This is a genomic window from Streptomyces sp. NPDC056480 (genome assembly GCF_042795405.1).
GTDB lineage: Bacteria > Actinomycetota > Actinomycetes > Streptomycetales > Streptomycetaceae > Streptomyces.
This window is the reverse complement of record NZ_JBHTSA010000017.1, coordinates 1-55,543: the sequence shown is the minus strand read 5'-3', so window position 1 is coordinate 55,543 and position 55,543 is coordinate 1. Positions and strand designations below refer to the sequence as shown.

55 protein-coding genes and 1 riboswitch (1 of these 56 cut by a window edge) are annotated in these 55,543 nt (G+C 72.1%); of the genes, 18 read left to right on the top strand and 37 right to left on the bottom strand.

What is annotated here, in order from left to right; genetic code table 11:
- The 3 genes from ACFQ79_RS10710 to ACFQ79_RS10700 all read right to left on the bottom strand — a co-directional run.
- Positions 1-571: the 5' portion of an agmatine/peptidylarginine deiminase gene (locus tag ACFQ79_RS10710; protein ID WP_383581237.1), read on the bottom strand. The gene continues 443 nt to the left of window position 1, outside the view; 571 of the gene's 1,014 nt are visible here — the first part of the coding sequence; the start codon lies at positions 569-571; its stop codon lies beyond the left edge, outside the window.
- Positions 572-1,011: 440 nt separating this feature from the next.
- Positions 1,012-1,587, bottom strand: coding sequence for a TetR/AcrR family transcriptional regulator (locus tag ACFQ79_RS10705; protein ID WP_073902004.1), 576 nt, complete (start codon positions 1,585-1,587; stop codon positions 1,012-1,014).
- Positions 1,588-1,692: 105 nt separating this feature from the next.
- Complete coding sequence (locus tag ACFQ79_RS10700) at positions 1,693-3,474, bottom strand: serine/threonine-protein kinase (RefSeq protein ID WP_383581235.1); 1,782 nt, start codon at positions 3,472-3,474, stop codon at positions 1,693-1,695.
- Between the two features lie 136 nt (positions 3,475-3,610).
- Between ACFQ79_RS10700 and ACFQ79_RS10695 the strand changes: the two genes are divergently transcribed.
- Entirely contained in the window at positions 3,611-4,201 is a 591-nt protein-coding gene (locus tag ACFQ79_RS10695) for a TetR/AcrR family transcriptional regulator (RefSeq protein ID WP_383581233.1), read from the top strand.
- 259 nt (positions 4,202-4,460) lie between these two features.
- Positions 4,461-5,618: an agmatine deiminase family protein gene (locus ACFQ79_RS10690; RefSeq protein ID WP_383581231.1), complete on the top strand. Its 1,158-nt coding sequence runs from the start codon at positions 4,461-4,463 to the stop codon at positions 5,616-5,618.
- A gap of 201 nt (positions 5,619-5,819) precedes the next feature.
- On the opposite strand, the gene ACFQ79_RS10685 is transcribed toward ACFQ79_RS10690, so the two are convergent.
- Genes ACFQ79_RS10685 through ACFQ79_RS10670 form a run of 4 tightly spaced genes read right to left on the bottom strand, consistent with a single transcriptional unit; the run spans position 5,820 to position 11,284 of the window.
- Positions 5,820-6,869 (bottom strand): NlpC/P60 family protein, encoded by a 1,050-nt coding sequence (locus tag ACFQ79_RS10685; protein ID WP_383581229.1) that lies wholly within the window; start codon positions 6,867-6,869, stop codon positions 5,820-5,822.
- Complete coding sequence (locus ACFQ79_RS10680; protein WP_073901999.1) at positions 6,862-7,344, bottom strand: poly-gamma-glutamate biosynthesis protein PgsC/CapC; 483 nt, start codon at positions 7,342-7,344, stop codon at positions 6,862-6,864. Before ACFQ79_RS10680 ends, ACFQ79_RS10685 begins: the two co-directional genes overlap by 8 nt.
- Positions 7,341-8,891 (bottom strand): poly-gamma-glutamate synthase PgsB, encoded by a 1,551-nt coding sequence (gene pgsB, locus ACFQ79_RS10675; protein ID WP_383581227.1) that lies wholly within the window; start codon positions 8,889-8,891, stop codon positions 7,341-7,343. Before pgsB ends, ACFQ79_RS10680 begins: the two co-directional genes overlap by 4 nt.
- 5 nt (positions 8,892-8,896) lie before the next feature.
- Entirely contained in the window at positions 8,897-11,284 is a 2,388-nt protein-coding gene (locus tag ACFQ79_RS10670) for a HAMP domain-containing protein (protein WP_383581225.1), read from the bottom strand.
- Between the two features lie 34 nt (positions 11,285-11,318).
- On the opposite strand from ACFQ79_RS10670, the gene ACFQ79_RS10665 reads away from it, so the two are divergent.
- Positions 11,319-12,377 (top strand): hypothetical protein, encoded by a 1,059-nt coding sequence (locus ACFQ79_RS10665; RefSeq protein ID WP_383581223.1) that lies wholly within the window; start codon positions 11,319-11,321, stop codon positions 12,375-12,377.
- 158 nt (positions 12,378-12,535) lie between these two features.
- On the opposite strand, the gene ACFQ79_RS10660 is transcribed toward ACFQ79_RS10665, so the two are convergent.
- On the bottom strand, positions 12,536-13,690 hold the full coding sequence (locus ACFQ79_RS10660) for an agmatine deiminase family protein (protein ID WP_383581220.1): 1,155 nt from the start codon (positions 13,688-13,690) through the stop codon (positions 12,536-12,538).
- A 267-nt stretch (positions 13,691-13,957) separates the two neighbouring features.
- On the opposite strand from ACFQ79_RS10660, the gene ACFQ79_RS10655 reads away from it, so the two are divergent.
- Genes ACFQ79_RS10655 through ACFQ79_RS10645 form a run of 3 tightly spaced genes read left to right on the top strand, consistent with a single transcriptional unit; the run spans position 13,958 to position 15,930 of the window.
- The gene (locus ACFQ79_RS10655) at positions 13,958-14,632 is read left to right on the top strand and encodes a TetR/AcrR family transcriptional regulator (RefSeq protein ID WP_383581217.1); all 675 of its coding nucleotides are present in this window, start codon (positions 13,958-13,960) and stop codon (positions 14,630-14,632) included.
- Between the two features lie 37 nt (positions 14,633-14,669).
- The gene (locus ACFQ79_RS10650) at positions 14,670-15,128 is read left to right on the top strand and encodes a group II truncated hemoglobin (protein WP_318206663.1); all 459 of its coding nucleotides are present in this window, start codon (positions 14,670-14,672) and stop codon (positions 15,126-15,128) included.
- Between the two features lie 28 nt (positions 15,129-15,156).
- Positions 15,157-15,930, top strand: coding sequence for an adenosylcobinamide amidohydrolase (locus ACFQ79_RS10645; RefSeq protein ID WP_383581215.1), 774 nt, complete (start codon positions 15,157-15,159; stop codon positions 15,928-15,930).
- A 91-nt stretch (positions 15,931-16,021) separates the two neighbouring features.
- Here ACFQ79_RS10645 and ACFQ79_RS10640 read toward each other — a convergent pair whose 3' ends face one another.
- The 7 genes from ACFQ79_RS10640 to ACFQ79_RS10610 form a co-directional block, all read right to left on the bottom strand.
- A complete protein-coding gene (locus ACFQ79_RS10640) occupies positions 16,022-16,669 on the bottom strand; it encodes an alpha/beta fold hydrolase (RefSeq protein ID WP_383581333.1) in 648 nt (215 codons plus the stop codon).
- 232 nt (positions 16,670-16,901) lie between these two features.
- A complete protein-coding gene (locus ACFQ79_RS10635) occupies positions 16,902-17,678 on the bottom strand; it encodes a DUF6230 family protein (protein ID WP_383581213.1) in 777 nt (258 codons plus the stop codon).
- Positions 17,675-18,307, bottom strand: coding sequence for a hypothetical protein (locus ACFQ79_RS10630; protein WP_383581211.1), 633 nt, complete (start codon positions 18,305-18,307; stop codon positions 17,675-17,677). The genes ACFQ79_RS10635 and ACFQ79_RS10630 overlap by 4 nt, the downstream gene beginning before the upstream one ends.
- Positions 18,304-18,699, bottom strand: coding sequence for a DUF6114 domain-containing protein (locus ACFQ79_RS10625; protein ID WP_383581209.1), 396 nt, complete (start codon positions 18,697-18,699; stop codon positions 18,304-18,306). Before ACFQ79_RS10625 ends, ACFQ79_RS10630 begins: the two co-directional genes overlap by 4 nt.
- Positions 18,693-19,478, bottom strand: a complete 786-nt coding sequence (locus ACFQ79_RS10620; protein WP_383581207.1) for a DUF6230 family protein — start codon at positions 19,476-19,478, stop codon at positions 18,693-18,695. The genes ACFQ79_RS10625 and ACFQ79_RS10620 overlap by 7 nt, the downstream gene beginning before the upstream one ends.
- Positions 19,475-19,978, bottom strand: coding sequence for a DUF6114 domain-containing protein (locus ACFQ79_RS10615; protein ID WP_383581204.1), 504 nt, complete (start codon positions 19,976-19,978; stop codon positions 19,475-19,477). The genes ACFQ79_RS10620 and ACFQ79_RS10615 overlap by 4 nt, the downstream gene beginning before the upstream one ends.
- A 106-nt stretch (positions 19,979-20,084) precedes the next feature.
- Positions 20,085-20,765, bottom strand: a complete 681-nt coding sequence (locus tag ACFQ79_RS10610; RefSeq protein WP_383581202.1) for a cholesterol esterase — start codon at positions 20,763-20,765, stop codon at positions 20,085-20,087.
- Between the two features lie 196 nt (positions 20,766-20,961).
- Here ACFQ79_RS10610 and ACFQ79_RS10605 point away from each other — a divergent pair, with 196 nt between their 5' ends.
- On the top strand, positions 20,962-21,582 hold the full coding sequence (locus ACFQ79_RS10605; protein WP_383581199.1) for a TetR family transcriptional regulator: 621 nt from the start codon (positions 20,962-20,964) through the stop codon (positions 21,580-21,582).
- Positions 21,583-21,596: 14 nt separating this feature from the next.
- On the opposite strand, the gene lepB is transcribed toward ACFQ79_RS10605, so the two are convergent.
- Both lepB and ACFQ79_RS10595 read right to left on the bottom strand, forming a co-directional pair.
- Positions 21,597-22,205 (bottom strand): signal peptidase I, encoded by a 609-nt coding sequence (gene lepB, locus ACFQ79_RS10600; protein ID WP_383581197.1) that lies wholly within the window; start codon positions 22,203-22,205, stop codon positions 21,597-21,599.
- Positions 22,206-22,332: 127 nt separating this feature from the next.
- Positions 22,333-23,427: an AraC family transcriptional regulator gene (locus tag ACFQ79_RS10595; RefSeq protein ID WP_383581195.1), complete on the bottom strand. Its 1,095-nt coding sequence runs from the start codon at positions 23,425-23,427 to the stop codon at positions 22,333-22,335.
- A gap of 187 nt (positions 23,428-23,614) precedes the next feature.
- On the opposite strand from ACFQ79_RS10595, the gene ACFQ79_RS10590 reads away from it, so the two are divergent.
- The gene (locus ACFQ79_RS10590; RefSeq protein ID WP_383581193.1) at positions 23,615-24,016 is read left to right on the top strand and encodes a Rieske (2Fe-2S) protein; all 402 of its coding nucleotides are present in this window, start codon (positions 23,615-23,617) and stop codon (positions 24,014-24,016) included.
- Here the strand turns inward: ACFQ79_RS10590 and ACFQ79_RS10585 are convergent.
- A complete protein-coding gene (locus ACFQ79_RS10585; RefSeq protein ID WP_383581190.1) occupies positions 24,003-24,791 on the bottom strand; it encodes a cysteine hydrolase in 789 nt (262 codons plus the stop codon). The genes ACFQ79_RS10590 and ACFQ79_RS10585 overlap by 14 nt on opposite strands.
- A 78-nt stretch (positions 24,792-24,869) precedes the next feature.
- Between ACFQ79_RS10585 and ACFQ79_RS10580 the strand changes: the two genes are divergently transcribed.
- Positions 24,870-25,337 carry a pyridoxamine 5'-phosphate oxidase family protein gene (locus ACFQ79_RS10580; protein WP_383581188.1) on the top strand — a complete coding sequence of 156 codons (468 nt, stop codon included), beginning with the start codon at positions 24,870-24,872 and terminating at the stop codon, positions 25,335-25,337.
- An 8-nt stretch (positions 25,338-25,345) separates the two neighbouring features.
- Here the strand turns inward: ACFQ79_RS10580 and ACFQ79_RS10575 are convergent, their stop codons facing one another.
- Entirely contained in the window at positions 25,346-26,248 is a 903-nt protein-coding gene (locus ACFQ79_RS10575) for a LysR substrate-binding domain-containing protein (RefSeq protein WP_383581186.1), read from the bottom strand.
- A gap of 74 nt (positions 26,249-26,322) precedes the next feature.
- Between ACFQ79_RS10575 and ACFQ79_RS10570 the strand changes: the two genes are divergently transcribed.
- A complete protein-coding gene (locus tag ACFQ79_RS10570; RefSeq protein ID WP_383581184.1) occupies positions 26,323-27,465 on the top strand; it encodes a DMT family transporter in 1,143 nt (380 codons plus the stop codon).
- Between the two features lie 234 nt (positions 27,466-27,699).
- Here ACFQ79_RS10570 and ACFQ79_RS10565 read toward each other — a convergent pair whose 3' ends face one another.
- Complete coding sequence (locus tag ACFQ79_RS10565) at positions 27,700-29,034, bottom strand: aminotransferase class I/II-fold pyridoxal phosphate-dependent enzyme (protein ID WP_383581182.1); 1,335 nt, start codon at positions 29,032-29,034, stop codon at positions 27,700-27,702.
- 35 nt (positions 29,035-29,069) lie between these two features.
- On the opposite strand from ACFQ79_RS10565, the gene ACFQ79_RS10560 reads away from it, so the two are divergent.
- The gene (locus tag ACFQ79_RS10560) at positions 29,070-29,825 is read left to right on the top strand and encodes a pyridoxamine 5'-phosphate oxidase family protein (RefSeq protein ID WP_383581180.1); all 756 of its coding nucleotides are present in this window, start codon (positions 29,070-29,072) and stop codon (positions 29,823-29,825) included.
- A complete protein-coding gene (locus tag ACFQ79_RS10555; protein ID WP_383581177.1) occupies positions 29,819-30,463 on the top strand; it encodes an FMN-binding negative transcriptional regulator in 645 nt (214 codons plus the stop codon). The genes ACFQ79_RS10560 and ACFQ79_RS10555 overlap by 7 nt, the downstream gene beginning before the upstream one ends.
- Positions 30,464-30,604: 141 nt before the next feature.
- Here the strand turns inward: ACFQ79_RS10555 and ACFQ79_RS10550 are convergent, their stop codons facing one another.
- The 3 genes from ACFQ79_RS10550 to ACFQ79_RS10540 form a co-directional block, all read right to left on the bottom strand.
- Positions 30,605-31,570: a DMT family transporter gene (locus tag ACFQ79_RS10550; RefSeq protein ID WP_383581175.1), complete on the bottom strand. Its 966-nt coding sequence runs from the start codon at positions 31,568-31,570 to the stop codon at positions 30,605-30,607.
- A gap of 176 nt (positions 31,571-31,746) precedes the next feature.
- Complete coding sequence (locus ACFQ79_RS10545) at positions 31,747-32,766, bottom strand: DMT family transporter (protein ID WP_383581173.1); 1,020 nt, start codon at positions 32,764-32,766, stop codon at positions 31,747-31,749.
- 41 nt (positions 32,767-32,807) lie between these two features.
- Entirely contained in the window at positions 32,808-33,443 is a 636-nt protein-coding gene (locus tag ACFQ79_RS10540) for a Clp protease N-terminal domain-containing protein (protein WP_383581171.1), read from the bottom strand.
- Between the two features lie 195 nt (positions 33,444-33,638).
- Here ACFQ79_RS10540 and ACFQ79_RS10535 point away from each other — a divergent pair, with 195 nt between their 5' ends.
- Both ACFQ79_RS10535 and ACFQ79_RS10530 read left to right on the top strand, forming a co-directional pair.
- Positions 33,639-33,863: a hypothetical protein gene (locus ACFQ79_RS10535; protein ID WP_055604039.1), complete on the top strand. Its 225-nt coding sequence runs from the start codon at positions 33,639-33,641 to the stop codon at positions 33,861-33,863.
- 69 nt (positions 33,864-33,932) lie between these two features.
- Complete coding sequence (locus ACFQ79_RS10530; protein ID WP_383581168.1) at positions 33,933-34,361, top strand: SRPBCC family protein; 429 nt, start codon at positions 33,933-33,935, stop codon at positions 34,359-34,361.
- 167 nt (positions 34,362-34,528) lie between these two features.
- On the opposite strand, the gene ACFQ79_RS10525 is transcribed toward ACFQ79_RS10530, so the two are convergent.
- A complete protein-coding gene (locus ACFQ79_RS10525; RefSeq protein ID WP_383581166.1) occupies positions 34,529-35,143 on the bottom strand; it encodes a PadR family transcriptional regulator in 615 nt (204 codons plus the stop codon).
- A gap of 386 nt (positions 35,144-35,529) precedes the next feature.
- Between ACFQ79_RS10525 and ACFQ79_RS10520 the strand changes: the two genes are divergently transcribed.
- Positions 35,530-36,339, top strand: coding sequence for a PhzF family phenazine biosynthesis protein (locus ACFQ79_RS10520; protein WP_383581163.1), 810 nt, complete (start codon positions 35,530-35,532; stop codon positions 36,337-36,339).
- 82 nt (positions 36,340-36,421) lie between these two features.
- On the opposite strand, the gene ACFQ79_RS10515 is transcribed toward ACFQ79_RS10520, so the two are convergent.
- Together ACFQ79_RS10515 and ACFQ79_RS10510 are read right to left on the bottom strand one after the other, a co-directional pair.
- The gene (locus ACFQ79_RS10515; RefSeq protein ID WP_383581161.1) at positions 36,422-37,204 is read right to left on the bottom strand and encodes a CPBP family intramembrane glutamic endopeptidase; all 783 of its coding nucleotides are present in this window, start codon (positions 37,202-37,204) and stop codon (positions 36,422-36,424) included.
- A 122-nt stretch (positions 37,205-37,326) separates the two neighbouring features.
- On the bottom strand, positions 37,327-38,826 hold the full coding sequence (locus ACFQ79_RS10510) for a glutamate--cysteine ligase (RefSeq protein WP_383581158.1): 1,500 nt from the start codon (positions 38,824-38,826) through the stop codon (positions 37,327-37,329).
- Between the two features lie 480 nt (positions 38,827-39,306).
- Between ACFQ79_RS10510 and ACFQ79_RS10505 the strand changes: the two genes are divergently transcribed.
- Positions 39,307-39,897, top strand: a complete 591-nt coding sequence (locus ACFQ79_RS10505; RefSeq protein WP_187623562.1) for a hypothetical protein — start codon at positions 39,307-39,309, stop codon at positions 39,895-39,897.
- Positions 39,898-40,227: 330 nt separating this feature from the next.
- The gene (locus ACFQ79_RS10500) at positions 40,228-40,434 is read left to right on the top strand and encodes a DUF5999 family protein (RefSeq protein ID WP_030316472.1); all 207 of its coding nucleotides are present in this window, start codon (positions 40,228-40,230) and stop codon (positions 40,432-40,434) included.
- A gap of 90 nt (positions 40,435-40,524) precedes the next feature.
- Here ACFQ79_RS10500 and gcvP read toward each other — a convergent pair whose 3' ends face one another.
- Positions 40,525-43,410, bottom strand: a complete 2,886-nt coding sequence (gene gcvP, locus ACFQ79_RS10495) for an aminomethyl-transferring glycine dehydrogenase (protein ID WP_383581155.1) — start codon at positions 43,408-43,410, stop codon at positions 40,525-40,527.
- A gap of 177 nt (positions 43,411-43,587) precedes the next feature.
- Positions 43,588-43,687: riboswitch (glycine riboswitch) on the bottom strand.
- A gap of 113 nt (positions 43,688-43,800) precedes the next feature.
- On the opposite strand from gcvP, the gene ACFQ79_RS10490 reads away from it, so the two are divergent.
- Entirely contained in the window at positions 43,801-44,166 is a 366-nt protein-coding gene (locus ACFQ79_RS10490) for a PRC-barrel domain-containing protein (protein ID WP_383581152.1), read from the top strand.
- A 652-nt stretch (positions 44,167-44,818) separates the two neighbouring features.
- On the opposite strand, the gene ACFQ79_RS10485 is transcribed toward ACFQ79_RS10490, so the two are convergent.
- The 10 genes from ACFQ79_RS10485 to ACFQ79_RS10440 all read right to left on the bottom strand — a co-directional run bounded on the left by ACFQ79_RS10485 (position 44,819) and on the right by ACFQ79_RS10440 (position 55,394).
- Positions 44,819-46,282, bottom strand: a complete 1,464-nt coding sequence (locus ACFQ79_RS10485; protein WP_383581149.1) for a DNA polymerase IV — start codon at positions 46,280-46,282, stop codon at positions 44,819-44,821.
- Positions 46,283-46,533: 251 nt separating this feature from the next.
- Entirely contained in the window at positions 46,534-47,205 is a 672-nt protein-coding gene (locus ACFQ79_RS10480) for a MerR family transcriptional regulator (RefSeq protein ID WP_383581146.1), read from the bottom strand.
- Between the two features lie 192 nt (positions 47,206-47,397).
- Positions 47,398-47,871 (bottom strand): bifunctional nuclease family protein, encoded by a 474-nt coding sequence (locus ACFQ79_RS10475; protein WP_015032172.1) that lies wholly within the window; start codon positions 47,869-47,871, stop codon positions 47,398-47,400.
- Positions 47,872-48,005: 134 nt separating this feature from the next.
- The gene (locus ACFQ79_RS10470) at positions 48,006-48,749 is read right to left on the bottom strand and encodes a MerR family transcriptional regulator (RefSeq protein ID WP_383581142.1); all 744 of its coding nucleotides are present in this window, start codon (positions 48,747-48,749) and stop codon (positions 48,006-48,008) included.
- 29 nt (positions 48,750-48,778) lie between these two features.
- On the bottom strand, positions 48,779-49,741 hold the full coding sequence (locus ACFQ79_RS10465; protein WP_073901966.1) for an FHA domain-containing protein: 963 nt from the start codon (positions 49,739-49,741) through the stop codon (positions 48,779-48,781).
- A gap of 60 nt (positions 49,742-49,801) precedes the next feature.
- Positions 49,802-50,809, bottom strand: a complete 1,008-nt coding sequence (locus ACFQ79_RS10460; RefSeq protein ID WP_383581139.1) for a DUF881 domain-containing protein — start codon at positions 50,807-50,809, stop codon at positions 49,802-49,804.
- Between the two features lie 5 nt (positions 50,810-50,814).
- Positions 50,815-51,147, bottom strand: coding sequence for a small basic family protein (locus tag ACFQ79_RS10455; protein WP_015032176.1), 333 nt, complete (start codon positions 51,145-51,147; stop codon positions 50,815-50,817).
- Complete coding sequence (locus tag ACFQ79_RS10450; protein WP_383581136.1) at positions 51,144-52,073, bottom strand: DUF881 domain-containing protein; 930 nt, start codon at positions 52,071-52,073, stop codon at positions 51,144-51,146. The genes ACFQ79_RS10455 and ACFQ79_RS10450 overlap by 4 nt, the downstream gene beginning before the upstream one ends.
- Before the next feature lie 100 nt (positions 52,074-52,173).
- On the bottom strand, positions 52,174-54,669 hold the full coding sequence (locus ACFQ79_RS10445; protein WP_383581133.1) for a sugar phosphate nucleotidyltransferase: 2,496 nt from the start codon (positions 54,667-54,669) through the stop codon (positions 52,174-52,176).
- Positions 54,670-54,785: 116 nt separating this feature from the next.
- A complete protein-coding gene (locus tag ACFQ79_RS10440) occupies positions 54,786-55,394 on the bottom strand; it encodes a CDP-alcohol phosphatidyltransferase family protein (protein ID WP_189831299.1) in 609 nt (202 codons plus the stop codon).
- Positions 55,395-55,543: the final 149 nt, after the last annotated feature.

Below are 55,543 nucleotides of genomic sequence, written 5' to 3'. Positions count from 1 at the left end.
GCAGCCATACAACCTTGGTGACGCCGAGCCGGGATTTCAGCTCGGCCTCGATCTCGTCCCGGTTCATGCCGGGGTTCCTGTTGGGGTGCAGCAGGCACTGCTCGGTCGTGATCAGCGTGCCCTCGCCGTCGACCGTGATCGCCCCGCCCTCCAGGATCATGTCGGAGGCGATGCGGTCGACGCCGAGGTGTTCCAGGAGCAGACCGCTGATCCGGTCGTCGGAGTCGTACGGGTGGTGCTTGCGGCCCCAGGCGTTGAAGCGGAAGTCGACGCCGGCGCGGCGCCCGTCGCCGTCGAGCACGAACAGCGGGGCGGAGTCGCGGAACCAGGAGTCGTCCACGGGAAGCTCCACGACGGTGATCCCGCTGCCGCAGTGGGCGCGGGCGTCGTCGCCGTGGCCGAGCGGGGCGACCATCGTCACCGGCTCGAACTCGGCGATGGCCCTGGCGACGTTCGCGTACTCCTCCTTGACGTCGTTCAGCACACTGCCCCAGAGGTCGGGGCGGGTGGGCCAGGCCATCAGGCAGCCCTCGTGCTCGGCCCACTCGGCAGGCATACGGAATGCGGTCATTCGAGAACTCTCTTCTCTCGCCAGAGATACCGGTCGGTGGCGGAAGGGCGACGCAAGGCCGGATCAAGCCACGGACAAGTACGTGGTGGGTGGAATCTTCTCCTCGACTGAAATTTCAGTCAAGAGAGAATTCAAGGGTCGTTCACGCGGAAGCGGAACGGTTCGGAGCAGAGGAACAGCGGATCGGCGGATCAGCGGTGGATCAGGGGGAGCGGAGGCCGCCTGGACGCGGAGGAAGTGGAGACGCTCAGGTCACCCGGCCCGAGGGCCGAGGAGGACCTCGGCAGCCGTGGAGGCCGGCGGTACGGATGCGCGAGCAGTCCGTTCTCGGCGATGCCATCACTGTGGCATTGACTGAAAAAACAGTCAATGCCTGAGAAACAAACGCTCCTGAGCGGCAACACGAAGGGCGCGGAGGCGCATGTGGTCGCGCCCCTGGCTCAGCGGAGCGCGGCCAGCTCCGCCTCGACGGCGCCGAGCAGCAACGCGCGCGCGTGGTCGATCTTGATCCCGCCGCCGAGCCAGCGCATGCTCAGCCCTTCCAGGAGGGCGGTGAGCCGCTCCCCCGCGGCGGCCAGCGCCGACGCGGACGCCATGGGCTGCACCTGACCGAGCAGCACGGCCACGTCCTGGGCCCACATCAGGGTGGCCCGGGCGAGGTCCTCGCGGAGCAGCTCGTCGAAAACGGCACTCGCCCTCAACTCGCCCCAGGCCGCGCTGTTCTCCCGGACCTCGACGGTGTCCTGGAGCTCCAGGAGGAGCGTTCCCTCGAGTTCCTCGCGCGGGCTCGGCGGCGGGGCGTCCGGGTCGCGGTCGCTCGTATAGCGCTCGGCGCGCTGACTGATGAACTCCAGCGTGTGCCGCAGGATCCCGGAGCGGTCCTTGAAGTAGTAGTAGATCAGGGCCGTGGAGACGCCGGCCTCCGCCGCGAGTTCCTCCACCCGCAGCCCGCGGATCCCGCGACGGGCGATGACCCGCGCTGCCGCTTCGAGGATCTGAGTACTACGAGATGCCATGGCCGAACCCTACCTGTCGGTGATCGGGCCGGACCCGCGGCCCAGGGGCGGCCGGCCGGCCGCAGCCCCGCCCGCCGCCGGCGGCGGCGGGCACGGATCCCGGCGTCATCCGTCGCGCCGATGCTGGTCGACGACGACGCTCACGGACCCGCCGTCCTCGGCGACTTCGACCAGGCGCGCGATCACGATCTCCTTCTGGTCCGCGCTGCGCACGCAGAAGGGCCGTTCGTCGGCGAGTTCCGCGAAGGGCAGCGTCGTCACCGGTTCCGACTCGATGCCGCGCACGCAGTCGGCCGGGCTCAGCCCGTCCCCGGTCGCGATGAAGGCGTCGCTCTCCTCCGGCAGGACGAACGCCTGGTCCGTGCGGGCGAGATACCAGGCGGCGGTCGACTCGGGAACGACCTTGCCCGCCTTGAGATCGAACTCGTACGAGGTGTCGGGCGAGGTGAGCTCGACGCCCGCGTAACCGGCCGTATAGGACGTGGCGCCGGACGGCTTCGGCGCACCGCTGGAAGGCTGCACCGTGACGGGCGGCCGTGCCGAGGGTTCGCCGGTGGCACCGGCCGGGTCCGGCCCCTCCTCCGGCGGGGGGTCGAGATAGTAGACGGCCGCCCCGCCCACGACGAGCGCGAGCAGGGCCACGAGGCCCGTGAGCAGCAGTCGGCCACCACGGCGGGGCGCCCTGCGCGAGGGGGCGTGCGCCCGGCCACCGGTGGGGAGCGCCTCCGGTCCACCGGGGGGATTCGCCGGAGCGGCACCGGTGCCGCCGACGGCACCCGTGCCGGCGGAGAAGCCCATGGCGGCCGAGGAGCCCGTACCAGCGGAGAAGCCCACACCGGCGGAGGAACCCGCACCCGCGGAGGAGCCCGGACCGCCGACGGCGCCCGTCCCCGCGCCGGCCCCCGGGTGGGGACCCCGTGAGGAGAACGCCGTGGCCGTGACGGTGGGCTGCACGTGGGGCGGCGGCGTCGGTCCCACGCCGTGGCCCGCGATGTCGGCGCTGACGGGGTGGGGAAGCCAGTCGTCGGCGAACTCCGGGCGCGGGCCCACGGCGGGATGGGCGTGTACGGCCGCGATCAGTTCGGCGGTCGAGGGGCGGTCCTCCGGGCGCTTGGCCAGACAGCGTCCGAGCAGGTCACGCAGGGCGGCCGGAACGGCAGCCAGGTCGGGTGCCTCGTGGACCACGCGGTACAGCGCGGCCGATTCCGGCCCGCTCCCGAAGGGCGGCGCGCCGCCCGAGACGTACACGGCGAGCGCGCCGAGCGCGAACACGTCGGTGGCCGACGTCGCCTGGAGCCCCAGTGCCTGCTCGGGCGCCATGAAGGCGGCGGTGCCGACCCGCAGTCCCGCCCCGGTCAGCGCGGTGGCGTCGGCCGCGCGCGCGATCCCGAAGTCGATCACCCGCGGTCCGTCCGCGGCGATCAGCACGTTGGCGGGCTTGAGGTCCCGGTGGACGACACCGACGCCGTGGATCCCCTGCAGCGCCTCGGCGATGCCGGCCACCAGCAGCAGGACCGTGCGCACCGGCAGCGGGCCGTGCCGCTGGACCACCTGCTGGAGGGTGGGTCCCGGGACGTACGCCGTCGCCAGCCAGGGCGTACGGGCGTCCACGCCGTAGTCGACCACCTGGGCGGTGAACAGGCCGTGGATCCGCCGGGCGCTGGCCACCTCCTGGGCGAAGCGCTCGCGGAACTCGGGGTCCGCGGCGAACTCGGCCCGCACCGCCTTCAGGGCGATCGGACGCCCTCCGGGGGTGTACGCCAGGTACACGACGCCCATGCCGCCCGCGCCGAGACGCGCGTGAAGGCGGTAGCCGCCGATCTCGCGGGGGTCGTCGTCGGACAGAGCCGTATGGGCGGGCTGTACACCGGGAAGCTGAGCGGACATGCGGTGGCTCTTTCGGCAGGTGGAACGGAGCGACGAGCGCCGCTCCCCGGCATCGTGCCCTTAACTAAAGTTTCAGTCAATATGAGAGGATGGCGGGCCATGACCGACGATGCCTGACGCACGGAAGGACCACAGGGTGACGGACCGCAGAACGGCGATCCTGGAAGCGGCCGCCCGCACCATAGCCCGACGAGGAGTACGCGGACTCCGCACGGAGGAGCTGGCGACCGAGGCCGGGGTGTCGACCGCACTGGTCTACTACCACTTCAAGGACCGGGCCGGCATCCTGCGGCACACGCTCGAGTTCATCACCCACCGGGCGAAGCAGCACTCCCTGGCGCCGCAGGGCACCGATGACCCCCTGGACCCGAGGGAACTCCTCGCGATGGCCCTCCAGCTGGAGTTCCAGGACCTCCCCGAGGTGCGCGAGAACACCACGGCCTGGGGCGAGCTGCGCGCCAGCGCGATCTTCGAGCCCGATCTCCGCGAGGTGCTCGCCACGGCGAGCGCGGCCTGGGTCCGGCACGTCGCCGGACTCCTCACCCTCGCACGGCCGACCGCGAGCACGGCCGAGCTGGCCGCCTCCGCCGAGCGCCTGACCGCGCTGCGCGAAGGACTCGACGCGCGTCGACTGAGCGGCGTCCTGCGCCCGGACCACGCCCGTGAGCTGCTGGGCGAGGCGATCGAGGTGGAACTCGCGCACCTGACGGCGCACGCGCGACCGTGACCGGCCGACCCCGCCCCCACCTCCGCACACCAGCGCCGCACACCAGCGCCGCCCACCCCGATCGAGAGATTTGACTGAAATTCCAGTCAGTGCGACAGTGCTTGACATGAGGCCGTCACCGCCATCGCGGTGACGCGCGTACGCGGTGCGGATGATGCACCCTCTGAAGCAGGACTCGTGTGACGACCCTGCCGTCTCTCCCCGTGCCCCCGCCGCGGCCGGATGCCTCCGTCTTGCCAGTCCACGATCGGAGTCCACGATGACCTTTCTCCCCTCCCGACGCTCCGCCCTCCGCTCCTTCGCCGGGATCAGCGCGCTCGTCCTCGGCGCTTCCGCGTGCGGTCCCGCGGACCCCGGTGTGTCCGCCGCCGCCGGCGGCGCGAGGCCGGACGGCGGACACGGCGGAGGGCGCCGGCTGGGCGCCGAGTGGGAGAGCCACACCCGCACCTTCATGTCCTGGCCGGCCCTGGAGTCGGTCTGGATGGAGGACCTGCCCTACGTACGGAAGGACATCGCGCGGATCGCGCGGGAGGTCGCGGAGTACGAGGAGGTCGTCATGATGGCCAGGCCCGCGCAGCTGAAGGCGGCGCAGCGTGCGTGCGGATCCCTGGTGGAGGTCGTCCCGCTGGACGTCGACGACCTGTGGGCCCGCGACACCGTGCCGGTCTTCGTCGAGGAGGAGGGCAAGGTCGTCGGCGTCGACCTCAACTTCAACGGCTGGGGCAACAAGCAGGAGCACGGGAACGACGCCCTGGTCGGCGAGACCCTGCTCGCGAAGTACCGGATCCCCCGCGTCGAGGCACCCCTCGTCGCCGAGGGCGGCTCCTTCGAGACCGACGGCGAGGGCACCCTGCTCATCACCGAGAGCTCGATCGTCAACGACAACCGCAACCGGGGGAAGACCCGGGACCAGATCGAGGACGAGCTCATCGAGACCCTCGGGGTGAAGAAGGTGGTCTGGCTGGCGGGCGTCCGCGGCGAGGACATCACCGACGCGCACGTGGACAGCCTCGTCCGCTTCGTCGCCCCGGGTGTGGTCCTCCTGGACCAGGCGTTCCCCGGCACTCCCCCGGACTCCTGGTCCCGCTCCGCCGACCAGGCCCGCTCGGTCCTGGAGAAGGCGACCGACGCGCGCGGCCGGCGCTTCGAGATCATCGACCTGCCGCAGCCCGACCTCGACCGGATCACCGGCGAGGGCGACGACTTCGTGTCCACCTACGCCAACTTCTACATCGCCAACGACGCCGTCTTCCTGCCCAAGTTCGGCGACCGGAAGGCCGACAACCGCGCCAAGGGCATCCTCCAGGAGCACTTCCCCCAGCGCGACATCGTGATGGTCCCGATCGACACCATCGCCTCCGGCGGGGGCGGGATCCACTGCTCCACCCACGACCAGCCGGGCAAGCCCGCCGCCTGACACGCGCGGCACCACGCAAGCCGCGCGGCCACACGGCCACACGGCCACACCCGAGACGACGGCACCGCCGACCGCACCGACCACACCGACCGCCTCGGCCCTCTCCGGGCCGGGGCGGTCGGTGCGTTGGCGTTCGCGTCGGCGTTGGCGTGCGCGTGCGCGTGCGCGTTCGCGTTCGAGTTCGTGTTCGCGTTCCACCGGCTACAGGCGCTTGGCGCTCCGCAGCCCCTTCGCGTAGAAGCCGTCGCCGTCGAGCCGGGCGGTGCCGCCCAGGTCGCCGAAGGTGGGACCGTCGGCCTCCTCACGGCTGGAGACGAAGCGGGGCTTCCCGTCGGTGTCGAGGCCCATGTACATGCCGACGTGGTCGAGGCGCGGCCCCGTACGGGCATCGATCTCGAAGAACACCAGGTCACCCGGCTGGAGCTTGCCGAGTGAGCCGGGGCGCCGTCCGGTGAGCGCCAGGACGTCCACGCCCACCTTGCCGCGGGCCATGCCGTCGGACGTACGGGACAGCCCGTCGCCCTGGTCGTCGCTCGGGGCGAGCGGGAAGCGCGCCCGGTAGCCGAGGACCAGGCGCATGAAGCCGGAGCAGTCGACGGCGCGGAGGCGGGCCTTGTCGGGCTGGACCGCGGTGCCGTCGCGGAAGGTGTACGGGATGCCGAGGTAGTCGTAGAAGTCCGACTCCTCCAGGCGCTTGTCGCCGTTCGGGTCAGGGTTGACCGGCCCGAAGCCCGCGTCACCGGCGAAGGCGATCCCTCGTGCGTCCTTCTTGACCTTCGCCGCGTCCAGGTACTCCTGGGCGAAGGCCAGCACGTCGGGCTCGGTGCTGGTACGTGCGGCCGCGAACCAGTCGGTGAACCAGCGTGCCTTCTCCGCCCCCTGCTTCCAGGGCTGCGGAAGGAGGCGCACCCAGCGGTCCGTGACCACCTTCGCCGGGGTGAAGCGCCGCTCGGCGAACGTACGGACGGGCCCGGCCAGCACCGCCGTACGGGCGCCGTCGGTGAAGCTCGCCATCACCGCGCCGTCGCCGCTCCGGACCACCGTGCGGTCCGGGTCGCGGAGCCGCTCGTAGGTCGGCCCGCCGCGGGACGTCCGTGCGGCGCCCCCGTCCGCCAGTTCCGGCGGCTGGGGCGGCGTCCTGGCCTCGTTCAGCTCTCCGGTCAGATACAGGGACGTGCCGAGCAGGCCGGCGACGGCCACCGCCGCGAGCGCACCGCGCGTACGGCGGCGGCGAAGGGTCGTGTCAGGCACCGGGCATCACTCCGAGCAGGATTCCGGCCGTCAGCACCACATAGGTGGCGAGTGCGACGGCACTGGTGGCGAGCAGGGTGGCTCCCCGGGGCTGCCGGACGAGCTGGTAGGCGATCAGGCCGGGCACGATGAACCCGAGGGTCTGCGTGCCGTAGAGCATCGGGAACTCCCTGCGCAGCAGCACGTACACCGTGGCCTGCAGCAGCACCCCCATCAGCACGACCGCGGCGAACAGACGCTTGCCGTAGAGGATGACGACCTTCTGGAGCAGCACCGATCCGGTGTACGTGGCGGCGGTGACGCCCAGGACCATGGCGGCGAGCCGCAGGTCCTGCACCAGGGTGAGCGCGAGCCAGCCGGGGGTGATCATGCCGCCGGGCGAGAGGTTGGTGGTCAGGTAGCAGACGAGTGAGAACAGAAGCCCGAGGGCGATGCCGAGAGCGGCTGTCTCCGGAGTGAGGACGGCGGGGATCAACGGGGCTCTCCTGTGGGGTTCCAGTGGTCGTGGTGCAAGTCCGGATACGGGTACGGGTACTGATACGAGTCCTGCTGCTGGTCCTGATACCGGTCCCGGTACGGGTCCTGATGCGCGTACGTGTCGGCCTCGTATACGGGCAGGACGTGCGTGTCCTGGCCGGGGAGGACGTGCGTGTCCTGGCCGGGCAGGACGTGCGTGTCCTGGCCGGGCAGGACGTGCGTGTCCTGGCCGGGGAGGACGTGCGTGTCCTGGCCGGGCACGCACACGGGCCCCGCCCACTCGCCCGCCTGTTCCGCGGGCCGTGCGACCGGTACGTCGTCCAGCCGTTCGTCCAGCCGTTCGTCCGAGCGTTCGTCCGGCCGTTCGTCCGGCGGCAGCTCCGCCAGTTCCTCCAGGAGCAGTTCGCCCTGGCCGTGTATGTTGCCGATGGCCACGAGCGAGGAGTGGGCACCGAGGTGTTCGACGATCCGGACCAGGACCTCTCGGGCGTCGCGGCGGTCTCCGCCCAGGTCGACCACACGGTCGCGCCACTCGGCGGGGATCGCGTCCGAGGCGCTCTTGGTGGGGTGTCCGATCAGGAACACCTGGTCCGGGGCGAGTCCCGGGACGATCTGGCCCATCTGGCCGTTGCGTTCGACGCGGTCGGGACGGCAGTTGATCAGGACGTTCAACGGCCGGTGGATCGCCCCGAGTTCGAGCAGCTGGTTGATGTTCATCAGAGTGGACTCGGGGTCGTTGGCCGCGAAGACGTTCGCGAAGCGCAGCCGCTTGCCGCCGGGTGCCTCGTAGCGCTCCACCGACAGGACACCGGGGTCCGGGGGCGCGTCGTACATGCCCCGCAGGGCCGTCTGCCGTTCCACGCCGAGCAGTTCGGCGACCTTGAGCGCGATGGCCACGTTCTCCTTGAAGGTGAACCAGCTGAATCCGCGCAGTTCCTCGTCGCTGACCGTCTCCGGGTCGACCGGAACCAGCGTGCAGCGCCGCCGGTCCGCCTCCTCCTGGAGGATGTCCAGCCGGTCGCGTTCGGCGGTGACACAGATGCCGTCGTAGGGCATGGAGCGGCACAGGGAGCGCGCCACGTCGTCCAGCGTCGGTCCCATCTCCTCCAGATGGTCCTCCCGTACGTTGCACAGGACGCCGATCGTGGAGCGGATGAGCTTGGTCTGGTTGACCTCCTGGAGCGCCGGCATCACGGCCATGCACTCGATGACCAGCGCGTCGGGCCGGTAGGCGGCGGCCCTGCGCACGATGCCGACCTGTTCGACGACGTTGGCGATGCCGAACTTGCGGTAGACCGGCTCCTCCGTGGCGTCCGGGTGGATGAAGCGGGCCGCCGTCCCCGTCGTCTTCGCGACGGTGACGAGACCGCCGCCGCGCAGGGCGCCCGCGCACAGCCGGGTGATGGAGCTCTTCCCGCGGATGCCGTTGACGAGGACCCGGGTCGGGATGGACTCCAGGCTCGCGCAGTGCCTCCGCTGCTCGACGACGCCCGCGACGAGCAGCACCGTGCTCGACACCAACAGGACCAGGTAGAGATAGAGCACGACCGTCAGTTCCTTCCGTGGGGGGTGCGGATGCGCGTGCGTGGCTCCTCGTGGATCTGCTGCCTGATCAGCTCCATCGTGCGCATCACGGCGCCGACCTCGTCGTGGTGCTGCGGGAACAGCACCGTGCGCCGGTCGCCGTCGGCGAGGTTCTCGGCATGGGCGGCCAGGGAGCGCAGGGGGCGTACGACGACGATGTACAGCCAGCCGAGGCATGCCACGGCCGCGGCGCTGCCGAGCAGGCCGGCGAGCATGGTGCGGCGCTGGGCGACGTACTCGGGGAGCGTCGTCCAGGTGCCGGGCTGGGCGCTCACCACCTGCCAGTCCAGCTCCCGGGTGGCGCCGGTGCCCTTGAGCGGTGCCGCGGCGGTGATCACCGTCGGCTCGCCGCGCACCACCCGCGAGCGGGACCGGTGCGCGCGTGCCGCCTCCTGGGTCAGCCGGTCGAGGTCGTGGCCGGAGAGACGGTCGAAGGCGAGGAAGCCCTCCCGGCCGTCGGCGGCGATGATCCGCCGCCCGGAGTCGACGAGGTGGACGCGGCCCATGCCGGGCCTGCTGACCAGGGTCACCAGGAAGCGCGGCCAGAACTCGCCGACGACGGTGACGTCCTTCTGCCCGGGGACCGCCGCGTAGGCCGCGATCACGGGCTCCTTGCCGGAGGTGTTGACCTGGACGACCCGGCCGGCCCGGTCGTCGGCGGCCGGGTCGCCTCCGCCTTCGTGGTTGCCGGACTGACCCTTTCCGGCCTTGTCCTCGCCGGTCGCCTCCCCTCCGCCCGGGTTCCCTCCGCCCGGGTTCTCTGCGGCCCGGTCCCTCAGTGCCTGGACCCTGCCGACCGCCGATTCCTGCGGGACCTCGCCGGAGCGGGCCGTCACCGTGCCGTTCCTGAGGACGTACAGGGACCGGTAGCGCTTGCTCTCCTCCCGCATGCGCTCCAGGGCCTCGCCGACCTCGTTCGGGTCGAGGTCGCCGACCGTCTGCGCAGTGGCCGCGAGATCCGCGTACCCCTCGCCGAGTGCCTTGCGCACCCGCGCCGCGATCGTGTCCGTCCGCAGCTGCTGGTCCGCCACCAGTCGCCGCGGCACCGAGACCGTGCTGTCCCCCCGCTGGACCAGGAAGAGCAACGGGACCGACCACAGCAGGACGAGCACGGCGCAGAGCGCGAGGACGAATCCCGCACCGACGCGGCGGCGGGCCGGCCCGGGCGGTACGTCGTGCGGTGCGCCGAGCAGACGGAGCCGCAGCCGCTCCAGCGCGAGGCCGATCCGCGCGCCCTCGCCGAAGCGGGGCACCGCCACGCCTCGGGCCAGGTCGCCGCCGGCGAGCCGGCGGCCCTCCAGGTAGAGCCTCAGCAAGGGGCGCTGCAGGAAGAGGTACAGCAGCAGGGAGATCAGCAGGGCGATGGCGATGAGCAGCCCGGCGCAGGCCAGTCCGAAGATCTGGGTGCTCAGTGCGACCGGGCTGTCGTCGACGCGTACCGCGGTCGCCACGGTCAGCCCGAGGGCCTGGGCGGGGGTGGCCCGCTCGTGGTCGGCGGCTGCGATCGCCCCGTAGCCGGTGGCGATCCGGTCGCCGCCGTGCACCACCGCGCGCGAGCCGCCGGGGGCCCTGCCGGTGCCGTCGTCCTGGGCGTTCGCGATCGGGCCGCCCGCGGTCAGGAGCGCCTTCCGTGCCTGCGCGGGGCCGTTCGCGGCCAGCACCGCGCCGTCCGGGCCGAACACGGCCGTCGCCCGTGAGTCGCCGCTCGGGGAGGTCGGCACCGACAGGGTGCTCGAGGTCACCAGGAGGCGTGGGCCCGCACCGGGCCGCGCGGCGAGGGACGCGAAGACCAGGACGCGGGTCTCGCCGGTGCCGAGCCGGACCAGCTTGGGCTGGATGACGCCGTCGACGGTCCTGCGTTCGCCGGTCGCGTTCAGCGGGATCGTCTCGCCGCCGGCCGCGAGCAGGGTGCCGCGGGCCGGGTCGATCACGGCCTTGCCTCGCCATTTGTCGTAGGCGGCGTCGAGTCCGTCGAGGATCTGCGCGTCGGAACGGTCGCCCGCCGTGCCGAAGGAGCGCGCGGCGCGCCGCAGGTCGGTGACGCTCTCGTCGAGCGAGGCGCGCAGCGACAGCGCTCCGTCCTCGGCGATGCGCTCCTGGGCGGTCAGCACCGCGCTGTCGACGGTGGCCCGCTCCTGGTCGCGCAGGAGGACGACGGTGGTGGCGGCCACGGCGAGCAGGACGACGAGCAGGGCGGCTATCGGCGGGCGGACGCCTCCGAGCAGGGGCATGTCGGCGCGGCGCCGGGTCTTGTGCCGCCGCCGCGAGCGGCGTGGCGCGACGCGGAGAGGGGGCCCGGATGCGTGACGCGGGTGGCGTCCTGTTGAATCGGCGGTCATGCGGTCTTCGTTCATCTCCGGATCAGCTCCTCGGCCAGGCGTGTGTGCCGTGCACCGCGACCTGCGGACCGTGGTCCGCTCCGCGGCGGCCGCCCGGCTTCCTTTCGCCGCGGCGCTCGCGGCCCTGCTGGTCGTCGTCCTGCTCGGTGCGACCGGCTGCTCCGGCGGCCCGAACGGCTCCGGGGGCGCGTCGGCGACGCCGCGGCCCTCCGGGTCCGGGGCGTCGGCCGAGAAGGTCGTGGACCTCAGGAGCCGGATCGCCGCATTCACCGGGCAGCTCTCCGCGGACGGCGGCTACCGGGGGCCGGACCTCGCGCAGCGCCGTGCGGTGGCGGACGGCGTCCGCCTCACGCTCGACGGCGAGCTGTCCTCGGCGAGGAAGCGGCTGGCCGCGGTCGGCTGGACCGTGCGCACGCTGCGGGACCGGAACCACGGCCGCGAGTTCGCCGAGCTGGCCGACGAGGACGCGGGCGTGGCCCGGAAGCGCGGCTGGGGGCGTGTGTACGTGAGCCTGGGCGGCGGGCGGCCGCGCTGGACCGTGCAGGCACCCCATCCGGTCGCCGATCTGCACAGCGAGCGGCTCGCCGTCGACACGCTTCTCTCGGCGCCCCGCGGCGTCCTGGTCCTGGCGGGTGCGCACCGCGACGCGGGCGCGGGAGACGGCGCGGACGTCGCGCACCGCGAGGACACCGTGTTCGACGCGGTCTGCGACATGCTCGCCGGGCAGGGGCTGCCGGCGCTGCAGGTGCACGGTTTCGCCGACGACTCGCTGCCGGGCAGGGACGTGGTGGTCTCCACCGGCCGCGGGGACGCGGCACGGCGGCAGGCGGAACTGCTCGCGAACGCCCTCGATCTGCGCGGACTGACGGTGTGCCGCGCCGCCCGCGAGGAGTGCGGTGGTCTGGAGGGCCGCACGAACGTCCAGGGCGTACGGGCCGACGCGCTGCGCGTGCCGTTCCTGCACGTCGAGTTCAGCCGCTCGGTGCGCGGCGGCAGGGAGTCGGCCGAGGACGCGGTGGGCGCACTCGGTGAGGTGGCACGGTCCTGGACCGAGGGTCCGGCCCCGGACGGTCCGGTCCCGGGCGCTTCTTCCGCTCCCGTGCCCTGAACTCCCGCGTCTGCGCCCGCCGTGCTCGCTGTGGTTCCTGTACGGCGACTGAGGGGTGTGCACCGTGTTGCCTTTCAAGAGGTGGCTGTCGCCACGTGTGCGACGCGCCGGTCGCCGAGGGTGTCGGCGACCGGCGCGTCTCCTGTCGGAGCGTCAGGTCAGGCTGCCGGCGGTACGACCGGCTGCGACTGGGTGGCGCAGTGGATGCCGCCGCCACCGCTCGCGATGTTGTCGATGTTGAGCTGCACGACGTTCCGCCCGGGGTACGCGGCCTGCAGAATCGCGTAGGCGACCCCGTCGGCGTAGCCGTCGCCGAACTGCGGTACGAGGACAGCCCCGTTGGCGGTGTAGTAGTTGGTGTAGCTGGACAGGAAGTCGTTGCCCCGGCCGCGGATGTACCGCCGGTCCGGGCCGGGCAGTTCGGTGATGGTCAGCCGCCTGCCCTGTGCGTCGGTCGCGCCCTGCAGGATCCGCTTGGTCTCCTGGTAGACGGCGACCCACTTGCTGTCGACGCCGGGGCCCGGCTTGTCGAGGATGACCTGCCCCGGTGCCGTGAAGCGGGCCAGGCAGTCGATGTGGGAGTCGGTGATGTCCTGGCCGGCCAGGCCCGGTACCCAGATGACCTTGTCGACGCCGAGCACGGACTTCATGCCCTGCTCGATCTGGTCCTGGCTCATGCCCGGGTTCCGGTTGCTGTTGACGAGCGAACTGACCGTGGCCATCAGGGTGCCCGCGCCGTCGGTCTCCAGTGACCCGCCCTCGCCCACGAACGGTGCCTGGATGCGGTCGACCCCGTACCGACCGAGCAGGGTCGCGGCGGCGGCGGCATCGTTCGCGTAGGGCTGGGCGTACGACGTGCCGGTCTTGCCCCAGCCGTTGAAGTTGGTGTCCACGCCCGCCACGGCGCCCGGAGCGACGACGAAGGTGGGGCCGAAGTCGCGGATCCACAGATCGTCGTTGGCGATCTCGACGACCTCGATGCCGTAGTAGGCACCGCTCCCGCAGGTGTACCGGGCGTCGGCGGCCTGGTCGGGGCGGGCGAGCATGACGACCGGCTCGTACCGGGATATCTCGTGCGCGACGGTGGCGATGTCCCGGCGCACCGCGCCGAGGTGACTGGACCAGACCGACGACAGTGCGGGCCAGGCCATGAAGGTGCGCACGTGCTGGTCGGTCTCGGCGGGCATCCGCAGAGTGGCGCCCGAGGGGGCCGTCGCCGCCCGGGCGACCGTCGGCAGCGCCGCCCCGAGAGCGACGAGCGGCAGGGCGGCGGCGCCGAACCGGAGCAGTCGGCGACGTGTGGTGACTGGCATGTCCATGGAACTCCCTGGATGAGGGGGCGGGTGGATGCCCGGCCATCCTGGACCGAACTGAAAATTCAGTCAAATGTCGGTCGGGTCGGCGACTACGACCCGACAGGCAAGCGACAGCACGCCACGGGGGCGCTTCAACAGCGAACTCCGAGCGGGACACCACACCTCGGACCCCCGTGCTCGACCCCTCTCACTCACCCTCTCCTCGAACCCAACTAAAGATTCAGTCAGCATGAGATACTCCGAGTGACGACAAGGAGGCACGACGTGGCCACAGACCGCCGAACGGCGATCCTGGAGGGGGCCGCCCGAGTCATCGCGCGGCGCGGGGTCCGCGGACTGCGGGTGGAGGAACTGGCGGTCGAGGCCGGGGTGTCCACCGCGCTGATCTACTACCACTTCAAGGACCGGGCGGGCATCCTGCGCCACACGCTGGAGTTCATCAGCGACCGCGCCGATCGGTACACCGCGGCGGACGAGGGGGCCGCCGAGGACTTCGACGCCCACCAGGAGCTGGAGCGGTCGCTGCTGCTGGAGTTCCAGGACCTTCCCGAGGTACGGGAGAACAGCACGGCGTGGGGCGAACTGCGGGCCAGCGCGGTCTTCGACCCGGAGCTGCGCACCGAGCTCGCCCGAGCCGGCCTGACCTGGGTCCACGACGTCGCGGCACTGCTGGCCGAGGTCTGCCCCGCCGTTCCCGCGCCGACGCTCACGGCGACCGCGGAGCGCATGACCGCCCTCACGGAGGGACTCAGCACCCGCTGGCTGAGCGGCGCGCTGCCCCTGGACCGCGCCCGCGACCTGATGCGGGCGGCCATCTCCGTGGAGCTGAGGCACCTGAGCCGCCGCTGGCCGCCGGAGACCTGGGAAACCGGCGGACCCGAGGGGATCACCACGCCCCGCCGAGAGCGAACATCCTTGGATCCGGGCCACGTTGTGTGAAAGCTGGGAGGACACACCCCGGACCCGGAGGCCCGCCATGACCGCCGAGCACACGAACACCCTGTACGAGGCCGTGGGCGGCGCCGACGCGCTGCGCCGGCTCTCCGAGACGTTCTACGAGGGGGTCCTGGCCGACCCCCTCCTCGCCCCCGTCTTCGCCGACTTCACCGCCGCCCATGTGGAGCACGTCGCCGTCTGGCTGGCCGAGGTGTTCTCGGGCCCCGCCGAGTTCACGGCGGAACTCGGCGGGCACCAGGCCCTGCTCCGCGCCCATCTCGGGCTCGGCATCACGGAGGAACAGCGGCTTCGCTGGATGGAGTTGATGACGGCGGCCGTGGAGAAGGAGCTGCCGGACGACGCCCTGCTGCGCCGCCGGGTGGTGGAGTACTTCGACTGGGGCACGCGCATCGCCAAGGACGTCTCCGCCTCCGCGCCCGGCACGGACCTCGGCGAACCCGGACCCACACCGCGCTGGGGCTGGGACGGCCTCGCGTGATCCACGAGGCACCCCCTAGGGTGCGGGGGTGCCTACGCGAACCCTCCTGACCAGCACTTCTCTCGCCGACGCGGCTCTGCTCACCCACAGGGAGCAGGGCCGTGACCGGCCTCTCCTGGTGTGGGCGCCGGGTCCGGGAGTCCGCATGGTGTCGAGCGCGGTGCTCGGCGGCGGCATCGGCGAGCGGGAGTGGGTGATCAACGCCCAGGTGCCGCCCGGCTACGACCGGCTCGATCCCGTCGCCCACCTCCGCGACCTGGCCGCCGGGGCGGGGCTCACCGGCCCGGGGGTGGGCCTGATGACGGCCGCCTCGGTCGCGGACCGGTGCCACGCCGAGGACGGCGGTGTACGGGCGGTGGTCACCGCGGGGATAGGCGTAAGGGGCTGGGCCGCGGCACCGGGCGTCGGTGGCCTCACGGTCCCCCGCCCCGGCACGATCAACATCATCGTGTCGCTGCCGGTCCCCCTCACGGACGCGGCCCTGGTGAACGCGGTGGCCACCGCCACCGAGGCGAAGGTGCAGGCCCTGGTGGAACTCGGCGCGGACGCCTCGGGCACACCGACGGACGCGGTCTGCGTGGCGGCCCCGATGCCCACCGGCCCCCGCGCCGCCCCCGACCCCCGCGCCGACAACGGCACCACCGGTCCCAGCACGCGCGCCGCCACCAGCACCAGCACCAGCACCAGCACCAGCACCGAAGCCCAGCCCTTCGCCGGCCCGCGCTCCCTGTGGGGCGCCCGCCTGGCCCGCTCGGTTCACGCAGCGACGCGCGCGGCGTGCGCGGGCCTGATCGCCTCCTAGGGTCCAGCCTGCTCGCGGCGTACGCCGCGAGCGGCACCGCGCCGGCGTCCACGGCGTTCCGGCGACCATCAGCTCGGCGAGCCGGCGCCCCTCACCCGTGCGACAGCAGCGCCGCCGTGAGTTCGGCCGCACGCCGGTGCCACAGGTGGGCGCCCCGCAGCATCGCGTGACCGCCCGTCGGCATCGGGATGCCCGCCGCGTCGGCGCCCGCGGCGCGGGCCCTGCGGACGAAGTCCCAGGACGCGCGGGCCGAGGTCACGCGGTCGCTCTCGTCGTGCAGCAGATAGAGGCGCCGGCCGCCCAGGTGGTCGACGGGCTCGTCGGTGGGGCACCAGGGCGCCAGGGCGACGACACCGCGGACGGTGGGGTCTCCCGCGGCGGCGAGGGCCGCGCGGCCGCCCATCGAGTGGCCGACGAGCACGACGGGGACGGGCCCGGCCTGTTCCCGGAGGCGTACGAGCGCGCTCTCGGCGTCCCTGGCGGCGTCGGCGCTCTCCCCGTTCCAGCCCCGGTGGCGGTAGCGCACCTCGGCGATCAGCACGTCCCGGCCCCGGACGGCCCGGCTCACGGCGGCGGCGAAGGGCCGCATGCGCAGCGCGGGCAGGTTGAGGGCGGGCGGCGGCTCGGGTCCGTCGGCCCGGCCGCCGTGGAGCAGCAGCACGGCCGCGGTGGGCACGGCGGGCGCGCTGCGGACGACGAACGCGCCGGGATCGGCACGCCGGGTCGGGCAGAGGGTCATCGGGCGCTCGCCCCGCTCCCGGGCCGGTGCGGTGGCCGACGGGGCCGTCCGCTCGTGCGGACCGCCGGCTGTCCGGGCTGCTGCGCCATGGTGGGCCTCCAGGAGTCGCTTGCCGCTTCCCCGGTGGAGCGGTCCGCTCACGGCACGGGGGAGACGACGGTGAGGCCCGCAGTCTGCCAGGTCGCACGGCCCGTCAGATACGGACCCCGGCGGACGGGGGACGGTCCAGGAGTCACGGGGTGCCCGGTGTCCCGGTGGGCGCCGCCGGGGCGGGGCAGGCGACGGTGCCGGGCCGTACGGAGAGCTTGAGCCTCGGCGTGGTGAGGAGGCCCGGGATCTGGAAGTCCTGGGCGGTGCCGACGATCCGGTCGAACTTGGCGTACCGCGCCTGGATCCCGAAGCGGTGCTGCGGACTGTTCAGCGGGTTCACGACGTACGCCCCGCTCGTGTCCTTGACGGTCTTCACGTCGGCGCCGTTGGTGTTGAGGTCGACGATGCCGTCCATGTCGAGGACCCCGGTGGCGTTCCGCAGGTCGAGGACGGTGTTCTTCGTCCTGATCTCCCAGGAGCCCGGGTCGTCGTCGCCGAGGGTGAGGAGCAGCGTGTACGTGGCTCCCGCGATCTCCTGCCGCCGGCTCAGGCAGAGGCCGTTGAGCATCCCGTCCGCGAACCCCATGCGGAGGACCCGTACGGTGCCGGTCGAGCCGTCGGGCCGTACGACGGTCTGGTCGACGACTGCGGCGCCGTACTGCGTGCCGTACAGGCTGCTGGTGGTGAAGTCGACGGGCCGGTCCTGGATCTGGAGGCCGACGGCGAGCGCGCCGCTCGCCATCGCGGAGCCGAGGCCGCCGGCCGCCAGGAGCGCGGGCACGGCGACGGCGAGGGACCGGCGCCAGTGGGTGCGCCCTTCCGGGCCACGACTCGCAGTGCGGCCCCCGTGGCGCTCGGGGCTCACGTCGGGCCGGGGGCCCGCATCCGGCTCGGGGCTCACATCGGGCTCGGGGCTCATGGCATGGTCACCGTGATGGTTCCGGGAAGGTGGACGGGGTTGTCGGTGGAGTCGAGAGCCGCGTGGTCGTCGACCGTACGGATCGCGTAGACGTCTCCGACGAAGTCCTCGGCCCCCGCGGTGAGCGGGATGAGGGAGCCGAAGAAGTCGAGGAGTCCCTGCACTCCGCAGATCTTGACGAGCACGCGGACGCAGACGTTGGAGATGCTGCCCCACATCGTGGTCGTCTCGGGCCTGCCCGCGCTGTCGTAGCCGCCGAGGGAACCCTCGTCGGGGACGTCGATGGTGACGGTGTGACCCGCCGCCCGCTGCGTCACGTTCATGTGCGAGCGGATCTTCAACTTGGTGAAGGTGTACCGGTTGGTGACCCGTGTCGTGCCGTCGGAGAGCCGGATGGTGACGTTCTTCTCGACGGTCATCGAGACGGCGACCATGCTGGCGATGGTGACGTGGAGCGGGTCCGGGGAGGGCAGGAAGGGCACGCCCATCGGCTCGACGGCGGCCGTCGCCCCGGCGGCGCGGCTCGGCTGACCGGACCAGAGGGCGGTGACGACGGCGAGGACGAGCGCGGCGGTGACGGCGACGGCCTTGCGCCGCACCCCGGCGGACGGCATCGCGTGGCCCCTCATCCCTCCGCCTCCACCGCCGCCCGGCGGCGGGGCCGTTTGACGCCCCAGCCCACCGTCATGGAACCGCCGAGGACGCCGAAGGCCATGCCGAGCAGGAAGCCGCCGAGGTTGGAGACGACGAGCGAGACGACCGCGAGGACCGCGCCGATGAGCCCGAAGGTGTAGCGCTGGCCGGGCAGCGCCAGCGGGATGAGGCCGCACAGGATCATCCCGCCGCCCACGAGGTATCCGGCCACTCCCCCGAAGCCCGTGCTGACGATCAGCTGCAGGGAGCTGAGGGAGAACTTGAGGACCGTCCAGCCCCCGGCGACCAGCCACACGCCGCCCCAGAACGGCCGCGTGCGGCGGAAGGCCCGGAACCACGCGTGCGCGTGCGCCAGCCGGCTCAGCATGTCGTCGCCGATCCCGCGACGACCCTGATCTTCAGGTCGGGCAGCACGAGCGCACCCGCCATCTCGGCGTCGTAGGCCGTGGCGTGGAGTCCGTGCAGCCTGATGGAGCTGCCGCCCTCGCCCCCCGCCGAGCCCAGCCCGAACCCGCCGGGCAGCGCGCCGGTGAGCGGCTTGCCGGCGACGGTGACCTGGTCGGCGGACTGGCCGAGCACCGCGTTCTGGAGGGTGGTCGGTCCGTACGCCTGGAGTTCGGTGGCCTGGATGTAGAGGTTCGAGGCGTCGATGTCGGTGCTGAAGGTGGCCGGCGGGGTGGCCGTCACCTTCTGGCCGCCCGTCAGGAGCAGTGAGTACGGGACTCCCGCGATGGTCTGGTGGACGATCCCGCAGAGTCCGGCGAGCCCGGCGCTGGCGAAACCGACGCGCGCCATCGCGGTGTTGGTGGTCGTGCTGCCGTCCGGGCGCCCGACGGCGGGGGTGTTGACGATGGCGCCGAAGCCACTGCCCTCGACGCCGTTGGACGTCAGGGTGAACGGCTGCCCCGCGACACTGAAGTTGGCGGCGAGCGCGCCCTGCGCGAGCGCGGTGCCGATGGCGCCGATGACGAGGGCGGAGGGGACGAGGGCGAGCACGCCGCGCCCCCAGCGGGTGCCGCGCCGGGTGCCGTCGGCGGCCTCGGCGAGCATCCGGGCGTTCCAGTCGGCGGCGGCCCGGGTTCCGGCGGTACGCATCCGGGTGAGGGCAGGGGCGAGGCGGCGGGTGCTGAACGGGTTCCGCGTCATGCCGATCCGCTCCCCACGGATGCGCCACCCGTCCTCGTCCGCCGGAGAAGACCGCGGCTCCGCTTGGCGGGCTTCTCGGGGAGCCAGGCGAAGGCCATGGACCCGCCGAGGACGGACAGGGCCATTCCGACGAAGAGTCCGCCGAGGTTCGACAGAGGAAACGAGGCGACCCCCGCGATCACCGCGATGACGCCGGCGGTGTGGCGCTGGCCGGGCAGCAGCAGCATGAGGAGGGCCATCGCCATGAGGACGACGCCGCCGGCCATGCCCGCGATCCCCCCGACGCCGACCTGGAGGATCTTCCCGAGCGGTGCCATCGGCAGGAAGAAGATGACGAATCCGCCGAGCGCGGTCCAGACCGTCGCCCAGAACGGCCGGGTGCGACGCCAGCGCCGGAAGGCCGCGCGGGCCCCGCGGGACCGCGGGACCGGGCCGGCGGAGCCCGGCGGGACGGGCGCCTCGGGACCGGGGGCCGGCTCGGGCGGTGGATCGACGGTCATGGGGGCCTCGCAGAGGGGAGTCGGGGGTGGGAGCCGGAGCCCGTGCCCCGAGGGGGACGGGCTCCGGCCGGTGGTGACGGGCCGTACGGGTGCGGGTCCTGTCGGCTCAGCAGCCCTTGTCGCCGTGGGCGATGCCGATGGCGAGGTCCGGCAGGGTGATCGCGCCGGAGATGGTGGCGCCGTTGGCGTCGGCGTTGAGGTTCTTGATGTCGGTACGGCCGCCGGTGGCGTCGAGGCCGAACTGGCCCGGGGTGCCGTCGGTGATGCCCGTGCCCTTGATCCCGGCGCCGTCGGCGGCTGCGCCGATGACGTTCGGGGTGGTGTCGCTCGCGTTGAGGGTGGCCGTGGCGGCCTTGAGCGACTGGGCGTCCAGGACCAGCTTGTTGGCCTGGAGTCCGCCGCCGGCGACGAGCTGGTCGCTGGTGAGCGGGGTCGCCGCCGCCGGCGACGAGATGTTGAGCGACCAGGTGCCGAGGCTGCCGATCACCGGGAGGTTGACGGACTGGACGGCGTGCACGCAGATGCCGTCGAGGCCGGCCTTGGCGATGCCGACCTCGGCGGCTCCCTTGGCCCCGCCCGCGTCGATGGTGTGCATGACCGCGCCGATGCCCTGCGGCGCCGCCACCGTCTTCGAGCTGAGGGTGAAGGGGACGCTGGTCAGCGAGAGGTTCGCGGCGAGCGCGCCCTGCACCATGGCGGTGGCCATGGCGGCGACGGCCGCCGTGGCGGGCACGGCGAGGAACGCGGATCTGCGCCAGCGGGTGACGCCTCTGGTCTCGTGCTGCATGTGATCTCCAACCGTCGTCCCGCACAAGCCGCGCGGGTGGGGATGTGAACTCAGCCGTGCGTCCCGCGGCCGGATGTGGCTGGTCGGAGACGAATGACACTTTGCGGCTGCTTGTTCGAGAATTGGACACTCTCTTGTGAAGTGTCAATGCTTCGGACCATCCTGGGAGGAATTCCCGCTGGACTAGGCTTGGCCGATGCCACGGTTCAGGGAGACGGTCCGGACACTGCTGCGCGAGCGCCTGCTGGACGCCGCGTACGAGGCGGTCGCGGACCGCGGCTTCGACAAGCTGCGGATGTCGCACCTGGCCGGCGCGGTCGGGGTCAGCCGCCAGACGCTCTACTCGGAGTTCCCCTCGAAGGAGGCGGTCGGCGAGGCCCTCTTCCAGCGCGAACTGGAGCGCTGCCTCGTCGGCATCCAGGCGGGTCTGGACGCCCACCGGGACGACCTGCGCGCGGCGGTCGAGGCCGCCGTCGGCTTCACGCTCACGCTGGCCGGCCGGAACCCGCTGATCAAGGCCATGCTGACGAGCACCGGCGAGGACGGCCTCCTCTCCTATCTGACGACCCGCTCGGCGGCGGCGTTCGACACCGCGACGGCGATGGCCGACGCGTACGTCACGGAGGCCTGGCCGACGGTCGACCCGGTGGCGCGCGAACTCGCCGTGGACGCGGCGGTCCGGCTCACGGCGAGCCACATCGTCCAGGCCGGTTCCTCGCCCGAGGAGTCGGCCCGGCGCGTCGCGGACACCGTGGTCCGGGTCGCCCTGAGCACGGGCACCGAGAAGCCACCGCCCGCGAGCGCGCACCCGGCCTGACCGGCAAGACGGCCCTAGGGACCCGGCCCCCGGTACTCCTCCAGAACCGGCCGGTTGCCGATGTCCGGGGACGCCGAGACCGGGAACGCCCGCACGCCGACCCGCCCCTCGATCCGCGCGATCTCGCCCCAGCCGTACGCCCGCGAGTCGTCCGAGAGATCGGGGTTGTCCCCCAGGTAGAAGAACGACCCCTCGGGTACGGTCCGCAGCTCGGACCGCGCCGACCGCGTCCCGTCCGGACCGCAGCACGCGCCCGTACGGTGGGCCTGCGCCGCCCACTGGGGCGCCGCCACCCGTCGCACCGGGCCCGCTCCCCCTTCCTGCACGAGCACCAAGAAGGGCTCGTCGGGCGTGGAGACGATGCCGACCCGGTCACCGGGCAGGCCGATCACCCGCTTGACCAGCAGGGTGTCCTTCCCGGTGGCCCGGAGCAACACCACGTCGAACCGGCGCGCCGTCCCCGCCGAGTCCGGCACCGCGAGGATCCGGTCCCCCTCGTGAAGGGTCGGCGCCATGCTCGTGCCGTCGACCCGTATGCCGAGGGCCGTCACGGCCACCACGGCGACGAGACAGAGCACCGCCCCGGCCCCGAGGACGGCACCGGCCGCCCGGCGCACCGTCATCGGGACCCGGTCCGGGCGCGGGGACGAGCGCGGCGGAGGTCCGGGGGCCGCACGGCCCCGGACCGGTCGTTTTCGGTCATGTCGGGACGGTAGGACGAGCGGCCGCCGGCGGCTGTGACCGTACCGCTCAGGGTTGTTGACCGGGGACGGTCGGTGCCGGAGGCGGCGCGGCCCGACCGTCACGGGCGCGCGCCCTGGCCTGGTAGGCCCGCGGCGTCTCGCCGGTCCAGCGCCGGAACGCCCGGTGGAACGCGCTGGGTTCGGAGAAGCCGAGCCGACGCGAGAGCCCCTCGATCGAGACCCTGCCGCCGGTCAGCTCCGCGAGGGCGTGGTCGCGCCGCACCTGGTCACGGAGCCGCTGGTACGTGGTCCCCTCGGCGGCCAGTTGGCGGCGCAGGGTCTGCGGGCTGACGGACAGCCGGTCGGCGAGCTCCTCGGGCGTCGGCACCGGCCCTGCGGGCAGGGACCGCCCGATGAGATGCCGCACCCGGCCGGTCACCGTACTGCCGTAGTCGGCACGGACGAGCACGTCGACGGGGGCGCGACGGAGGAAGACCTTGAGCGCGGCCGCGTCCCGCAGGACCGGTTCGTCGAGGTCCGCCCGGTCGAAGACGGCGGCTGTCCGCGGCGCGCCGAAGACGCAGGGCGCCCCGAACAGGAGGGCGTACTCGCGCGCGTGCCGGGGCTCCGGGTGGACGAACTCGACGCGGCGCAGGCCGATCCGGCGCCGGACGAGCCAGCCCGCGAAGCGGTGCGCGACGAGGACGGTGGACTCGGCACCGAAGTGGAGGGGGTCGTCGTACCCGGAGACGTCGAACTCCATCCGGGCCTCGTCGGCCTCGTCGGTCCAGGTGACGCCCGGCGCCGGTTCCACGAGGCGGAAGCGCGGGCCGCCCGGGAAGAGGGAGTAGAAGGTCCCGGCCCGCCGGAGCGCCTCGCGCAGGTCACGGCTGCCGTGGACCACGACATGGGCCATCATCGCGAAGGTCCCGACCTTGCTGGGCGCGCCCCCGAAGCCGATGAGTTCGTCGTCGAGGCTGGCCCAGAGCATTCTGACGAGCTGCCCGAACCGCTCCGCCGGAACCCGGGCCGACTCCCGTTCCGGGGCGCGGGGTTCCTCGGCGAGCGCCGGGGACAGGCCGGCTCGGGCGAGCAACGGTCCGGTGGCGATCCCGCGCCGCTCGGCGGCCAGCAGCACGGCTCGTACGTGATGGGCACTCACCGACCGCGCCAGCATGCCCGTCGCCCCCTCGGATGGACAGTTCACTCATAGGGTGTCCAGGATCAGACACTCTAGTCAGAACTGTAAGGAAGCGAACGCCCGATCCTGTGAACGGGACACAGCTCACAGACGTACCTTCTGGCAGGAGCACAACCGCACCGAAGGCACGAGGGAAGAGGGGCAGCACATGAGCGGAGTGGCACGCCGGACGGTCGTCGCGGCGGCGGGCGGCGCGGGCCTGGCAGCGGCACTCACCGCATGCGGGGGCGGCGGCACGAACGACAAGGGGGTGGCGGCGGAGGGCGAGACGCTCGCGTCGACCGCGGACATCCCGGTGGGCGGCGGGAAGGTCCTCGCCGACAAGGGCGTGGTCATCACCCAGCCGAAGGCGGGCGAGTTCAAGGCCTTCTCCTCGAAGTGCACCCACGCGGGCTGCGCCGTGAGCAGCGTCGAGGACGGCGTCATCGTCTGCCCGTGCCACCAGAGCCGGTTCGACGTGTCGGACGGCAGCGTGAAGTCCGGCCCGGCCGGCTCCCCCCTGCCGCCGACACCGATCCAGGTGGTCGGGGACGCGATCAGCTTCGGCTGACGGCACCCCCGGCGTTCCCGGCCTTCCCGGGCCTCCCGGCGCTGCCGGCCTTCCCGCTGCTGCCGGTGCTCCCGGTGCTGCCGGTGCCGCCGGCGGTTCCTCCGCCCGACGCGCTCCCCGTGCCCCCGGACCGCCGGGGGAACTTCCAGCAGGCGAGTATCTCGTCGGTCGTGGTGATCGTGGCGACGAGCGCGAGGGTGTGACGGATCATCGCGGGGGTGTAGTCGGCCGGCACCCCCGCGATGGCGTCCCCGGGCACCACCACGGTGTAGCCGAGGTTGACGGCGTCGAAGACGGCGTTGGGCACGGCCACGTTGGCGGAGACGCCGGTGACGATCAGGGTCCGGCAGCCGAGGTTGCGGAGCAGCGGATCGACATCGGTCCCCGCGAGCGGCGAGAGCCCGTGCAGCCGCCGGACGACGAGGTCCTCCTCGGCGACCTCGATCGGTTCGGCGATCCGCACCGCCGTGCTTCCGCTGTGCTGCTGTACGGGAAGGCGGGCGGCGGCCCGGAAGAGCCGGGCGTTGCTGTTGGCTCCCCGCCCGTCGGGGCGCCGTTCGGCGACGGCGTGGACGACCTGGACGTCCGCCTCGTGCGCGGCGGCCACCAGTCGGGCGACGTTCCGCAGCGCCCCCGACGCACGGGCGGCGGCGGCCAGTTCGGGCAGTGCGCTCTCCGGACCTACGACCCCCTGCTGACACTCGACGGTGAGCAGCACGACCCCGCCGTCCGGCCGGATCCGCTCCCCGAGCCGCTCTCTCGCCCTCTGCTCCATGGTCCCTCCCCTTGCACGCGCGCGATTGGCCCCCCATGCTTTCTGACGTCTCATCAGAAATCCAGAAGGGTGCGGACGATGACCGTCGCACAACGCCGTGGACGCCGGATCATGATGACCCCGGCGGAGCTCGACTCCTTCCTCGCGGAACAGCGCACCTGCCGGGTCGCGACCGTCTCCGCCGACGGCCGCCCGCACGTGAGCGCGCTCTGGTTCGCCTGGGACGGCTCCTCGCTCTGGCTGTACTCGCTGACCCGCAGCCGCCGTTGGGCGGAGCTGCGCGCCGACCCGAGGATCGCCGTCGTGGTGGACGACGGCGAGGAGTACGGCGAACTGCGCGGCGTGGAGCTTTCGGGCACCGTCACCTTCATCGGCGAGGCCCCGCGCACGGGCGAGCCGTGCCCCGAACTCGACGTGCCCGAGCAGCTCTTCGCCGCCAAGAACTTCGGCCTGGACGCGATGCCGCACGACGGCAGACACGCCTGGATGCGGCTGACACCGGACGCGATCGCGTCCTGGGACTTCCGCAAACTGGCGGGCCTCTGACCCTCGACTCAGCTCCCCAACGGCTCGGCCGCCGCCCGCAGCGCGCCGACGACCGCCCGCACGGAGGGCCGGCGGCCCGCGTCGGCGCGCCAGGTCGCGTAGATGTGGCGCCGCACCTGCTGCCGTACGGGCACGAAGACGACCCCTTCCGGCACGGGCCGCCCGAGCCGGGGCGTGACGCACACGCCGAGTCCCGCCGCCACGAGCGCCAGCTGCGTGTGGTGCTCCCCCGCCAGGTGACCGATCCGCGGCTCGATGCCCTGCGAGCGCAGCGTGAACATCAGCCAGTCGTGGCAGAACTCGCCCTCCGGCCAGGAGACCCACTCCTCGTCGGCGAAGTCCACCAGGTCCAACGCCTCACGCCCGGCCAGCCGGTGCCCGGCGGGCAGGGCCACGTCGGCGGAGTCGTCGAGCAGATGGGCGCGCTCGAGGCCGCCGGGCACGGGCGCCCGCTTGTTGCTCCAGTCCAGGACGAGCGCGAGATCCGCGTCGCCGCGCAGTACCGCGCGCACGCCGTTCTCCGGCTCCAGCTCCGTCGTACGGACCCGGAGGTCGGGATGGCCCTCGCGCAGGGCGGCGAGCGCGGCCGGGAAGAGGCCCCGGGCGGCCGTCGGGAAGGCGGCGACCCGCACCTCACCCACGACCTGGCCGCGCTGGGCCTCGATGTCGGCCTGGGCCATCTGGACCTGGGAGAGGATCCGGGCGGCGTGCTCGGCGAGCAGCTGCCCGGCGTCGGTGAGCCGCACCCCCCGGCCGTTCTTGGCGAGCAGCTGCTGGCCCACCTCGCGCTCCAGCTTGGACAGCTGCTGGGAGACGGCGGAGGTGGTGACGTGCAGTCCGTCGGCCGCCCCGCTGACCGAGCCGTGCCGGGCGACGGCGTCGAGGGTGCGCAGGCGCTCCAGATTCAACATGTAAGCGATACTAAGGGAAGGGGTCGAGGAATTCTCGCTTGTTCTAAGAGGTCGAGACGGTCACCCTGAGTGGCATGAGCCCCGCAGCCCCACCCACCGCATCCTCCGCCCCGTCCTCCGCCTCACGCCTGCTGGACTGGCGCGTCCGCTTCGGCGTACTGGCCCTGATCTGGGGTTTCAGCTTCGTCTTCATCAAGGTCGGCACGGAGGGCTTCGCACCCTTCCAGGTGACCTTCGGGCGACTCCTCTTCGGTACGGCGGTGCTCGCCGTCGCCCTGGTCGTGAAGCGCGACCGGCTGCCGCGCGGCGCCCGCGTCTGGGGCCATCTGACGGTCGCGGCCTTCCTCCTCAACGCGCTGCCGTTCTCCCTCTTCGCCTACGCCGAACTGACCATCCCGTCGACGCTCGCGGGCATCTGCAACGCGACGACCCCGCTGTGGGGCATGCTGCTCTCCCTCGTGGCGCTCTCCGAGGACCGCCCGACCCGGGTCCGCGCGGCGGGCCTGGGCATCGGCTTCATGGGCGTGCTCACGGTGCTCGGCGCGTGGCAGGGCTTCTCCGGCGTCGACGTGACGGGCACGGCCCTGGCCCTCCTCGCCTCGTTCAGCTACGCGGTCGGCTGGATCTACGTCCGCAGGACGCTGAGCGGCACGGGCGCCTCGAACCTCTCGCTCGCGGGCTCCCAGGTCGGCCTCGCCACGCTGCAACTTGCGGTCGTCACCCCGCTGTTCACCTCGCTCCCGAAGTCGGTGGAGGTGCTCCCGCTGCTCGCCGTGATCGCACTCGGCGCCCTCGGCACGGGGTACGCGATGCTGCTCCAGTACGGGGTGGTCGCGGAGGTCGGCCCGACGACGGCCGCGATGGTCACGTACTTCATCCCGGTGATCGCGACGGCGGCGGGGGTGGCGCTCCTGGACGAACAACTCACCTGGAACACCCCGGTAGGCGCCCTGATAGTCCTGGCCGGCGCAGCCCTCACCCAAACCCGCCCGTCCCGCCGCACGACCACACCTGTCGCAAGCAACGTGAACACAGCGACGCCCGCCGCCCAGCCCGTTGTGGGCATTCGTTCCTCCCCCAAGGACTTCGTCCAGGGGGGACCCCCAGGGTCGGAACGGGCAGGCACAACGGACGGCGCCGCCCACCCCGTTGTGGGCATTCGTTCCGCTGGGGCGGAACGGGTGGGCACAACGGACGGCGCCCCTTGCCGGGCCTAGGCTCCCTGCGCCTGAACCCGCACCACGAGGTGCGCCGCACTGTGGGTGCGGGTCCAGGCACAAGGAGCGGAGGCGCCGCCAGAGGGCGCCGTCCCGTGTGCCCACCCGTCCCGCCCTGGGGGTCCCCCCGGACGGAGTCTGAGGGAGGGACGATTGCCCACACGGCGGGTGACGATGGCGCAGCCACCCGCACAGGCACGGCCTCACCCCCACAAGCAAGGCCACGCCCACCCCTCACCCATAGCTCCGCGCCACCACCGGCCCCACCACCCCCGCCACCGCCTCCGCCAGCGCCTCGATCCCGCCCGCCTCGAGCCCCGACACCGTGACCCGCACCGCCGGCCCCGCCTCCATCCGGAACCGCGCCCCCGGCGCCACCGCCCACCCCGCGGCCACAAGACCCGCCACCGCCGCGGTCTCGTCGGGCACCGGCACCCACACGTTCATGCCACTGCGCCCGTGGGCCTCGACGCCCCGCCGGGCCAGGGCCCGTACGAGTCCGTCGCGCCGCTTCCCGTACGAGCGCGCGACGACCGCCGGGTCCACCGCGTCCGTGGCCCAGAGGTTCACGACGGCCCGCTGGAGGAGCCGGCTGACCCAGCCCGGCCCGAGCCGCTGCCGGCCGAGCACCCGGTCGACGGTCTCGGAGTCGCCGGTGAAGGCGGCGATCCGCAGGTCGGGGCCGTAGGCCTTGGCGACCGAGCGGATCAGCACCCAGTGGTCGCTGCCCCCGGCCAGCGGGTGGAGCGGCTGCGCGACGATCCCGTGCCCGTGGTCGTCCTCGATGAGCAGCACTCCGGGATGCCCGGCGAGCACGCGCCGCAGCTCCCCCGCGCGGGCCTCGGTGACACACGCGCCGGTCGGGTTCTGCGCCCGGTCCGTCACGATCACCGCCCGCGCCCCGTGCTGGGCGATCGCGCGCTCGACCGCATCGGGAAGCGGCCCCTCGTCGTCGACGGCCATCGGTACGGGCCGCAGCCCGAGCGCGGGCACCAGGTCGAGCAGGCTGCCCCAGCCCGGGTCCTCGACGGCGACGGCGTCGCCGGGCCTGAGGTGCACGGCGAGCACGCGCTCGACGGCGTCGAGCGACCCGGACGTGACGCCGACGGGCCCGTCCGGCACTCCGTCCGCGTCGAAGGCGGCGCGCGCGAGGCGCCCGAACTCCTCGTCGACGGGAGCCTCCGCGTACATGCCGGGCCGTTCGGCGTATCTCCGCGCGACCTCGGCGAAGGCCTCGCCGAGCGGGGGCAGCAGGGCGGGGTCGGGGTTGCCCTTGCCGACGTCCCTGACCCCGGCGGGTGCCTCGACCCGGATCGAGCCGCGCGCGGTCGTGGCGGGTCGCGGGCGCACCCGGCTGCCGCGCCGCCCGTCGGTCTCGATGACCCCGCGTTCCCGCAGGGTGCGGTAGGCGGCGGCGACGGTATTGGGATTCACACCGAGCACTGCGGCCAACTCCCGCATCGGGGGCAGGAGTTGTCCTGGCTCGAGAGCCCCGAGCCCCACTCCGCGCTCCACGCTCGCGGCGATGTCCGATGCGCGACGACCTTCGATCCGATACTCTCCTAGCACAAACGCAAGTATGCACTAGTGCAATGGAGAACGCAATGAGCACCGTCGCCGACACGGCCGCCGACAGGACCTCCGCCGGGGCCTCCGAGACCGCTGCCGTCGCCGACACGTACGCGCCGACCGACCGGACCGTCCCCACCCGCTCCCGCCAGCGCGCGTCGTACGACAAGGCCCTGGTCCACTCGATACTCGACGAGGCGTACGTCTGCCACCTCGGGTTCGTACGGGACGGCGCGCCGGTCGTCCTCCCGACGCTCTTCGGCCGCGTCGGCGACCGCCTCTACGTGCACGGCTCGACCGGCTCGCGGCCACTGCGCGCGGCCGGCGACGGCGTGGCGGCCCCCGGTCTGCCCGTCTGCCTGACCGTGACCCACGTCGACGGGCTCGTGCTCGCCCGCTCCGCGTTCCACCACTCCCTCAACTACCGCTCGGTCGTCGTCCTCGGCACCGCGCACCAGGTCACCGACCCCGAGGAGCTGCGGATCGCCCTCGACGCCCTGGTCGACCACGTCGTCCCCGGCCGCTCGGCGGACTCCCGCCCCGCGAACGCCAAGGAGCTCGCCGCCACGGCCGTGATCCGCCTGGACATGAACGAGGTCTCGGCGAAGGTCCGCACCGGCGGCCCCAACGACGACGCCGAGGACCTCGCCCTCCCCCACTGGTCCGGTGTGGTCCCCGTGCGCGGCGGCTACGGCGCGCCGGTCCCGGCCGACGACCTGGACCCGGCCGTCGCCCTGCCCGACTACCTGGCCGCCCTCCAGGCCACGAGCGAGCGGACGGACGCATGCTGATCCACCCCTGGGACGCGCCCCACGACGAGAACGAGTGGCGGGACTGGCTCTCCCGCCACGACTTCGGCCAGCTCGCGGTCAACGGCCTGCCAGGAGACCCGCCGTGGGTGCAGCCGACGCACTTCCGGTACGAGCCCGAGCCCGGCCCGTACGGCCGGGTGCTGACCCATCTCGCCCGCCCGAACCCGCTGTGGCGTGCCCTTGAGGCGAACCCGACGGTGCTTCTTGGCGTGGTCGACGACCACGTCTTCGTGCCGGGCACATGGACGGCTCCCGAGGGCACCCCGGCCGCGCACGGCACGCCCACCTCCTACTACGCCGCCGTCCAGCTGCGCTGCACCGCGCACGTGGTCGACGACCCGGCGGAGAAGGCGGAGCTGCTCAACCGCCAGGTCGCCCACTTCCAGCCGGACGGCGGCACGGCCCCCGCCGTCCCCGGCGAGGCGCCGTTCGGCCGCCTGCTGTCCGGGATCCGGGTGCTGCGCCTGGAGGTGACCGAGGTGCGGGCCAAGTTCAAGTACGCGGGGAACAAGCCGCAGGCGATCCAGGACCGGGTCATGGAGCGACTGGCCGAGCGCGACGGCCCCCGCGACCGGGCGGCACGGGGCCACCAACTGCGCCGCCGCACCACGGGCTGACACCGGCTGACACCGGCGGGCACCGGCCGGCACCGGTGGGGGCACGAGCCCCCACCGCGGGCCACGGGCCGCAGACGACAGGCAGCGGATGACGGCCCGCAGCTCCCCTCCACCCACACCGCCCCCGCAGCTCCCCTCCCCCTACACCGCCACGGCCTCCCGCCGCCGTTCCGCCGTCGCCGTCCGCGCCTCGGCGAACGCGAGGCCCGTGACGGCCGCGAGGAGCAGCAGCGTCCCGAGCACGACGGCGGTCGTGAGCCGCTCACCGAGCAGCGAGACGGCGATCACGGCCGCGCTCACCGGCTCCAGGAGCATGATCACGGAGACGGTGGCGGCCCGGACGACCGCCGCCCCCGCGAAGTACAGCGCGTAGGCGAGCGCGGTGGGCACGGCGGCGACGTAGACGAGCAGGAGCAGCACGCTCACCGGCGCGTCCGTATGCGGTACGAGCCCCTCCGCGAACGCCGCGGGCAGCAGCCCGACTGCCCCGATCGCGAAGGCCCAGGTCGTGGTGGACAGCGCGTCCGTGCGGCCGCCGTCACGGCCGAGGTAGCGCGTCAGCAGGGTGATGGCCGCGTATCCGGCGGCCGAGACGACCGCGAGGGCGACACCCAGCGGCCGGACCTCCGCCGCGCCTCCGCCGAGGACGAGGACGACGAGCCCGGCGAGCGCCCCGGTGACGGCGGTGATGCCGCCGCGGCCGAGGCGTTCGCCCATGGTGAGCCGGGCGCCGACGGCGATGAGGACGGGGCCCGCGCCCAGCGTGACGACCGTGCCGACCGCCAGGCCGGTGGCCTCGACGGCGGCGAAGTAGGCGCTCTGGAAGACGGTGAGACCGACCCCGGTGCCGAGGATGCGGGCCGTCCGGCGGCCGCGCGATTCCACGGCCGTACGGGCGGCCCGGCGCCGGGGACGCAGGGCGAGCGCCCCGAGCAGCAGGACGAGACCGCCGACGCAGCGCCAGAAGGAGAGGGCCAGCGGGCCCATGTCGCTGACGCGGAAGATCAGCGAGGCGGCGGCGCCGGCCGTGCCCCAGGCGATCCCGGCGACGATCAGATAGAGCAGGCTCCGCCCGACGGACAGGGCGGATTCCGAAGAGTTCGACACGTGACTTCTCCGTGGAAGACAGGAGGGAAGGGTGGTCGCTCGGCTCCGCGCGCGGGCAGCGACGAACCGCTCGGGGGCGTGAGGTCGCCCGGCCGAGCCCGGTCTTCGTCGAGGAGGGACTCCGCGCGCGCTAGGCGGCGGGAGGCGGAAGCACGGTCGAATGCATGATCGGCACCCTAGGCCCCGGTCCGCCGGGCGGACAACTCGGTATCGCGGTCCGTCACACCCGAGGCGTCCACGACGGCGGCCACGTCCGCCGCCGACCCGGCCACAGGTCCCGCCGCGGGCGCCTTCGGCGTCGACGACTGGGCGATGAAGGCTCCGACCAGGACCACCGCGCCGCCGATGATCTGCGGCGCGTCGAGGTACTGCCCGAGCAGCACCCAGGCGAGCACGGTCGCGATCACGGCCTCGAGACAGGCCACGACACCCGCCACCTGCGGCGAGAGCCGGCGGACCGAGACGACGCCGGTGACGTACGCGAGCACCGTGGCGATCAGCACGATCCAGCCGAGCAGCAGCCACGCGGGCACGGACGTGCCGTCCATGTCGGCGCTGCCGCCGAGCAGGGCCCAGTCCATGCCCCACGGGCGGGCGACGACGGTGAGGACGAGCGCGCCGATGAGCAGCCCGTAGGCGATGACACCGATCGGATCGGCCTGTTCGGCCTCGCCCGAGCCCTGGTCGGAGAGGACGAAGTAGCCGACCTGGCAGCAGGCGGCGGCGAGCGCCAGGAGGAGCCCGACGAGGTCGAAGGTGAGCCCGGACCAGACCTGGACGACACAGGCGAGACCGCCGACGGCCAGGACGACGCCGAGGGCGGCGGCGCGGGTGACGGGCCGGCGCTGGACGAAGCGGACCCAGCCGAGGACGAGGGCCGGGGCGAGGTACTCGATGAGCAGCGCGACGCCGACGGGGATACGGGAGATCGAGGCGAAGTAGAAGGCCTGGACGCCCGCGACGGCGAGCAGCCCGAAGCCCACCAGGAGAGCGGGTTTGCGGCGCAGGAGGTCGCGGTGGCGCCAGGCCACCGGGAGCATGACGAGCGCGGCGCCGGCCACCCGGAGCCACACGACATGGAGCGGGTCGAGTCCCGCCTCGATGAGCGGCTTGGCCGCCACTCCTGAACCACCGAATGCGAAGGCCGAGGCCAGGGCTAGTCCCAGGCCGGCGCTTCTCCCCTGAGACGCGTGCATCGGGCCATGATGACAGGACGCGGACAGGGGCGTAACCCCCGTTACACCTGTTGAGACGGCTCCCCGTCACGCCGTGGAACGGGCCCTTCCGCCAGAGCGGCCGTACCGGCGTCGCCCCGGGCGCCGGCGGGGGCTGCTGCACGGGCGCTCAGCGCGGCCGGATCGACCCCGGCGCGGCGCAGCACCTCGGCGGCCCGGCTCTCCGGATCGGCGGCGACGAAGGCCAGGAGGTCGAGGCCGCGCGCCTGGGTGTCGCCGCGTTCGGCGGCCCGCCGGAAGGCCTCCTCAAGGGCCACGGTCGCGGCCGGCGACCAGCCGGAGCCCCGGCCGTCCTGCCCCTCGGCCCCGCGCGCGGCGGGCAGGAGACGACCCGCCCCCGACTCCTCGACCGAGCGCTGCCAGCGCAGCCCGTATCCGATGGAGCGCTGCACGAGGTAGCCCAGGACCCGGGCGAGCTTCTGGCCGTCCTCGAAGGCGGCGCCTACCTCGGGGTCGGACTCGATGAGCGAGTGCAGGAGGTGGGCGGTGTCGATCTGCCGGTCGCCGTCCCGGAGGGCTCTGCGGCGCGCACCCGTCACGACCGACATGAGGGACGGGGTCAGGAAGGGCGCGAGTTCGGCGCGCGGGGCGGCGGGCAGCCGGAGTGGCTGCTGGGGAATCGGGACGGGACGGTGCACCCTCTCACCTCATCAGGCTCGGGCGGCCGGGGCATCGCCGGGGAGAAGCATGTCCGCATCCCACCGGAGTTGGGCACGCGTGCGCGGTTCCTCCTCCTTACGGATGAGATCGCGCGCGTCTCCCTCTCAGGGCGCGCGCCGCCTTGCTTTGCGCCCCGACGCAACCACAGGCCCTGCCCCCTACGTCTTCCGATCGTGTTCTGGATGGTGGCTCTGCTCGCGCGCGACGGGCGGCAGTACGTCTACCGGGTGTACGCGCCCCGGGAGGCGTTGCCGGCCGACCTGTTCTGGGCGGCCTTCCACTGTCACGAGGAGGACGGGGCACCCCGCGCCTCCGACAGCTTCGACGCGTCCGAGATCTGGTGGATCGGTGACGGGGCGGGGCCGGCCGCCGCAGAACTGACGGTTCATCAGTATTGAATGTTCACGGCCACCCGGCTACGTTCCGCGACACCGGAACCCAGCAGGCACGCGTGAAGGGGTGGTCTCATGGCCGAAGTCAGCGCGGAGGCACGGATCGAGGCACCGGCCGGAAAGGTCTGGGCGCAGCTCGTGGACTTCCCCTCGTACGGCGAGTGGAACGCCACCCACACCAACTTCCCGAACGGCGGCCCGGCCACCCTCGAGGCGGGTGCCACCTTCACGGAGAACATGAAGCTGATGGGCTTCCCCGCCGAGGTGCTCTGGACGGTCGAGGAGCTGGAGGCGGAGCGCGCCTTCGCCATCAAGGGCAAGGGCCCGATGGGCGTGCTCGTCACCACCCGCTACTCGCTGGCGGCGGACGGGGACGCCACGACGGTGCGGATCGACGGCGAGTTCACCGGTGCGGCGGTCTCCCTGATGGCGGGCAAGCTCAAGGACTCGGCGACGGCAGCGCTGACCGAGTCGCTGCGCAAGCTCTCGGGCCTGGTGGTCTGACCGGGCGGACGACCGGCGGCCTGGCCCAGGCAGGCGAAAGGGCCCCGTGGCGAACGCCACGGGGCCCTTCCACCGCTTCCCGGCCCTTCACGGGCACAGGAGACCGTTCCCCCGGCCCCTTCACGGGCACAGGAGGCCATTCCCCCGGCCCCTTCACGGGCACGGGCTCAGTCCTCGTCGGCCAGGATCAGGTACAGCTTCTTGCGGGCCTCGTTGATCACGCCGACCGCCTTCTTCCGCTGCTCGGCGCTGCCGGCCTTCCAGACCTGCCCGAACGCCTCCATCAGACCGAAACCGGCCTGCCGGATCTCGTTCATGGCCTCCCAGTCGACGCCGCGCCCGGCGTCCTCCCAGGGCGCGTCGGGACCCTCTTCGGCCTCGGCGCGTCCGGTGTCGGTGAGCGTGAACAGCTTCTTGCCGCCCTCGCTCGCACTGGTGATCAGGCCCTCGTCCTCCAGCAGCTGGAGGGTGGGGTAGACCGAGCCGGGACTGGGCCGCCAGGCCCCGTCGCTGCGCTCGCCGATCTCCCTGATCATCTCGTAGCCGTGCATCGGACGGTCCTTGAGGAGCGCCAGGATCGACGCACGCACGTCGCCGCGCCGCGCCCGTCCCCGGCCGCCCCCGTGGCCGCGTCCGCCACCGAAGGGGCCGCCGCCACCGAAGCCCGGCCCGAAGGGTCCGAACGCCGCGCGCCGCCCTTCGAAGTCACCGCGAGGCCCGGGGCCGCAGCCTCCACGGCCGGCTCCGTGTCCGTTTCCGTACTCGTGTCCATGTGAACGCATCGCAACGCTCCTTCCATCGGGTTTCATTCGCTGAACTGTCGCGATGCCTCAACGATATATCGGAACTGTTCGGCGAGCAAGCATGCCGACTGGCCCTTGTCGTCCTGCCCCCGAGCACCGATCGCCGACGGCCCACCCGCGCGCCTGCATGAGGCGGCGCTGAGCCGTGCCCCCGCCGGCATGATGCGGGGGGGGGCTGGGCCGTGCCCCCGCCGGCATGGTGCGAGGCCGGGCCGTGCCCCCGCCTGCCGGCCGCGGGACCCACGCATCTCATCCGCTCAGGTCACCGCCCGCACGCCGAAGGAGTGCCGACGCGCGCCCACCCGGTCCAGTTCTCCGCGATTGGCCTTGGCCCGCCCGATTCCACCCCCGGTACGGTCGGCGCCATGAGGATCCGCATCGTCGACGCCTTCACCGACCAGCCCTTCTCCGGCAACCCGGCCGGAGTCCTGCTCCTGGACTCCTTCCCGGAAGACGCCTGGCTCCAGCGGGTCGCCGCGGAGGTCAACCTCTCCGAGACCGCCTTCGCCCACCCCCTGCCCGCCGGCGGGCAGGCCGACTGGGCCCTGCGCTGGTTCACCCCCACCACCGAGGTCGACATGTGCGGCCACGCCACACTGGCCACGGCCCATGTCCTGCACTCCACCGGTACGGCGAGCGGCCCCGTCCGCTTCGCGGCCCGCTGCGGCCTCCTCGGCGCCACCGCCGAGGCCGACGGCACGATCACGATGGACTTCCCGACCTCCTCCCTCACCCCGGTGCCCGTCCCCGACGGCCTGGAGAAGGCGCTCGGCGCCGAGGTCGTCGCCGTCCACGACACGGCCGACCACATCGGCGACCTCGTCGTCGAGCTGCGCGACGAGCCCACCGTGCGCGCGCTCGCGCCGGACCACGCCGCCCTGAAGGCCCTCTCGACCCGCGGCATCATCGCCACCGCCGCCGCCCAGGACCCGGACGGGGGCCACGACTTCGTGTCCCGCGGCTTCTTCCCCGCCGTCGGCATCGACGAGGACCCGGTGACCGGCAGCGCGCACACCGCGCTCGCCCCCTACTGGTCGGCCCGGTTCGGCCGCGACGACCTGGTCGGACTGCAGGGCGGCGCCCGCACCGGCATCGTCCGTACGCGGCTGCGCGGCGACCGCACCCTCCTGAACGGTCACGCGGTCACGGTCATCGAGGGCGACCTGCACGCCTGACCCCACGGCGCCGCGACGAACGAAACGAGGGGAGTACGGAGAACCCGTACCCCCCTCGCTCACCCGCACCCGGGCCATGGCCTCACACGGTGGGCAGCCACCCCACCTTGCCCGCGAGCAGCCCGTATCCGACGAAGGCCACGATGTCGAGCAGCGCGTGCGCCACGACCAGCGGCCCGACCCGCCCCCAGCGGCGGTACAGCAGGACGAAGACCACGCCCATCACCACGTTGCCGAGGAAGCCGCCGATCCCCTGGTAGAGGTGGTACGAGCCGCGCAGCACCGAGCTCGCCACCAGCGCGGCCATCGGCGTCCACCCCAACTGCCCGAGTCTGCGCAGCAGATAGCCGACGACGATGACCTCCTCCAGAACCGAGTTCTGGATCGCCGAGAGGATCAGCACCGGGTACTTCCACCACACCTCGGGCAGCGACTCGGGCACCACCGTGAGGTTGAAGCCGGTCGCCCGCGCCGCCAGGTAGAAGGCGAGGCCCGCGCTGCCGATGCCCGCCGCGACCAGCGTCCCGCGTCCGAGGTCGGTCCAGGGACGGGTCCGGTCGAAGCCGATGGCCTTCAGGCCCGAGCCCTCGCGCAGCAGCAGATGGGCGACGAGCAGGACCGGCACGAGCGCCGAGGCGATGCCGAAGAGCTGCCAGGACAGGTCGAGCCAGGGCCGCCCCGGCGCGTACGAGCCGTTGAGCGTGGCCGCCTGCTCCTTCAACGCCCCCGACTTGGTGAGCGAGCCGACGAAGCTGATGAGGGACGACACGGCGCTCGCCCCGAGCGAGAGCGCGAGGACGATGAGCGTCTCGTTGCGCAGGACCCGGCGCGACAGCCCGTCGGGAGGCAGGGAAGCGTCACTCACTCGTTGGTCCGACACCACACCTGTCTCCACTTCCCGGTCGCGGACGGACGCCGTTCCGGCGGCATCCCGATCACTGTGCCATGATCGGCCACCGCCGCCGCCCGCGACCCCGGGAGCCGCGCTCAGTCGATCCCGACCGGCCAGGTGTGCACCGGCTCGCCGGCGTGCATGAGGCTCCGGTAGCGGCGGGTGGTCGCCGCGAGCGCCGCCTCGCGGTCGAGGCCCGCCTCCAGCGCCTTGTGGAAGGTGTCGGCCTGCCAGGAGGCGCCGTTCACCTTCCGCAGACAGCGCTGCTCGATCACCCCGAGGTAGAAGTCACGGTCGGCGGGTTCGATGTGCCAGGCGTCGAGCCCGGCCGCGGCGAGCGGCAGCAGTTCGTCGAGGACGAGCCGGACCGCGGGGACGGTCGCGATGCCGCCGGCCCGGCCGGAACGGGGCCAGCGGAGCTCCGCCTCGATGCCGTGCCGGCAGGCCGTGTCGAAGTTGGCCTCCGCGTCCTCGAAGGCCAACCGCTTCCAGACGGGCCGGGGGTCGTCGGCGAGGGAGCGGACCAGCCCGTAGTAGAAGGCGGCGTTGGCGATGACGTCGGTGACGGTCGGCCCGGCCGGCAGGACCCGGTTCTCGACACGGAGGTGCGGGACGCCGTCGACCCAGCCGTACACGGGCCGGTTCCAGCGGTAGACCGTGCCGTTGTGCAGCACCAGCTCCTGGAGGCGCGGCACCCCGCCCCGGTCGAGGACCAGGAGCGGGTCCTCCTCGTCGCAGATCGGCAGCAGCGCGGGGAAGTAGCGCAGGTTCTCCTCGAAGAGGTCGTACACCGAGTCCACCCACCGCTCCCCGAACCAGGTGCGCGGCCGGACGCCCTGGGCCTGGAGTTCGGGCGGCCGGGTGTCGGTGGCCTGCGTGAAGAGCGGCGGCCGGGACTCGCGCCACAGTTCACGGCCGAAGACGAAGGGGGCGTTGGCACCGAGCGCGATCTGGACGCCCGACACCGCTTGCGCCGCGTTCCACACGGCGGCGAAGCGGGCCGGCGTGACCTGGAGATGGAGCTGGACCGAGGTGCAGGCCGCCTCCGGAACGATCGACTCCGAGGTGCAGAGGAGCCGTTCCACCCCGTGGATGTCGAGCGTGAAGTCCTCTCCCCTGGCGGCGAGGATCTGGTCGTTGAGGAGCGTGTAACGGTCCGCGGAGGAGAGGTTCTCGGGGACCAGGTCGTCCTGGGTGAGGGTCGGCAGTATGCCGATCATGACGACACCCGCGTCGAGTTCCGCGGCCTTGCGGTCGGCGTATCCGATTCCGGTGCCGATCTCCTCCGCGAGCCGGTCGAAAACCCGCCCGTCGAGCTGGTGGGGCGCGATGTTCACTTCGAGATTGAACATTCCGAGTTCCGTCTGGAAATCGGTGCTCGCGATCTTTTCGAGAACCGGCCCGTTCAGCATGCGGGGCAGTCCGTCGGCACCGGCCAGATTGAGTTCGATCTCCACGCCCATGAGATTGCGGGGACGGTCGAACCTCTTCTCCGCCAGAAGCCTCGCAAGCCCCGCGAGGCACTGCTGGAGCTTTCTCCGGTACTGCTGCCGGTCGGACGGGCCGAACCCGTCGGCCACGACCTTCTCCCCCATCGAAGCGTCCCTCCGCGAGTGGGCGGCCGCCAGGACGGCCGCGCGTCACGGACGATGATGCCCACCCCGCTGATCCACAACGCCTGCGAAGGAGGGCCGTCGGAGGATAGGCTGGATGCAGTGCCCCACTGTCACATCCCCAGGGCATGGAACAATCGACATATACCAATGTCCTATTGTCCCTGAACCGGGGGCATGAATTCAGCCGTCCGGCTCCGCGAGGAATACGCAGGTGGGAGCACTGCCTCCCTCGGATTCCGCTTCTACGACCCTTGTTTTACGGCCTGATGACGCCTTGTCAGGAATATCGGCGGCGTCTAGCGGAAACACTCCGTGAACACGTGTCGTATAAACTCCGCGGACGAGGCAGAGTGTTGGCGCCCGGTCATGGCCTCATGGCCCTCCTCTGGCCCCGCCGCCGACAGCGCCGTCGTACCTGCCCACGCATCACCGTGTCTCCTGAGTGAGAGGCGACCCACCATGCTCCGACCCTCCCCGGCCCCTGCGCCGGCCCTCCGCAGTGTCCTCGCGGCCCTCGGCTCACCGACCGCCGTCCGCGAGGCGCGAACTCCCGCCCTGCGGGCCGCGCAGGGACCGCTGAGCCCCGAACTCCCCCTGCCCGTCCATGTCCTCGGCGTCGCCGGGGCACCCGGGCAGGCCCCCCGCACCCGCCTCGCCGGCTGGCGCTTCCTGATCAGGAACGGGGGCCGGGCCATCGCCGCCGCGGACACCATGCTGACCCCGGACGGCTGGTCCTTCTCGCACTTCTTCGAGGGGCCGTACGTCACCGCGACGGAGCGGGCGCTGCTCCAGGCCGAGGCGCTGCCCGGCCCGTACCAGCCGCGGCTGCTCTCCGTACCGGAGCTCTACATGCTGACCCTCTGGCTGCACGCCGAACCGGAGGCCGACGGTGCCACCACCACCCCGGCCGCGGCGGATCTGATGGTGCCGCTGGCGCCCGCCCCGCCGGGGATCGCGGCCCACCGCCCGTACCAGGTGGCCGACCTCCTGCCCGTGCTCAGTACGCGCCTCGCGCCGCCGCCCCTCCTGGGCTCGGCGGCGCCCGCCTGATCCACCGCACGAGCGTCCGCCCCGTGACCCGCCCAGGTCACGGGGCGCACTGCTGTCCGAGAACCCGGCCCGAACGCGCCCCCCGAACACCCCGCCCGGACGGACTAGCCCACTGGGACCACTCTGAACCACCCAAAGAGACGGTGCAGTTGACCTGAACCGCCCCTGCGGGTGATGCGTCTTCCCAGGAAAGGACGAGCTGCCGCGAAATCCCTGCGGAAGACCGTCCATGGGGCAAGACTGGGATCGGAACCGAACCGACCGACGGGGGCGGCGATGAGCGCGAAGAGCCGCAGGACATCCACTACGACGCAGCGAAAGAACCCACCCATGTGCCAGCACCAGCCTGCCTGTCCCACCGCCGACTCCGCCGACCGCGAGGCGGCCCGACTGACGGCACACCACCCGGAGCAGGGCTGGAGCCTGCTGTGCAACGGCGTCCTGCTCTTCGAGGACACCGGTGAACTGCTGCCCGACGGGCAGATCATCGCCCCGCACCGGCCGCTGTCGGCGGGCCAGGTGACGACCGCCGCCTGACGGCGCGCACAACGCCGAGGGCCGGCCCGGAGACATTCTCCGAACCGGCCCTCGATCACGCTCGACCGTCGTACGCGGCCGGGGTCATGCTCAGTTGTCGTACTCGTCCAGCGGCGGGCAGGAGCAGACCAGGTTCCGGTCGCCGAAGGCGCCGTCGATGCGGCGCACCGGCGGCCAGTACTTGTCCGCGGCCGAGACGCCGGCCGGGAAGACGGCCTCGTCCCGCGTGTACGCGTGGTTCCACTCGCCGCCCAGCGCGGCCGCGGTGTGCGGGGCGTTGCGCAGCGGGTTGTCGTCGGCGGGCCACTGGCCCGAGGAGACCTTCTCGATCTCGGCCCGGATCGCGATCATCGTGTCGCAGAAGCGGTCGAGCTCGGTCAGGTCCTCGGACTCGGTCGGCTCGATCATCAGCGTGCCGGCCACCGGGAACGACATCGTCGGCGCGTGGAAGCCGTAGTCGATCAGACGCTTCGCGATGTCGTCGACCGTGACGCCCGTAGCCTTGGACAGCGGGCGCAGGTCCACGATGCACTCGTGGGCGACCAGACCGGCCGGGCCGGTGTAGAGCACCGGGAAGTGCGGCTCGAGGCGCTTGGCGATGTAGTTCGCCGCGAGGACGGCGACCTGGGTGGCGCGCTTGAGGCCCTCGCCGCCCATGAGGCGCACGTACGACCACGAGATCGGCAGGATGCCCGCGGAGCCCCACGGAGCGGCCGAGATCGGGCCGACGCCGGTCTCCGGGCCCGCGGTGGGCTGGAGCGGGTGGTTCGGCAGGTACGGGGCGAGGTGCGCGCGCACACCGACCGGACCGACACCCGGGCCGCCACCGCCGTGCGGGATGCAGAAGGTCTTGTGCAGGTTCAGGTGCGAGACGTCGCCGCCGAAGTGCCCCGGCTTGGCGAGACCGACGAGCGCGTTGAGGTTGGCACCGTCGACGTACACCTGACCGCCGGCCTCGTGGACCTCGGCACAGATGTCGGCGACGTGCTCCTCGAAGACGCCGTGCGTCGACGGGTAGGTGATCATCAGCACGGACAGCTCGTCGCGGTACTGCTCGATCTTGGCGCGCAGGTCCGCGACGTCGACCTCGCCGTCGTCGGCGGTCTTGACGACGACGACCTTCATGCCGGCCATCACCGCGGAGGCGGCGTTGGTGCCGTGCGCGGAGGACGGGATGAGGCAGACGGTGCGCTGCTCGTCACCGTTGGCGCGGTGGTAGGCGCGGACGGCGAGGAGACCGGCCAGCTCGCCCTGCGAACCGGCGTTCGGCTGGATCGACACCTTGTCGTAGCCGGTGACCTCGGCGAGACGGTCCTCCAGCTCGGTGATGAGCGTGAGGTAGCCCTGCGCCTGCTCGACCGGGGCGAAGGGGTGCATCTGACCGAACTCGGGCCAGGTCACCGACTCCATCTCGGTCGTCGCGTTCAGCTTCATCGTGCAGGAGCCGAGCGGGATCATGCCGCGGTCGAGCGCGTAGTCGCGGTCGGCGAGCTTGCGCAGGTAGCGCAGCATCGACGTCTCGGAGCGGTGCGCGTGGAAGACCGGGTGGGTCATGTACGCGTCGGAGCGCAGCAGCCCGGCGGGCAACGTGTCCTCGGTGACGGCGTCCAGGGCCTCGACGTCTGCGGTCACGCCGAAGGCGCCCCACACGGCGGCCAGCTGGGCGCGCCCGGTGGTCTCGTCGCACGACATGGACACGAGGTCCGCGTCGACGCGGTAGAGGTTCACACCGGCCTCGCGGGCGGCGGCCACGACCTCGTCGGCCTTGCCGGGCACCCGGGCGGTGAGGGTGTCGAAGAAGGCACCCTGGGTGAGCTCCACGCCTCCGGCGGTGAGGCCGGCGGCCAGGATCGCGGCGTACCGGTGGGTACGGCGCGCGATGCCCTGGAGGCCCTCGGGACCGTGGTAGACGGCGTACATTCCGGCCATGACGGCGAGCAGCACCTGAGCGGTACAGATGTTGCTGGTGGCCTTCTCGCGGCGGATGTGCTGCTCGCGGGTCTGCAGGGCCAGGCGGTACGCGCGGTTCCCGTCGGCGTCCACGGAGACACCCACGAGACGGCCGGGCAGGGAGCGGGCGCGCTTGTCCTGGACGGCCATGTAGCCGGCGTGGGGACCGCCGAAGCCCATCGGAACGCCGAAGCGCTGCGTCGTGCCGACGGCGATGTCCGCCCCGAGCTCACCCGGCGAGGTGAGCAGGGTGAGCGCGAGCAGGTCGGCGGCGACGGTGACGATCGCACCGAGCTCGTGGGCGGCGTCGACCAGCGGCTTGATGTCCCGCACGGCACCGGAGGCGCCCGGGTACTGGATGAGCACACCGAAGACACCGCGCTCGGCGGCCTCGGCGGGGATCCCCTCGCTCAGATCGGCGACGACGACCTCGACACCGGTCGGCTCGGCGCGGGTCTCGATGACGGCGATCGTCTGGGGCAGGGCGTCGGCGTCGATGAGGAAGACACCGTTCTTGACCTTGCCGACGCGCCGGGAGAGCGCCATGGCCTCGGCGGCGGCGGTGCCCTCGTCGAGCAGCGAGGCGCCGGAGGTGGGCAGCCCGGTCAGGTCGGCGACGACGGTCTGGAAGTTCAGCAGGGCCTCGAGGCGCCCCTGCGAGATCTCCGGCTGGTACGGCGTGTACGCCGTGTACCAGGCGGGGTTCTCCATCACGTTCCGGAGGATCACCGGCGGCGTGAAGGTCCCGTAGTAGCCGAGACCGATCATGGGCGCGAGGACCTGGTTGCGGTCGGCGAGCGTGCGCAGCTCGGCGAGCACCTCGGCCTCCGTGCGCGCGGCCGGCAGGCCCAGCGCCTCGGTGTTCTTGATGACGTCCGGCACCGCGGCGGCCGTGAGCTCGTCGAGGGAGCCGTAACCGACCTGGGCGAGCATCTTGGCGCGCGCCTCGGCGTCGGGCCCGATGTGCCGCTGCTCGAACGGGATGCCCTGTTCGAGTTCGGAGAGCGGAATGCGGTTGGCGGTCATGTACGGAGGCCTCCTGGTCGTCACGACCTGCGAGGGGCACCACGGCGCGGGTACCCGGACGGCCTCCCCCTCTGTCATCTCAACCTGAGAGTTTCACCGGCACGCCTCACGGCACGCCGGCTTTCACCGTCGGTGAGAGCGCATGCCGTCGGACACCGCTCTGCTTTCCAGAGTGACCTCGTCCGCGCGGTACAGGGGCCTGAGAGATTCCGGGGAGGATTTGCTCCTTCGGCGCCCACCGGAAGGTTTCTCCGGGGGACTCTCCCGCACAGGGTCGACAGCCACAGCCAGCCTACCAGCGAGGTTGCGGCTTCCATCGCTCAAGTGGCCGACATCCCAGTTGTGCACTTTCGTAGGGGTGTAGAGCAGTTGCGACCAGTTGGAGGGACCGTGCAGACCGATATCGATCCGCGCAGCCTGATCGGCCGCAAGGCGTACGACCGGAACGGACACAAGATCGGCACCGTGGACGAGGTGTACCTGGACGACGCGACCGGCATCCCGGAATGGGCAGCGGTCCGCACGGGCCTGTTCAGCCGGGACGCCTTCGTCCCCCTGGAGCCGAGCGAACTCATCGACAACGGCCTCCACATCCCGTACGAGCGCGCCCTGATCAAGGACGCCCCCGACTTCGGCGTGGGCCGCCACCTCTCCCCGGAACAGGAGCTCCAGCTCTACCGCCACTACAGCCTGACCCTCCCCCCGCCCCCCACAGACACCCCGGACACGGACTTCGGCCACCTGGCAGGCCAGTAGCCCGAGGGCGGACCCGAACGGGCCCGCAGAGGCCGACACCGACCGTGGACAGCCAGAACGCGCCGGACACGGCGGCCGGCCACCGGTCCACAACCGACAGCCCCCGCCCAACGCCACCCGGGCCGGTCGGGGGCCACGGCCCATGGACGGCCAGAAGGCCGCGTCCGCCGAGACGGACGGCCACCGGTCGACGCAGCCCGGCCGATCAAGTGCCACCAGCCCACGCGGGTCGAGGCCGCAGGGCGCAAAACCAGTCCGGGGCCCCACCGCCACCCCGAACTCGGCCGCAGCCGCCAACGGCGCTGCCACCCCCCAGGAAGACCCGCACCTCTGCCCGCCCACCAGCACGGGTGGTGCGGGTGGGAACCCAAGCCCGGCCGCCAGGCCGGGTAACCCCCACCACACCGGCAGCCGCCAACGCCGCCCAACCCCCCACGGGGACTCCCGCACCTCTGCCCGCTCAGCAGCACGGGTGGTGCGGGTGGGATCACAAGCCCGGCCGCCAGGCCGGGCACACCCACCCACCCGGCAGCCGCCAACGCCCCCGAACCCCCCACGGGCACCTCAGCGCACCCCGAGCCACTCACAGGCCGCACAGGCCACTCACGGCCGCCCAGAGGCCACCCCCGCGCCGCAAGACCCGCCCCGCCCCTCACCCCCGCCCCACCAACGGCAACGCCTCCCCCGGCTCAAGCTCCGGATCATCCACCGCGAAGGTGCGCACCCGCCCCGGCCCCGACGTCGGCTCCTCGAACCGCACCGTCACGCGCCCGACCCCGCTCCCCTGCACCCACCCCGCGCCGTACACGGCATGCCGCACGTCATGCCCGGGCGCCCAGCGCCTCTCCACGGGCTCAGGGGCCGCAGGCTCACCAGCGACCACAGCCGACGCGCCGGCCACAGCCGCAGTCGCGGCACCCTCCGCCCCCGCCACCGAGGCGCCGGCCGAAGCTCCGGCCGAGGCCGCAGCGCCCTCAGCCCCCGCCTCGGCCCCCGCCCCCGCCCCCGCCTCGCCCCCCGCCACCAAGGCGGCAGCCGCTTCCGCTTCCGCCTGAGCGAACAGATCCTCCTGCGTATAGTCCGCAAGCCCACTCACCCCGACCCCCAGCAACCGCACACCCCCGGTCGTGTCCACCGCCTCGAGCAGCCGCCCCGCCGCCTCCCGCACCACACCCGGGTCGTCCGTGGGCCCCCGGAGCGTCTCGGACCGCGTGAGCGTCGAGAAGTCGAAGCGCCGCACCTTCAGGACGATGGTCCGCCCGGAGTGCCCGGAGGCCCGCAAGCGACCCACGCACCGCTCCGCGAGCCGTTCGACCTCGAACCTGATCCGGACACGGTCGTGCAGGTCGACGTCGAACGTGTCCTCGACCGAGACCGACTTGGCGTCCCGCTCGGCCACCACGGGCCGGGCGTCGTACCCCTGGGCCATCAGGTACAGCGAGGCCCCGTGCGCCCGCCCCAGGAGCCGTACGAGCTCGTCCTCGCCCGCTTCCGCGAGGTCGAACACGGTCGTCATCCCGGCCCGCCGGAGGTGCTCCCCGGTCGCCGGCCCGACTCCGGGCAGGATCCGTACCGAACGCGGCGCGAGAAGCTCCCGCTCGGTCCCCGGTTCGATCAGCACGAGGCCGTCGGGCTTCGCCTCCTCCGAGGCGATCTTCGCGATCATCTTGGATCCGGCGAGCCCCGCGGACCCCGTGAGCCCCGTCGTGGCCAGGATGTCGGCCCGCAGCCGCTCACCGGCCGCACGCGCGCTCGCGCTGTCGTCGGCCACACCTCCGGCCTCGAGGTCCACGAAGGCCTCGTCGAGGCTGAGGGGCTCCACGAGCGGGGAGAGGCGTCCGAGCAGCTCCATGACCTGCTCGCTGATCGACCGGTAGAACGCGAAGCGGGGCACGAGATAGGCCGCGTTCGGCGCGAGCCGCCGCGCCTGGCCCATGGGCATGGCCGAGTGGACTCCGAAGCGGCGCGCCTCGTACGAGGCGGTGGCGACCACGCCTCGCGGCCCGAGACCGCCGACGACCACGGGCTTTCCGCGCAGGCTGGGCTTCGACGCCTGCTCGGCGGCGGCGAAGAAGGCATCCATGTCGAGATGGAGGATGGTGGGCGCGGCTCTCACACGTCCGATGCTGCCTCACACCACTGACAACAAGCCCCACCACACCGCACGACGCAAGCCCCACCCGACCCACCAGGCCAAAGCGATGGCCCCAAGCCACGCCCCAGCCGGCGACCGACAGGGTCGAAACAGCGGCCTCAAGACCAAGCCACGCCCCGGCCGACGACCCACAAGGCCAGAACAGCGACCCCAAGACCAAGCCCGGCGAGCCCACGAAGGGCCAGGACCAGGGCCAGGGCCGGGGCCGCCCCTCAGACCGCCCGGTCCCGCCGCCTCCGCGCCAGCTCGTCCCCAGGGTTGTGCCCCACGAGCGTCTCGCCCGTGTCGACCCGCTCGCCGTGCAGCTGCGAGAGCGCCGCCTCGACGTCCCGCCAGACCACTCCGACGGCGATGCCGAAGACGCCCTGCCCGCCCTGCAGCAGGTCGACGACCTCGTCCGGCGAGGAGCACTCGTACACCGTGGCCCCGTCGCTCATGAGCGTCATCCGCTCCAGATCGCGGAAGCCCCGCGCGCGCAGGTGCTGCACCGCGGCCCGGATGTTCTGGAGGGCGACCCCGGTGTCGAGGAATCGCTTGACGATCTTCAACACGACGACGTCGCGGAAGCTGTAGAGCCGCTGGGTCCCCGACCCGTACGCGGGCCGCACGCTCGGCTCCACGAGCCCCGTGCGCGCCCAGTAGTCCAGCTGGCGATAGGTGATCCCGGCCGCCGCACAGGCCGTGGGGCCGCGGTAGCCGACCGTCTCGCCCGCCGCGCCGGGACCGGACGCACCCCCGGGCCCTGCGGCCGCGCCGCCTCCCGGACCGGTGTCCGTGCCCGTTCCCGTACCGAAGTCGCCCACACTGCCGTGAAGCGGATACGGACCGTTCTCTCCGGACACGCGTCCGAGCGAGCTCCCTGCCGTACCGTCCGCGCTGCTCATCACGCCGACCCTCCGTCCTTGACCTGCCCACACGAAGGTAGGCAGTCACTCGGGGTGCGTCAACGATCGCCACACTCGGCACGCCGAGTGATAATCACCCTGAGAGTGGTTTCGCGTCTCTCTCGCCGGGGAAAGGCTACTCGAATGCTCTGACAGCACCCCGCGAACGGCCTGTGGCCGCGCCGCTACGACTCACTGACTGTTGGTCCCGAAATCCTCCGGTGAGATCTGGTCGAGGAACTCGCGGAACTTCTCCACCTCGTCCTCCTGCTCGTCCGGAATCGCGATGCCTGCGTCGTCCAGCACACCGTCACTGCCGTAGATCGGCGTTCCGGTCCGGAGGGCCAGTGCTATCGCGTCCGAAGGCCGCGCGCTCACCTCGACGCCGCTGGCGAAGACCAGCTCGGCGTAGAAGACCCCGTCACGCAGATCCGTGATGCGGACTTCGGTGAGTTCCTGTCCCACGGCCTCCAGCACGTCCTTGAACAGGTCGTGCGTCAGCGGCCGCGGAGGGGCCATCCCCTGCTGGGCGAAGGCGATCGCGGTCGCCTCACCCGGTCCGATCCAGATGGGGAGGTACCGATCGCCTCCCACTTCACGCAGGAGCACGATCGGCTGGTTGGAGGGCATTTCCACCCGGACACCCACAACGTCGAGCTCGTTCACACAGCAACCCTAGGACGTGCCCGACCGGTTTGGATAGTCGGGCCCTCCCAAGGCCGCCACCAACACACCTCGAACCCGGCACGAACCCGGCGGGAACACGGGCGGCGGACCCGCCCCCGAACGCCCTCACGGGCTCATTGCAGCCGGATCCCGAGCGCGGTCTGTACGAGCGCGGCATGCAGCCGTACCGACTGTGCGGCGAGCTCCTGCGCGGTGGCCTCCGCATGGGCTCTGGTCTGCGGGTTACGGTGCCGACGCAGCGGTGCGACGACCTGCTCGATCAGTCCGGCCTCGCGGTCCGCTGCGGCCTTGACGGCCCTCAGATGCCGGGGTTCGAGGCCGAACCGCCCCAGATCCGCCACGAGCCTCGCGACGGTCACGGTCTCGGGGTCGTAGCCGCCGCCGTCCGTCTCGGAGATCAGACCGTACGACTCCCACTCGAGGAGCTCCGTCTCGGTGACCTCGGCCGCGGCCAGCAGCTCGGCCCGCCCGATCCGCGCGGCGGTGGGGGGCTCGGCATCCTGTTCCCAGGCCCCTTCGAGCAGGTCCCGCCGACGCCCGGGGGCAGGGAGCTTGATCTGCTCTCCCCTGGCGAGGGCGTCGAGGTGCTCACGGATGACCTTCAGCGGAAGGTAGTGGTCCCGCTGCATCCGCAGGATGTGAGCGAGCCGCTCGACATCCTGCGGGCTGAACTTCCGGTACCCGGAGGCCGTACGCCGGGGCTCCACGAGCCCCTCGGCCTCCAGGAACCGGATCTTGGAGATGGTCACTTCGGGAAATTCGTCGCGCAGCTGGTTCAGCACCGTGCCGATGCTCACCAGCCGGTCGCCCGCGGTGGCGGTGCCGGAACCGGCACCGCCCGTCGGTGTTCGCAGCATGGACCTTCCCTGAAGGCTTCTCCGAGGCGCTACATGCCCCGCTGGCTCGAGTAGAAGACCAGGCGGTACTTACCGATCTGCACCTCGTCGCCGTTGGACAGAACGACCGAGTCGATCGGCTCGCGGTTGACGTACGTGCCGTTGAGGCTGCCGACGTCGGCGACCGTGAAGCTGCCGTCCTGGGCCCGCCGGAACTCGACATGGCGCCGGGAGACCGTGAAGTCGTCCAGGAAGATGTCGCTCTGCGGGTGACGGCCGGCCGTCGTCAGCTCACCGTCGAGCAGGAAGCGGCTGCCGGAGTTCGGTCCACGACGCACCACGAGGAGCGCGGAACCGGACGGCAGGGCCTCGACGGCCGCCAGGGCCTCGGGAGAGAGCGAGGGCAGCTGGGTCTGGCCGGTGACCTCCGCGTCATAGGCCTCGAGGCCCGAGATGGAGATCGTGGACGTCGTCTCGGAAGCCCGCTCGGGTGCGACTCCGCCCCGCAGCGGCGTGCCGCAGTGCGAGCAGAAACGGCTGTCGGCCGCGTTGCGGTGACCGCACCTCGTACACACCGGCATGGACGCATCCTCCTGCCGCGGCTGCCCCGCCGAGGTCTGTGTCGCGTACGGATCGGGGGCAAACCCTCCACCCGTACTTGAGGTTGATGGTTCTCCGAAACCTATGCGGGCGGCCCCGGCGGGGTCAACAGACGACGCGCCGTACGCGCCCGGAACGTCACCGCCCTGACCGCCGACCTCATCACGGAAGAGCGGGCGTTCGCCGCCCTGCTCCTCGCTCTGGGCGTGGCGCGACGCGCGGTGCTTGGCGTTACCGCCGTCCTCGCGTCCGCTCTTGCCGAACAACTTCGCAAAAAAACTCACGGGCGATTCCCCTTGACCGAAACAGACCCGCCCGTGGGGCAGGACGAACCGAGATCCATCACACCTGCCGACCCGGACACCTTCACAACGTCCGTATCCTCCGGACAGTTTCCACCACGCACCACCGATGTGGTGCGCCGACCCCCCGCAACGCCTTGCCCTTGTCGCGGGACCCCCTGTGTCTCCCTCTCACTGCGAGGACGACTGAGCGTAGTCAGGCCGCTTCGCGGGCCGCAAGGCATCGACGATGATCTTCGCCGACCGCTCCACCGTGGCTGTGGCCTGCTCCTTCTCCAGGGTCTGCACGACACCGCCGGGGATGTTGAGCGCGGGCTCGAGATCCTCCGGCTTGCCGATGACCTTGAAGACGTACGGAGCGGCCACCTTCGTTCCATCGATCCGCATGTCATCACCGCCACCGGTGAAATAACTGTCCGCGACCACCCGGACACCGTTGACCTGGATCGCCTCGGCGCCCGCGGCACGCAGCTCCTGGATGGCGTCGAGCAGCATGTCCGACTCGACGGCCCCGCTCGGGTCGCCGACCGTCAGCGTGATGCCGGGCCCCTCGGCCGCGACGGTGCCGGCCAGGATCCCGAGCTGCTGCTCCTTCTCCTGGGTCTGCTTGCGCGCCTCCTCTGCCTGGTCCGAGCTGGACTCCAGCTCGGTGCGCTGCTTCTCGAGCCGGGACTTCTCGTCCTCCAGGCGCTGCGTACGGTCGTCGAGCTCGTCGAGGATCCGGACCAGGTCCTCCTGACGCGCCCCGCGCAGGGCGCTGTTGTCGCTGGTCGAGGAGACCTGGATGGCCAGGCCGAGACCGAGGACGAACAGCAACAGCGCGACGACGAGTTGGGCCCGGGTCACCCGGGGCGGCCACAGCGCGGAGGCAAGGCGCCGGCGCCCGCTCGGCTCGGCTGCGGGGGCGGCCGGCGGCACGGGTACGCGGACGTCGTGGTCCGCGGTCGTGTCGTGGACGGAGTCCGAGGGCGCCTCGTGCTCTCCCGCCGTTCCGCCACGCCCGGGCTCGCCCACGTTCTCCGGCTTCCCGGGGCTGCCGGGTTCCCGCTCGCCGGCGGAGTTAGCGGAGCTCACGGGGTTCTCGGGGTCCCGGGGGTTCCCAGAGTTCTGGGAGTTCCCAGAGTTCTGGGGGGTACGGGGGTTCCCGGAGTTCTCAGGATTCTGCGGGTTCTCGCTCATCGGCCTCACGCCCGGAAGACATGGCGCCGGATGGCGGCCGCGTTGGAGAAGATCCGGATGCCCAGCACGACGACCACACCGGTCGACAGCTGCGCGCCCACGCCCAGCTTGTCGCCGAGGAAGACGATCAGGGCGGCCACGACCACGTTGGAGAGGAACGAGACCACGAAGACCTTGTCGACGAAGATCCCGTCGAGCATGGCCCTGAGGCCGCCGAAGACCGCGTCGAGGGCGGCGACCACGGCGATCGGAAGATAGGGCTCGACCACCGCCGGAACCTCGGGGCGGACCAACAGTCCGACCACGACTCCGACGATCAGGCCCAGTACGGCGATCACGATGTGCCCTTCCCTGTGTCGGCCGTGGCCCGACCGGACGGCGTCGCCGCCCCGGCTCCCCTCGGCTCTGCGGTACGTACGGTCAGGCTGGGCGCGGCGGGCAGGCTTACGTCGCCCTCGGCCGTGATCCCGCTCCTGATCCCGAAGTTCTCCACCAGCGCGTGCAGGTACTGCCCGTCGGCGCTGTCCTGGAACGCGGTGCTCAGCCGCTGTCCGTCCCCGATCGCGAGGATGGTGTACGGCGGCACCAGCGGCTTGTTGTCGACCAGTATGGCGTCGCCCGCCGCCCGGATCGCGGACAGCGAGGTGAGCCGCTGGCCGTTGATGGCGACGGCCTCGGCGCCGGACTCCCAGAGCCCGTTGATGACGCGCTGCATGTCCCGGTCGCGCACCCGGCCCGTGTCGGAGAAGCCGCTGCTCTCGCGCGGCCCGCCTCCCCCGGTGTCGGTGTTCTTGGCGTCGTTGACGACGAGCTTCACGCCGGGGCCGTGCACGGGCGTCGCGCCGGAGAGCAACCCCACGAGCTCGGCCTGGTCCCCGCCGTGCTGCTGGAGCGCCTGCCGCTGGCGTTCGCCGACCTCGGACCGGATCCGCTCGACGTCCTGCTCCAGCTGTTCCGCCGAGGACGTCTCCGCCTCGATCCGGTCGATCAGCTCCTGCCGCTCCTTGGCGACGACGGGCGCGGAGATCCGTGCCTCGGCCGCGCCCACGGTCACCACGGCGGCGGCGAGCACCAGGCCCGCGGCGACACCCAGCTTGGCCCGCAGGCTACGGGGCAGCCCTCCGCCCTCGGCGGCGCGCCGGGCGGTGGCCTCCGCGTAACCGTCGTCGAGCGCGTGGTCTATCACGTTGTTCAGCAGCGACATGGACGCGTCCGGGCGCGGCGGCGGTGATCCGGTGCTCCGAACGGGGGGCTGCTGCGACATGCCGCACATCGTCGCACGTCGCACGGCCTACCGCCGAATGGCCCCTCCAGCCGGCGGGGAGGCACCCGGGAGGTGCTCCCCGCCGACCGGGCCGATCCCGTCAGCTACCTGCGCTGTCGACCACTTCGGCCCATTCGTCGAGCAGGGCCTGGGCGGAGGCGTCGTCGGGCCCCTCGGCCCACAGATGGGTGACGGCCTCGGCGGGGTCGGGCAGCACCATCACCCACCGCCCGTCGGCCTCGACCACCCGCACGCCGTCGGTGGTGTCCACGGAGCGGCTGCCCGCCGCCTCCACCACCCGGCGCATCACGAGCCCCTTCACGGCCCATGGCGTGGCGATGTCCCTCTTGAGGACGTGCGCCCGCGGAATCCGCGCGTCGATCTGGCTCAGAGTGAGCTGGGTCCGCGCGACCAGACCGATGAGCCGCACGAAGGCGGCGGCCCCGTCGAAGACGCTGCTGAACTCGGGCACGATGAACCCGCCGCGCCCGTCGCCGCCGAAGATCGTCGACTCCTCGCGCCCGACCCTCGTGAGGTCGTCCGGCGAGGTCGTCGTCCACTCCACCTGCGTGCCGTGGTACGCGGCCACCTGCTCGGCGATCCGTGTGGTCGTCACCGGCAGCGCGACCCGTCCCGAACGCCGCTCGGCCGCCACCAGGTCCAGCATCACCAGGAGGGCCCGGTCGTCCTCGATGATCCGCCCCCGCTCGTCCACGAGCGAGAGGCGCTCACCGACGGGGTCGAACCGCACCCCGAACGCGGCCCGCGCCGAGGCGACGATCTCCCCGAGGCGTACGAGCCCGGCCCGCCGGCTCTCGACCGACTCGGTGGGTCTGGACTCGTCGAGCCCCGGGTTGATCGTCAGCGAGTCGACCTGGAGCCGCCCGAGGAGGCTGGGCAGTACGAGCCCGGCGCTGCCGTTGGAGGCGTCCACGACGACCTTCAGCCCGGCTTCCGCGATCCCGGACGTGTCGACGTTCCGCAGCAGGGAGCCGGTGTACGAGTCGAAGACGCTCGCCGGGAAGGAGAGGTCACCGATCTCTCCGGGGAACGCGCGGCGGTACTCCTGCCGCGCGAACACCCGGTCCAGCTTGCGCTGCCCGCCCTGCGACAGGTCGGCACCACGCTCGTCGAAGAACATGATGTCCACGGAGTCCGGCACTCCTGGCGAGGTCCGCACCATGATGCCGCCGGCGCTTCCCCGTGCGGTCTGCTGTCGTGCCACCGGCAGCGGTACGTTCTCCAGGTCCCGTACGTCGATGGCGCTGGCCTGGAGCGCCGAGATCACCGCCCGTTTCAGCGCCCTCGCACCCCGGGAGTGGTCACGGGCCGTGGTGACGGTCGCGCCCTTCTTCAGGGTCGTGGCGTACGCCCCCGCCAGCCGGACGGCCAGTTCCGGGGTGATCTCCACGTTGAGGATGCCGGAGACGCCTCGGGCCCCGAAGAGATGGGCCTGTCCACGGGACTCCCAGATCACCGAGGTGTTGACGAAGGCGCCGGCCTCGATCGTCTTGAACGGGTAGACCCGGACGTTGCCCTGCACGATCGATTCCTCACCGATCAGGCACTCGTCCCCGATGACGGCCCCGTCCTCGATCCGGGCGGCCCGCATGATGTCGGTGTTCTTTCCGATCACACAGCCGCGCAGATTGCTCTGCTGCCCGATGTAGACGTTGTCGTGGACGACGGCCTTGTGCAGGAAGGCACCGGTCTTCACGACGACGTTCGAGCCGACGACGGTGTGCTCCCGGATCTCGGCACCGGCCTCGACCTTGGCGTAGTCACCGATGAAGAGCGGTCCCCGCAGCACTGCGTCGTGGTGCACCTCGGCGCCTTCGGCGACCCACACGCCCGGCGAGATCTCGAAGCCGTCGATGTCGACCTGGACCTTGCCCTCGAGGACGTCCGCCTGGGCCTTCACATAGCTCTCGTGGGTGCCCACGTCCTCCCAGTAGCCCTCGGCGACATAGCCGTAGATCGGCTTGCCTTCCTTCATCAGCTGCGGAAAGACATCACCCGACCAGTCCACCGATGCGTCTGCCTGGACGTAGTCGAAGACCTCGGGCTCCATCACGTAGATGCCCGTGTTCACGGTGTCGGAGAAGACCTGGCCCCAGGTGGGCTTCTCCAGGAAGCGCTCGACCTTTCCCTCTTCGTCGACGATCGTGATGCCGAATTCCAGTGGATTCGGCACTCGGGTGAGACAGACCGTGACGAGGCCGCCCTTCTCCTTGTGAAAGGCGATGAGATCGGAGAGATCGAAATCGGTGAGCGCGTCCCCCGAGATGACGAGGAAGGTGTCGTCCTTCAACGCCTCCTCGGCGTTCTTCACACTTCCCGCTGTACCGAGTGGCTTCTCCTCGTTGGCATACGTGAGCTCCATCCCGAGTTCCTCGCCGTCACCGAAGTAGTTCCTGACGAGGGAAGCGAGGAACTGCACGGTCACGACGGTCTCGTTGAGACCGTGCCTCTTGAGCAGTCGTAGGACGTGCTCCATGATCGGCCGGTTCACCACCGGCAACAGAGGCTTGGGCATGCTCGAGGTCATAGGGCGAAGGCGTGTTCCTTCGCCACCGGCCATCACAACGGCCTTCATGTCGGAAGCGTCCTCCTTGAAGAGACGACGGTCCTGCCGACTTCACCTGTCCGCTCAGTGGCCCTCGGACGTCCTCGTTGTTGCCGGCGACGCTGCTCGGCACAGGACGGACGGGCTCAATCGGCCGCGGTATCCGCCTTCACGAGTCGACGGACCTGGACCACGTAGAGGATCCCTGCCCACCAATACAGAGTTGTACCCCATCCGGCGAAGGCCCACCCGAAAACTTCAGCGAGTGACGAAAGCCAGCCCGTTCCGTCACTGAGAAGCAGCAACGGGAACGCGTACATCAAGTTGAAAGTCGCAGCTTTGCCGAGGAAGTTCACCTGCGGCGGCGGGTAACCGTGCCTGCGGAGGATTCCCACCATCACCAGAAGCATGGCCTCGCGCGCCAGCAGGGCGGCGGTCAGCCACCACGGCAGGATCTCGCGCCAGGTGAGGCCCACGAGAGTGGACAGGATGTACAGCCGGTCGGCGGCAGGATCGAGCAACCGGCCGAGGTTGCTGATCTGATTCCAGCGCCGGGCCAGTTTGCCGTCGAGATAGTCGCTGACGCCACTGAGCATCAGGACGAGAAGCGCCCAGCCGTCACTGTTGGGGCCACCGAACTCCGGACGGAGAATCAACCACAGAAACAGCGGCACGCCGGCGAGACGCGCCATGCTGAGAATGTTGGGGATGGTGAGGACCCGGTCGGTCTGAACGCGAGTCTCCTGGACCTCCACCCGGGGGCCTCCTGCTGGGAACGTACGGACGATGCCCCCTGACCTTACCCGCAGCCACAACGCCCCGGTGCACAGGGGGCGCCGACCCGGCCCGGAACGCAAAAATGCCTCAACCCCCGGACAAGGTCCGGGGGTTGAGGCTAAAAATT

What these genes read in the sequence shown, in the direction of transcription:
- ACFQ79_RS10705 (WP_073902004.1), bottom strand. Translation starts at nt 1,587, where the DNA reads ATGGCATCTCGTAGTACTCAGATCCTCGAAGCGGCAGCGCGGGTCATC.
- ACFQ79_RS10700 (WP_383581235.1), bottom strand. Translation starts at nt 3,474, where the DNA reads ATGTCCGCTCAGCTTCCCGGTGTACAGCCCGCCCATACGGCTCTGTCC.
- ACFQ79_RS10690 (WP_383581231.1), top strand. Translation starts at nt 4,461, where the DNA reads ATGACCTTTCTCCCCTCCCGACGCTCCGCCCTCCGCTCCTTCGCCGGG.
- ACFQ79_RS10670 (WP_383581225.1), bottom strand. Translation starts at nt 11,284, where the DNA reads ATGAACGAAGACCGCATGACCGCCGATTCAACAGGACGCCACCCGCGT.
- ACFQ79_RS10660 (WP_383581220.1), bottom strand. Translation starts at nt 13,690, where the DNA reads ATGCCAGTCACCACACGTCGCCGACTGCTCCGGTTCGGCGCCGCCGCC.
- ACFQ79_RS10650 (WP_318206663.1), top strand. Translation starts at nt 14,670, where the DNA reads ATGACCGCCGAGCACACGAACACCCTGTACGAGGCCGTGGGCGGCGCC.
- ACFQ79_RS10640 (WP_383581333.1), bottom strand. Translation starts at nt 16,669, where the DNA reads ATGACCCTCTGCCCGACCCGGCGTGCCGATCCCGGCGCGTTCGTCGTC.
- ACFQ79_RS10635 (WP_383581213.1), bottom strand. Translation starts at nt 17,678, where the DNA reads ATGAGCCCCGAGCCCGATGTGAGCCCCGAGCCGGATGCGGGCCCCCGG.
- ACFQ79_RS10630 (WP_383581211.1), bottom strand. Translation starts at nt 18,307, where the DNA reads ATGAGGGGCCACGCGATGCCGTCCGCCGGGGTGCGGCGCAAGGCCGTC.
- ACFQ79_RS10625 (WP_383581209.1), bottom strand. Translation starts at nt 18,699, where the DNA reads ATGCTGAGCCGGCTGGCGCACGCGCACGCGTGGTTCCGGGCCTTCCGC.
- ACFQ79_RS10620 (WP_383581207.1), bottom strand. Translation starts at nt 19,478, where the DNA reads ATGACGCGGAACCCGTTCAGCACCCGCCGCCTCGCCCCTGCCCTCACC.
- ACFQ79_RS10615 (WP_383581204.1), bottom strand. Translation starts at nt 19,978, where the DNA reads ATGACCGTCGATCCACCGCCCGAGCCGGCCCCCGGTCCCGAGGCGCCC.
- ACFQ79_RS10610 (WP_383581202.1), bottom strand. Translation starts at nt 20,765, where the DNA reads ATGCAGCACGAGACCAGAGGCGTCACCCGCTGGCGCAGATCCGCGTTC.
- ACFQ79_RS10605 (WP_383581199.1), top strand. Translation starts at nt 20,962, where the DNA reads ATGCCACGGTTCAGGGAGACGGTCCGGACACTGCTGCGCGAGCGCCTG.
- lepB (WP_383581197.1), bottom strand. Translation starts at nt 22,205, where the DNA reads ATGACGGTGCGCCGGGCGGCCGGTGCCGTCCTCGGGGCCGGGGCGGTG.
- ACFQ79_RS10590 (WP_383581193.1), top strand. Translation starts at nt 23,615, where the DNA reads ATGAGCGGAGTGGCACGCCGGACGGTCGTCGCGGCGGCGGGCGGCGCG.
- ACFQ79_RS10585 (WP_383581190.1), bottom strand. Translation starts at nt 24,791, where the DNA reads ATGGAGCAGAGGGCGAGAGAGCGGCTCGGGGAGCGGATCCGGCCGGAC.
- ACFQ79_RS10580 (WP_383581188.1), top strand. Translation starts at nt 24,870, where the DNA reads ATGACCGTCGCACAACGCCGTGGACGCCGGATCATGATGACCCCGGCG.
- ACFQ79_RS10575 (WP_383581186.1), bottom strand. Translation starts at nt 26,248, where the DNA reads ATGTTGAATCTGGAGCGCCTGCGCACCCTCGACGCCGTCGCCCGGCAC.
- ACFQ79_RS10570 (WP_383581184.1), top strand. Translation starts at nt 26,323, where the DNA reads ATGAGCCCCGCAGCCCCACCCACCGCATCCTCCGCCCCGTCCTCCGCC.
- ACFQ79_RS10560 (WP_383581180.1), top strand. Translation starts at nt 29,070, where the DNA reads ATGAGCACCGTCGCCGACACGGCCGCCGACAGGACCTCCGCCGGGGCC.
- ACFQ79_RS10555 (WP_383581177.1), top strand. Translation starts at nt 29,819, where the DNA reads ATGCTGATCCACCCCTGGGACGCGCCCCACGACGAGAACGAGTGGCGG.
- ACFQ79_RS10545 (WP_383581173.1), bottom strand. Translation starts at nt 32,766, where the DNA reads ATGCACGCGTCTCAGGGGAGAAGCGCCGGCCTGGGACTAGCCCTGGCC.
- ACFQ79_RS10530 (WP_383581168.1), top strand. Translation starts at nt 33,933, where the DNA reads ATGGCCGAAGTCAGCGCGGAGGCACGGATCGAGGCACCGGCCGGAAAG.
- ACFQ79_RS10525 (WP_383581166.1), bottom strand. Translation starts at nt 35,143, where the DNA reads ATGCGTTCACATGGACACGAGTACGGAAACGGACACGGAGCCGGCCGT.
- ACFQ79_RS10520 (WP_383581163.1), top strand. Translation starts at nt 35,530, where the DNA reads ATGAGGATCCGCATCGTCGACGCCTTCACCGACCAGCCCTTCTCCGGC.
- ACFQ79_RS10510 (WP_383581158.1), bottom strand. Translation starts at nt 38,826, where the DNA reads ATGGGGGAGAAGGTCGTGGCCGACGGGTTCGGCCCGTCCGACCGGCAG.
- ACFQ79_RS10505 (WP_187623562.1), top strand. Translation starts at nt 39,307, where the DNA reads ATGCTCCGACCCTCCCCGGCCCCTGCGCCGGCCCTCCGCAGTGTCCTC.
- ACFQ79_RS10500 (WP_030316472.1), top strand. Translation starts at nt 40,228, where the DNA reads ATGTGCCAGCACCAGCCTGCCTGTCCCACCGCCGACTCCGCCGACCGC.
- gcvP (WP_383581155.1), bottom strand. Translation starts at nt 43,410, where the DNA reads ATGACCGCCAACCGCATTCCGCTCTCCGAACTCGAACAGGGCATCCCG.
- ACFQ79_RS10480 (WP_383581146.1), bottom strand. Translation starts at nt 47,205, where the DNA reads ATGAGCAGCGCGGACGGTACGGCAGGGAGCTCGCTCGGACGCGTGTCC.
- ACFQ79_RS10470 (WP_383581142.1), bottom strand. Translation starts at nt 48,749, where the DNA reads ATGCTGCGAACACCGACGGGCGGTGCCGGTTCCGGCACCGCCACCGCG.
- ACFQ79_RS10460 (WP_383581139.1), bottom strand. Translation starts at nt 50,809, where the DNA reads ATGAGCGAGAACCCGCAGAATCCTGAGAACTCCGGGAACCCCCGTACC.
- ACFQ79_RS10450 (WP_383581136.1), bottom strand. Translation starts at nt 52,073, where the DNA reads ATGTCGCAGCAGCCCCCCGTTCGGAGCACCGGATCACCGCCGCCGCGC.
- ACFQ79_RS10445 (WP_383581133.1), bottom strand. Translation starts at nt 54,669, where the DNA reads ATGAAGGCCGTTGTGATGGCCGGTGGCGAAGGAACACGCCTTCGCCCT.